The organism is Streptomyces sp. NPDC057438, from assembly GCF_042802995.1.
Lineage (GTDB): Bacteria > Actinomycetota > Actinomycetes > Streptomycetales > Streptomycetaceae > Streptomyces.
On the sequence record NZ_JBHVDD010000009.1, the window covers coordinates 55,057 to 110,550 of the forward strand.

53 protein-coding genes and 1 riboswitch (2 of these 54 cut by a window edge) are annotated in these 55,494 nt (G+C 71.7%); of the genes, 25 read left to right on the plus strand and 28 right to left on the minus strand.

Annotated elements, in window-relative coordinates; all coding sequences use genetic code 11:
- Together ACFU5F_RS08100 and ACFU5F_RS08105 are read right to left on the minus strand one after the other, a co-directional pair.
- On the minus strand, positions 1 to 200 hold the 5' portion of the coding sequence (locus ACFU5F_RS08100) for a DUF397 domain-containing protein (RefSeq protein WP_383883632.1). 25 nt of this gene lie to the left of the window's left edge; only the first 200 of its 225 coding nucleotides appear in the window; it begins with the start codon at positions 198 to 200; its stop codon lies off the left edge, out of view.
- A gap of 9 nt (positions 201 to 209) precedes the next feature.
- Positions 210 to 1,070, minus strand: a complete 861-nt coding sequence (locus ACFU5F_RS08105) for a helix-turn-helix domain-containing protein (RefSeq protein ID WP_383883635.1) — start codon at positions 1,068 to 1,070, stop codon at positions 210 to 212.
- 247 nt (positions 1,071 to 1,317) lie between these two features.
- On the opposite strand from ACFU5F_RS08105, the gene ACFU5F_RS08110 reads away from it, so the two are divergent.
- Positions 1,318 to 1,776 (plus strand): ATP-binding protein, encoded by a 459-nt coding sequence (locus tag ACFU5F_RS08110; RefSeq protein ID WP_383883637.1) that lies wholly within the window; start codon positions 1,318 to 1,320, stop codon positions 1,774 to 1,776.
- Here ACFU5F_RS08110 and ACFU5F_RS08115 read toward each other — a convergent pair.
- The 4 genes from ACFU5F_RS08115 to ACFU5F_RS08130 all read right to left on the minus strand — a co-directional run bounded on the left by ACFU5F_RS08115 (position 1,748) and on the right by ACFU5F_RS08130 (position 4,383).
- Positions 1,748 to 2,302: a DUF6328 family protein gene (locus tag ACFU5F_RS08115; RefSeq protein ID WP_383883640.1), complete on the minus strand. Its 555-nt coding sequence runs from the start codon at positions 2,300 to 2,302 to the stop codon at positions 1,748 to 1,750. The genes ACFU5F_RS08110 and ACFU5F_RS08115 overlap by 29 nt on opposite strands.
- Positions 2,303 to 2,381: 79 nt before the next feature.
- A complete protein-coding gene (locus ACFU5F_RS08120) occupies positions 2,382 to 2,855 on the minus strand; it encodes a C40 family peptidase (RefSeq protein WP_383883643.1) in 474 nt (157 codons plus the stop codon).
- A gap of 3 nt (positions 2,856 to 2,858) precedes the next feature.
- Positions 2,859 to 3,070, minus strand: a riboswitch (cyclic di-AMP (ydaO/yuaA leader).
- A gap of 331 nt (positions 3,071 to 3,401) precedes the next feature.
- Positions 3,402 to 3,719: a hypothetical protein gene (locus ACFU5F_RS08125; protein WP_383883645.1), complete on the minus strand. Its 318-nt coding sequence runs from the start codon at positions 3,717 to 3,719 to the stop codon at positions 3,402 to 3,404.
- A 7-nt stretch (positions 3,720 to 3,726) separates the two neighbouring features.
- Positions 3,727 to 4,383 carry an ATP-dependent Clp protease proteolytic subunit gene (locus ACFU5F_RS08130; protein WP_383883648.1) on the minus strand — a complete coding sequence of 219 codons (657 nt, stop codon included), beginning with the start codon at positions 4,381 to 4,383 and terminating at the stop codon, positions 3,727 to 3,729.
- A gap of 312 nt (positions 4,384 to 4,695) precedes the next feature.
- Here ACFU5F_RS08130 and ACFU5F_RS08135 point away from each other — a divergent pair, with 312 nt between their 5' ends.
- Complete coding sequence (locus ACFU5F_RS08135; protein ID WP_383883651.1) at positions 4,696 to 4,974, plus strand: type II toxin-antitoxin system Phd/YefM family antitoxin; 279 nt, start codon at positions 4,696 to 4,698, stop codon at positions 4,972 to 4,974.
- 229 nt (positions 4,975 to 5,203) lie between these two features.
- Here ACFU5F_RS08135 and ACFU5F_RS08140 read toward each other — a convergent pair whose 3' ends face one another.
- Positions 5,204 to 6,295 carry an ABC transporter permease gene (locus ACFU5F_RS08140; protein WP_383883654.1) on the minus strand — a complete coding sequence of 364 codons (1,092 nt, stop codon included), beginning with the start codon at positions 6,293 to 6,295 and terminating at the stop codon, positions 5,204 to 5,206.
- A gap of 186 nt (positions 6,296 to 6,481) precedes the next feature.
- Between ACFU5F_RS08140 and ACFU5F_RS08145 the strand changes: the two genes are divergently transcribed.
- The 8 genes from ACFU5F_RS08145 (at position 6,482) to ACFU5F_RS08180 (ending at position 14,094) form a co-directional block, all read left to right on the plus strand.
- The gene (locus tag ACFU5F_RS08145; RefSeq protein ID WP_383883657.1) at positions 6,482 to 7,120 is read left to right on the plus strand and encodes a TetR/AcrR family transcriptional regulator; all 639 of its coding nucleotides are present in this window, start codon (positions 6,482 to 6,484) and stop codon (positions 7,118 to 7,120) included.
- Between the two features lie 248 nt (positions 7,121 to 7,368).
- Positions 7,369 to 7,671 carry an urease subunit gamma gene (locus tag ACFU5F_RS08150; RefSeq protein WP_383883821.1) on the plus strand — a complete coding sequence of 101 codons (303 nt, stop codon included), beginning with the start codon at positions 7,369 to 7,371 and terminating at the stop codon, positions 7,669 to 7,671.
- A gap of 43 nt (positions 7,672 to 7,714) precedes the next feature.
- Positions 7,715 to 8,026 carry an urease subunit beta gene (locus ACFU5F_RS08155; RefSeq protein ID WP_383883824.1) on the plus strand — a complete coding sequence of 104 codons (312 nt, stop codon included), beginning with the start codon at positions 7,715 to 7,717 and terminating at the stop codon, positions 8,024 to 8,026.
- Positions 8,019 to 9,740 (plus strand): urease subunit alpha, encoded by a 1,722-nt coding sequence (locus ACFU5F_RS08160; RefSeq protein ID WP_383883659.1) that lies wholly within the window; start codon positions 8,019 to 8,021, stop codon positions 9,738 to 9,740. Before ACFU5F_RS08155 ends, ACFU5F_RS08160 begins: the two co-directional genes overlap by 8 nt.
- A 78-nt stretch (positions 9,741 to 9,818) precedes the next feature.
- On the plus strand, positions 9,819 to 10,493 hold the full coding sequence (locus tag ACFU5F_RS08165) for an urease accessory protein UreF (protein WP_383883662.1): 675 nt from the start codon (positions 9,819 to 9,821) through the stop codon (positions 10,491 to 10,493).
- 358 nt (positions 10,494 to 10,851) lie between these two features.
- Complete coding sequence (ureG, locus tag ACFU5F_RS08170; RefSeq protein WP_383883665.1) at positions 10,852 to 11,535, plus strand: urease accessory protein UreG; 684 nt, start codon at positions 10,852 to 10,854, stop codon at positions 11,533 to 11,535.
- On the plus strand, positions 11,532 to 12,332 hold the full coding sequence (locus ACFU5F_RS08175) for an urease accessory protein UreD (protein ID WP_383883827.1): 801 nt from the start codon (positions 11,532 to 11,534) through the stop codon (positions 12,330 to 12,332). The genes ureG and ACFU5F_RS08175 overlap by 4 nt, the downstream gene beginning before the upstream one ends.
- Positions 12,333 to 12,504: 172 nt before the next feature.
- Positions 12,505 to 14,094 (plus strand): alpha/beta hydrolase, encoded by a 1,590-nt coding sequence (locus tag ACFU5F_RS08180; protein ID WP_383883667.1) that lies wholly within the window; start codon positions 12,505 to 12,507, stop codon positions 14,092 to 14,094.
- 103 nt (positions 14,095 to 14,197) lie between these two features.
- Here the strand turns inward: ACFU5F_RS08180 and ACFU5F_RS08185 are convergent, their stop codons facing one another.
- Both ACFU5F_RS08185 and ACFU5F_RS08190 read right to left on the minus strand, forming a co-directional pair.
- Positions 14,198 to 15,223: an NAD-dependent epimerase/dehydratase family protein gene (locus ACFU5F_RS08185; RefSeq protein ID WP_383883830.1), complete on the minus strand. Its 1,026-nt coding sequence runs from the start codon at positions 15,221 to 15,223 to the stop codon at positions 14,198 to 14,200.
- A 101-nt stretch (positions 15,224 to 15,324) separates the two neighbouring features.
- A complete protein-coding gene (locus tag ACFU5F_RS08190; RefSeq protein WP_383883669.1) occupies positions 15,325 to 16,044 on the minus strand; it encodes a lysophospholipid acyltransferase family protein in 720 nt (239 codons plus the stop codon).
- 651 nt (positions 16,045 to 16,695) lie between these two features.
- Here ACFU5F_RS08190 and ACFU5F_RS08195 point away from each other — a divergent pair.
- Positions 16,696 to 18,846 (plus strand): SpoIIE family protein phosphatase, encoded by a 2,151-nt coding sequence (locus ACFU5F_RS08195; protein WP_383883672.1) that lies wholly within the window; start codon positions 16,696 to 16,698, stop codon positions 18,844 to 18,846.
- 469 nt (positions 18,847 to 19,315) lie between these two features.
- Here ACFU5F_RS08195 and rocD read toward each other — a convergent pair whose 3' ends face one another.
- From rocD to ACFU5F_RS08210, 3 genes are all read right to left on the minus strand, one after another.
- Positions 19,316 to 20,542, minus strand: coding sequence for an ornithine--oxo-acid transaminase (gene rocD / locus ACFU5F_RS08200; protein WP_383883675.1), 1,227 nt, complete (start codon positions 20,540 to 20,542; stop codon positions 19,316 to 19,318).
- Between the two features lie 59 nt (positions 20,543 to 20,601).
- Positions 20,602 to 21,432 carry a dimethylargininase gene (gene ddaH, locus ACFU5F_RS08205; protein WP_383883677.1) on the minus strand — a complete coding sequence of 277 codons (831 nt, stop codon included), beginning with the start codon at positions 21,430 to 21,432 and terminating at the stop codon, positions 20,602 to 20,604.
- Positions 21,433 to 21,555: 123 nt separating this feature from the next.
- On the minus strand, positions 21,556 to 22,047 hold the full coding sequence (locus ACFU5F_RS08210; protein WP_383883680.1) for an Lrp/AsnC family transcriptional regulator: 492 nt from the start codon (positions 22,045 to 22,047) through the stop codon (positions 21,556 to 21,558).
- A 100-nt stretch (positions 22,048 to 22,147) separates the two neighbouring features.
- Here ACFU5F_RS08210 and ACFU5F_RS08215 point away from each other — a divergent pair, with 100 nt between their 5' ends.
- From ACFU5F_RS08215 to ACFU5F_RS08230, 4 genes are all read left to right on the plus strand, one after another.
- Complete coding sequence (locus tag ACFU5F_RS08215) at positions 22,148 to 22,915, plus strand: LytR/AlgR family response regulator transcription factor (protein WP_383883683.1); 768 nt, start codon at positions 22,148 to 22,150, stop codon at positions 22,913 to 22,915.
- 9 nt (positions 22,916 to 22,924) lie between these two features.
- Positions 22,925 to 23,284 carry a hypothetical protein gene (locus tag ACFU5F_RS08220; protein WP_383883685.1) on the plus strand — a complete coding sequence of 120 codons (360 nt, stop codon included), beginning with the start codon at positions 22,925 to 22,927 and terminating at the stop codon, positions 23,282 to 23,284.
- A 175-nt stretch (positions 23,285 to 23,459) separates the two neighbouring features.
- Positions 23,460 to 25,205: a cation acetate symporter gene (locus ACFU5F_RS08225; RefSeq protein WP_383883688.1), complete on the plus strand. Its 1,746-nt coding sequence runs from the start codon at positions 23,460 to 23,462 to the stop codon at positions 25,203 to 25,205.
- Between the two features lie 109 nt (positions 25,206 to 25,314).
- Positions 25,315 to 26,535 carry a sensor histidine kinase gene (locus ACFU5F_RS08230; protein ID WP_383883833.1) on the plus strand — a complete coding sequence of 407 codons (1,221 nt, stop codon included), beginning with the start codon at positions 25,315 to 25,317 and terminating at the stop codon, positions 26,533 to 26,535.
- Between the two features lie 19 nt (positions 26,536 to 26,554).
- Here ACFU5F_RS08230 and ACFU5F_RS08235 read toward each other — a convergent pair whose 3' ends face one another.
- The 7 genes from ACFU5F_RS08235 to ACFU5F_RS08265 form a co-directional block, all read right to left on the minus strand.
- Positions 26,555 to 26,710, minus strand: coding sequence for a hypothetical protein (locus ACFU5F_RS08235; protein WP_013005270.1), 156 nt, complete (start codon positions 26,708 to 26,710; stop codon positions 26,555 to 26,557).
- 14 nt (positions 26,711 to 26,724) lie between these two features.
- Positions 26,725 to 28,686, minus strand: coding sequence for a protein kinase (locus tag ACFU5F_RS08240; protein WP_383883690.1), 1,962 nt, complete (start codon positions 28,684 to 28,686; stop codon positions 26,725 to 26,727).
- A 16-nt stretch (positions 28,687 to 28,702) separates the two neighbouring features.
- Positions 28,703 to 30,343, minus strand: coding sequence for a DUF6777 domain-containing protein (locus ACFU5F_RS08245; protein WP_383883693.1), 1,641 nt, complete (start codon positions 30,341 to 30,343; stop codon positions 28,703 to 28,705).
- Positions 30,344 to 30,562: 219 nt separating this feature from the next.
- Entirely contained in the window at positions 30,563 to 31,507 is a 945-nt protein-coding gene (locus ACFU5F_RS08250; RefSeq protein ID WP_383883696.1) for a cytochrome c oxidase assembly protein, read from the minus strand.
- Positions 31,508 to 31,623: 116 nt separating this feature from the next.
- Positions 31,624 to 32,649 carry a 6-phosphofructokinase gene (locus ACFU5F_RS08255; RefSeq protein ID WP_383883699.1) on the minus strand — a complete coding sequence of 342 codons (1,026 nt, stop codon included), beginning with the start codon at positions 32,647 to 32,649 and terminating at the stop codon, positions 31,624 to 31,626.
- Between the two features lie 247 nt (positions 32,650 to 32,896).
- Positions 32,897 to 33,628 carry a glutamine amidotransferase gene (locus ACFU5F_RS08260; protein WP_319364879.1) on the minus strand — a complete coding sequence of 244 codons (732 nt, stop codon included), beginning with the start codon at positions 33,626 to 33,628 and terminating at the stop codon, positions 32,897 to 32,899.
- A 48-nt stretch (positions 33,629 to 33,676) separates the two neighbouring features.
- Complete coding sequence (locus tag ACFU5F_RS08265; protein ID WP_005475362.1) at positions 33,677 to 34,915, minus strand: MurT ligase domain-containing protein; 1,239 nt, start codon at positions 34,913 to 34,915, stop codon at positions 33,677 to 33,679.
- Between the two features lie 152 nt (positions 34,916 to 35,067).
- On the opposite strand from ACFU5F_RS08265, the gene def reads away from it, so the two are divergent.
- Positions 35,068 to 35,607, plus strand: a complete 540-nt coding sequence (def, locus tag ACFU5F_RS08270; RefSeq protein ID WP_383883702.1) for a peptide deformylase — start codon at positions 35,068 to 35,070, stop codon at positions 35,605 to 35,607.
- Positions 35,608 to 35,726: 119 nt separating this feature from the next.
- Here def and ACFU5F_RS08275 read toward each other — a convergent pair whose 3' ends face one another.
- A complete protein-coding gene (locus tag ACFU5F_RS08275; RefSeq protein ID WP_383883705.1) occupies positions 35,727 to 36,383 on the minus strand; it encodes a TetR family transcriptional regulator in 657 nt (218 codons plus the stop codon).
- Positions 36,384 to 36,556: 173 nt separating this feature from the next.
- Between ACFU5F_RS08275 and ACFU5F_RS08280 the strand changes: the two genes are divergently transcribed.
- Positions 36,557 to 37,783 (plus strand): acyl-CoA dehydrogenase family protein, encoded by a 1,227-nt coding sequence (locus ACFU5F_RS08280; RefSeq protein WP_383883708.1) that lies wholly within the window; start codon positions 36,557 to 36,559, stop codon positions 37,781 to 37,783.
- 140 nt (positions 37,784 to 37,923) lie between these two features.
- On the plus strand, positions 37,924 to 38,586 hold the full coding sequence (locus ACFU5F_RS08285; RefSeq protein WP_383883711.1) for a transcriptional regulator: 663 nt from the start codon (positions 37,924 to 37,926) through the stop codon (positions 38,584 to 38,586).
- Positions 38,587 to 38,638: 52 nt separating this feature from the next.
- Here ACFU5F_RS08285 and ACFU5F_RS08290 read toward each other — a convergent pair whose 3' ends face one another.
- The 5 genes from ACFU5F_RS08290 to ACFU5F_RS08310 all read right to left on the minus strand — a co-directional run bounded on the left by ACFU5F_RS08290 (position 38,639) and on the right by ACFU5F_RS08310 (position 43,533).
- Complete coding sequence (locus ACFU5F_RS08290; RefSeq protein WP_013005280.1) at positions 38,639 to 38,875, minus strand: DUF6213 family protein; 237 nt, start codon at positions 38,873 to 38,875, stop codon at positions 38,639 to 38,641.
- A 25-nt stretch (positions 38,876 to 38,900) separates the two neighbouring features.
- A complete protein-coding gene (locus tag ACFU5F_RS08295) occupies positions 38,901 to 40,286 on the minus strand; it encodes an NADP-dependent succinic semialdehyde dehydrogenase (protein WP_383883714.1) in 1,386 nt (461 codons plus the stop codon).
- Positions 40,287 to 40,351: 65 nt separating this feature from the next.
- Positions 40,352 to 40,819: an NUDIX domain-containing protein gene (locus ACFU5F_RS08300; protein WP_383883717.1), complete on the minus strand. Its 468-nt coding sequence runs from the start codon at positions 40,817 to 40,819 to the stop codon at positions 40,352 to 40,354.
- On the minus strand, positions 40,816 to 42,354 hold the full coding sequence (locus tag ACFU5F_RS08305) for an ATP-dependent DNA ligase (protein WP_383883720.1): 1,539 nt from the start codon (positions 42,352 to 42,354) through the stop codon (positions 40,816 to 40,818). The genes ACFU5F_RS08300 and ACFU5F_RS08305 overlap by 4 nt, the downstream gene beginning before the upstream one ends.
- Positions 42,355 to 42,579: 225 nt before the next feature.
- Complete coding sequence (locus tag ACFU5F_RS08310) at positions 42,580 to 43,533, minus strand: NAD(P)/FAD-dependent oxidoreductase (RefSeq protein WP_383883836.1); 954 nt, start codon at positions 43,531 to 43,533, stop codon at positions 42,580 to 42,582.
- Between the two features lie 76 nt (positions 43,534 to 43,609).
- On the opposite strand from ACFU5F_RS08310, the gene ACFU5F_RS08315 reads away from it, so the two are divergent.
- From ACFU5F_RS08315 to ACFU5F_RS08335, 5 genes are all read left to right on the plus strand, one after another.
- Positions 43,610 to 44,206 carry a helix-turn-helix domain-containing protein gene (locus ACFU5F_RS08315; protein ID WP_383883723.1) on the plus strand — a complete coding sequence of 199 codons (597 nt, stop codon included), beginning with the start codon at positions 43,610 to 43,612 and terminating at the stop codon, positions 44,204 to 44,206.
- 113 nt (positions 44,207 to 44,319) lie between these two features.
- Positions 44,320 to 45,297, plus strand: a complete 978-nt coding sequence (locus ACFU5F_RS08320; protein ID WP_383883726.1) for an NADPH:quinone oxidoreductase family protein — start codon at positions 44,320 to 44,322, stop codon at positions 45,295 to 45,297.
- Positions 45,294 to 46,478, plus strand: a complete 1,185-nt coding sequence (locus tag ACFU5F_RS08325; RefSeq protein WP_383883728.1) for an acyl-CoA dehydrogenase family protein — start codon at positions 45,294 to 45,296, stop codon at positions 46,476 to 46,478. Before ACFU5F_RS08320 ends, ACFU5F_RS08325 begins: the two co-directional genes overlap by 4 nt.
- Entirely contained in the window at positions 46,475 to 47,569 is a 1,095-nt protein-coding gene (locus ACFU5F_RS08330; RefSeq protein WP_383883730.1) for an acyl-CoA dehydrogenase family protein, read from the plus strand. Before ACFU5F_RS08325 ends, ACFU5F_RS08330 begins: the two co-directional genes overlap by 4 nt.
- A 305-nt stretch (positions 47,570 to 47,874) precedes the next feature.
- Positions 47,875 to 48,069 carry a hypothetical protein gene (locus ACFU5F_RS08335; RefSeq protein ID WP_383883733.1) on the plus strand — a complete coding sequence of 65 codons (195 nt, stop codon included), beginning with the start codon at positions 47,875 to 47,877 and terminating at the stop codon, positions 48,067 to 48,069.
- 78 nt (positions 48,070 to 48,147) lie between these two features.
- Here the strand turns inward: ACFU5F_RS08335 and ACFU5F_RS08340 are convergent, their stop codons facing one another.
- From ACFU5F_RS08340 to ACFU5F_RS08350, 3 genes are all read right to left on the minus strand, one after another.
- Positions 48,148 to 49,353, minus strand: coding sequence for a phosphodiester glycosidase family protein (locus tag ACFU5F_RS08340; RefSeq protein WP_383883736.1), 1,206 nt, complete (start codon positions 49,351 to 49,353; stop codon positions 48,148 to 48,150).
- 78 nt (positions 49,354 to 49,431) lie between these two features.
- The gene (locus tag ACFU5F_RS08345; RefSeq protein WP_383883739.1) at positions 49,432 to 49,806 is read right to left on the minus strand and encodes a DUF779 domain-containing protein; all 375 of its coding nucleotides are present in this window, start codon (positions 49,804 to 49,806) and stop codon (positions 49,432 to 49,434) included.
- 62 nt (positions 49,807 to 49,868) lie between these two features.
- Entirely contained in the window at positions 49,869 to 51,923 is a 2,055-nt protein-coding gene (locus ACFU5F_RS08350) for a pectinesterase family protein (RefSeq protein WP_383883742.1), read from the minus strand.
- Between the two features lie 395 nt (positions 51,924 to 52,318).
- Here ACFU5F_RS08350 and ACFU5F_RS08355 point away from each other — a divergent pair, with 395 nt between their 5' ends.
- On the plus strand, positions 52,319 to 53,326 hold the full coding sequence (locus tag ACFU5F_RS08355; protein WP_383883744.1) for a substrate-binding domain-containing protein: 1,008 nt from the start codon (positions 52,319 to 52,321) through the stop codon (positions 53,324 to 53,326).
- A gap of 299 nt (positions 53,327 to 53,625) precedes the next feature.
- A protein-coding gene (locus ACFU5F_RS08360; protein ID WP_383883747.1) for a nitrate- and nitrite sensing domain-containing protein crosses the window boundary here: on the plus strand, positions 53,626 to 55,494 show its 5' portion. Its footprint extends 579 nt past the window's final position; the window shows 1,869 of its 2,448 coding nt (coding positions 1-1,869); its start codon is at positions 53,626 to 53,628; its stop codon lies beyond the right edge, outside the window.

Consider the following 55,494-nt stretch of genomic DNA (forward strand, 5'->3'; position numbering starts at 1 on the left):
TCCCAGGTGTCGGGTTCGAACAGCAGGGCGGGCCCCGCCGTGTTCTTCGAGTCGCGTACGGCCACCAGCCCGGCCCAGCGGCCGGATCGCGGACGGGCCGTCTCGACACAGTTGTTCATCCCGGTGCTGCGGCTGCTGCGCAGCCATCGCACATCACGCAGTTCGGTACTTGCGGGAACGTTCCGAGGCAGTGCGGACATGGTGCCTCCTTACGCGCCGGCGGCTAGCCCGGCGAGGTAATCCAACGAGTCCTCGGGCGAAAGGGCGTGGATCTGAAGGGCGTTGAAGGCCTCGACATACGCCTTGAGGTCTTCTTTCCGTTCGAGGTAGAGGCTACTCGTCAAGTGGTCGAGAACAACCACATCCAGATCAGACGTGCTCGGAAATGAGAAAATTACGAAAGGGCCCGTGACGCCGATGTGTGCCCCGGCAGTGAACGGGAGCACCTGCAGTCTCACCTGGGGCAGCCGCGCCGCCTCGACCAGACGGGCCAGCTGCCGGGCCATGACCTCGGGACCGCCCACCTCGCGCCGGAGAACGCCCTCGTCGAGCACGGCGCTCAGCCTCATCGGCGGATTTCCGCACAGCACCTTCTGCCGCGCGAGCCGCACCTCCACGAGCGCGTCGAGTTTGTCGTCTTCCAGCCCCTCCACCGCGGCCCGCGTCACCGCCCGCGCGTACTCCGGGATCTGCAGCAGACCCGGCACCACCGAGGTCTCCAGCGTCCGCATGCCCCCCGCCTGCGACTCCAGGCTGATGAAGTCGCGGTACGCCGGCGGCAGTACCCCCCGGTACGCGTGCCACCAGTTGTGCCGTCCGCCGCCGTCCTCGGAACCGGCGAGCGCCAGGAGCAGCTCGCGTAACTCGGTGTCGTCGATCCCGTACGCGTCCAGGAGCTTGCGGACGTCCGCGGGCTTCACCCCGCTGGCGCCCGTCTCGATCCGGCTCACCTTGGACTGGTGCCAGCCCACCCGATGGGCCGCCTCGATGCTCGTGAGCGCGGAACGGGTGCGCAGGACACGCAACTCGGCACCGAGCTTGCGGCGGCGCACCGCGGGACCGTACTGCATGGGATTCTCCTTCCGCCCGGCGCCCGACGGCGGGGTGACGACAGAGGATGGACCAGGACCCCACCCAAATACGTTCGGCCGTCGGATAGTTCACCGCTTCGAGCGACAGATATATGCACATCTTGGTGGATCGCCGCGCGTGACGGCCCAGGTAGTGGCAGTCTGGCGCGAAGCACCAGTCCGGGACCGCAGTCGAACCATCCGCTCCCTGTCGGACACCGGTCCCGTGGGAAAGGGACGCCTCGCCATGGCAGATCACCTGGAAGCATCCGTCACTCTGCCGAGCGATCCCGCCTCGGTGTCCGCAGCCCGGAACTACGTCGCCAGCGTGCTCGCCGAATGGGGCCTGCCGGGCGACACGGGCATCGCGGACACCGTGCGCCTGATCGTGTCCGAACTCGCCACCAACGCCGTCCAGCACACGTTGGGCCAGTCTCCCACCTTCACCGTGGACATCGCGCTCGACCGGGACGAACACCTGCGCATCGGTGTCACCGACAGTCATCCGCGCTTCCCCAGACGCCTGCCGGCCGCCGTCCAGCAGGACAACGGCCGGGGCATGGTCATCATCCGGTGGCTGACCGCCGAGTGCGGCGGCAGGCTGAGCGTCAGACCCACGCGGGAGGGCGGCAAGACGGTGGCGATCGAACTTCCGTGGACGGTCCCCGTCCAGCCGGTCACCGCGGGTGGCCCGCCGGAGACCTGACAGAGCGGCTCTCCGGCCCGGCCGGTGACGGCAGCGGCGGTGTGGCGCCACGGTCGGCGGCGCGTCCCACCACGCGCGGGAGCAGGCCCCACAGCAGGAGGCACACCAGAAAGGTGCCGGCTCCGGCGACGATCCCAGCCCTCCGGCCGAGCGTCACGTCCACGACGAGCAGGACGGAACCGGTGAAGGCCGGCATCAGGACGATCATGCCCGCGCTGGCCAGCCGGGACGAGACCCGGACGATGGCGGGCTTGGCGTTCTGCTGGAAGAGCGAGCGGTGCAGGGCGGCCGGCGCGGTGAAGAGGGCCGCCGCGAGAACGGCCAGCAACAGCGTGGTGACGTAGGTGACACGTTGGAACGTGTCCAGATCCGGAAAGCGCGGGGTGAAGGCCAGCGTCAGCAGGAACGCGAAGAGGATCTGTACCCCGGTCTGGGTGACCCGCAACTCCTGGAGCAACTCGGAGAAATTGCGGTCGGCGCGTTCGAGGGGGGTCTCATTACGCCCGGTGGTGGGTACGTCGGCCATGACCGGACGGGTAACCACATGGGCGGGACATACTCCGGGCGAGGGGCGGCGGACAGCGCCACCGCCCCCCGGCGGTGGGTCAGCGGACCCGGCCGTACCAGACGTTCTTCGTCCAGATCTTCTGCAGCCGGACGACGTCACCCGTCTTCGGCGAGTGCCAGAGCTTCCCCTTCCCCGCATAGATGCCGACGTGGTACACGTTCGAGCCCGAGTGGAAGAAGACCAGATCTCCGAGCTTGCGGCTGCCCGCGGAGATGTGCTTCGTCTTGTTGTACTGCTGCTGGGCAGTACGAGGCAGCTTCTTGCCCGCCTTCTTGAACGAGTAGAGCGTCAGCCCCGAGCAGTCGAACCGGCCCGGACCCACGGCGCCGTACTTGTAAGGGGAGCCCTTCTTCGAAGCAGCGACCTTGAGTGCCTTCGACGCCACCGTGGCGGCCTCGGCGCCGGATGCGGCGCCCGGGACCACGATGCTGCCGCCGACGGCGGCGATGGTCAGAGCCGAGGCCGTACCGGCCCGGGTCAACAGCGACGGGACACGATTCAGCGCAGACATGCGCAACCCTTCGTCAGCCGCCTGTGAAGGATGACCTGTCGGATTCGGGCTGGCGAAGTTGCCCGGCCGCTGACGCGGCTTCACCCCAAGGGCTGCTCGGCGCGGTCATGGCGTGACCGTTCCGGCGACCCGTCGTGCTTGGGTCCTCCACTCCTGCCGATGCAATCCTGTCGACCGGTCATCCGGGCGGCGGCAGGACTCGGCGTCCACCCGGATCGCCCCGCCGCTGCGGCGGGGGCTTGTCGTCAGGAAGGGATCTTGGCGTACTCAAGTGCGAAAATCCCAACGGAACCGCGGATTTGTGGTCTTACTCACCACTCACCCGTTCGGGTGGACAGGGTGATTTCCATGGTTGTGTCCCACTGGTCGAGGAGGTCCGCACCAGCACCGGAATGCCGTACTCCGGCCATGTACCAGGCATCTTGCGCAACTTTACAGGTCCTCACGACGTATGGGCCGATGGGTCGATCGCGGTAGGCCGACCGGAGGGCGACGAGCCGGGACCGGACGCCCCGTCAGTAGTACGCGGCGCGATGCGCGATCGGTTCAGGCCGGCGAGTCCTCCGCCTCCGGCGGCAGCGCCACCCGCCCGGCGCGGCGCTCCCCGTCCAGGACGCGCAGGGCCCGCGCGAGCGTCGGGGCGTGTACCTCGTTCTCCCCGCGCCTGTGCATCAGTTCGAGCGCGTCACGCAGCGCGGCCGCCTTCGAGACGAGCGCCTGCGCCGCGCGCAACCCGCGGTACGTGTCGCCCGGACGAGCCGGATTGATCCGGCCGATCAGATCCAGCACGTCCAGGTAACGGTCGATCAGCTCCGCCTCGGCGCGGGTGAGCGCGGGCAGCGGTGGCAGTTCGGGGGGCAGCATCCGCGCCTCACCTCACGCCGGGGGTCGGGGGCGAGGGGGGTGCGGGACGGGTCTTGCGGCTTCCGACCACCCGGTCGGCCAGGCCGTACGCCACCGCCGCCTCGGCGTCGAGGAACGTGTCACGCTCGAGGTCGGCGCTGATCCGCTCCGGGCTCTGCCCCGTGTGCCGGACCAGCATCTCCTCCATGTTCCGGCGGTTGCGTGTCAACTCCTCGGCCTGGATCGCCAGATCACTGGCCTGCCCCTCGATCGGCTCGGCCAGGGCCGGCTGGTGGATCAGTACGCGGGACCCCGGCAGCATCGACCGCTTGCCCCGGGTGCCCGCCGCCAGCAGGACCGCGGCGGCCGAACCCGCCTGCCCCAGACAGACCGTCTCCACGTCACAGGTGACGAACCGGATGGTGTCGTAGAGCGCCGTCATCGCACTGAAGGAGCCTCCGGGCGAGTTGATGTACAGCGCGATGTCCCGGTCCGGCGCCTGGTGCTCCAGGTGCATGAACTGCACCATCACGTCGTTCGCCGACGTGTCGTCGATCCGCGTCCCGAGGAACACGATCCGTTCCTCCAGAAGCTTCGAGTACGGATCCATCGTCCGGTACCCCGCACTGGTGCGCTCCGTGAACTCGGGCAGCACATGACGGGCCGACGGTCGGCGCTCGGGCATGGGTGTGCCTCCTCTGATCGACTTCCGTAAAAAATGTACAGGACGTACGTACCGGGGAGGAGGGGATCGGCTGAGAGCGAAAAGATCCTGCCGACAGACCGTTCGAGGCGAGGACCACCCCTGCCGCCGCCGAACCCGAGTACCCGAGCGGCGACCGCCTGGAGAAGCCGGACATCGTTCCCCCGTGTCTGGTGGTCAAGAACGCCTCCCGCGGGAGACCGGGCCCGATCGTGCGACCGGGGCGACCGCCCTGGGCCAGAACGGGATCTTCCACGCCGGGCTGTGCAGGGGGCCCGGTCTAAGCTGGACTCCATGGCCTACGAGATTCCGGTGACGCAAGCCAGGGCTGAGCTCGCCGAACTGATCAACCGCGTGGTCTACGGCGGCGAGCGCGTCGTCGTGACGCGCCACGGCAAGCCCCTCGTCGCCCTGGTCTCCGCCGCCGACCTGGAGCAGCTCGAAGCCCTCCAGGAACCCACGGACGAGCCGGTGATCAGATCCGTCTCCCGAGTCCGCGAGGTCGCGCCGGCGACCAGGGAACAGCAGCGGTTCGGCATCGCGGCGGAGCACCGGGGGACGGGAGCCTCCTAGCGGCGGTGCGGGGCTGGGCCGCCCCTGGGTCGGCGGCCGACTGGTCAGCCTCGCGGGGTGAGGGTGCGAGCCGGATGGGGATACGGCCGCCCGTGCTGCTCGCGGCTGCGCGGCGCTGCGGAGTTCGCGGCTGAGGGTGCCCCCGCAGCGCGGAGGCCGTGCGCCCCCGTCCGCTACGTCGGGGGCGCACGGCCGGTCCTGGTGGAGGCCGGGGTCGGCCTCGGGCGGGTCAGCCGACCGGGACCGGGCCCTGCCCGGTGGTGGTCGGCCCGGTGGGCTTCGGGTGGCGCTTGAGCAGGTGGCCCAGCAGGACCGCCGCCAGGCCGAAGGTCGCCCAGGCGGTCAGGACGAGGGTGGGGGCGAGGGCGGCCGCGCCGTCGAAGAAGGACACCGAGCGCAGCAGTGACGCACCCGCACCCGGCGGGAGGAGCCGGCCGAGGTCGCCCGCCGGCTCGGGCAGCAGCTGGGGGGCGGTGGCGGCGCCCGCGAAGGGGTTGCCGACGAACACGATCAGCAGGGCGCCCAGTCCCAGACCCGGCTTGCCGAGCAGGGAGGCGAACCCGGCCACGGTGCCGCCGACGGCCAGGGTCGTCAGGCTCAGCACGCCGGCCTCGGCCCACCAGTGGCCGCCGAGCACGCCCAGCCAGCTCTCCGTGATCGCGGTGGCGGCGAGCCCGACCGGCACGGCGGCCCCGACCAGTGCACCGGCCGCACGCCACCGGCGCAGACCGAGCAGGGTGACCATGACGCCGGACGCGGTGCCGGCCAGGGTCAGCGGCAGCACGCTCGCGCCGAAGGCCGAGCCCCGCGGGTCGTTCGGCGAGGTGGCCACCACATCGGTGGTCGCGACCCGGACCCCCTCCTCGGCGGCCTGCTGGGTCACGGCCTGCTGCAGCAACTGCGCCACCATCGGGCTCGCGGCCGAGGCGGTGAGCAGCTTCGGCCCGGCCGGGGTGACGACCACCGCGCCGTATACGGTCCGGTCCTCGATCGCGTCCCGCGCGGCCGCCTCGTCGCCGTAGCGGTGGATCTCGAAGGCGCCCTCCCGGTGCGCCAGTCGCTGCTCGACCTGGGTGACGGCGGTGGCCGGTCCGGCGACACCGAGCGGCAGGTCGCGGGGTGCGGTCCGGGCGTTGGGCCAGGCGAAGGCCCAGAGCGCGAGGGCCGCGATGATCGGGATCAGGACGATGACGGCGACCGCGCGGCGGTTCGGCGGTACCGAATGGGCCGGGGCCGATGTGCCGACGGCGATGGCAGGAGTGGTGCCTGCGCCTGTGTCGGTGGCCTTGGCCGCGGTGGGTGCTGCGGACGGGGCGGACATGGTTCTCCTTGGCGGGGAGCAGGGGTGGTGGGCGGGGTGTCGCCGGGGCGGTTGCTGGGCGGCGGTGCGGCGGTGTGGCGGTGCGAGGTCCACGCTAAAAAGAAGGAGCGTTCGTTTTTCTTGACTTCACCATGCTCCCGGCGTCGCGCCTTGTCAAGAAGGAACGTTCGTTTTACGTTTGGCGACATGCCCCGCGTATCCCAGGAGCGTCTCGACGCCCGCCGCCGCCAGATCCTCGACGCCGCCGCCCGCTGCTTCGCCCGCAACGGCTTCCACGCCACGTCCATGCAGGACGTGCTGAAGGAGGCCGACCTCTCGGCCGGGGCCGTCTACCGGTACTTCAGCGGCAAGGAGGAACTGATCGCGGCGATCGTCGGAGAGGTCCTCGACGACGTCCGCAGCGCATTCGAGGAGGCGGCGCGGCAGGGCCCACCTCCGTCGCCGGACGTCCTGCTCGGCACCGTGCTGCGCCGCATCCTGCACCGACAGCCGTCGCTGGGGGAGGAAGGGGAGTCCCTCTACCCGAAGCTGATGGTGCAGGTGTGGGCCGAGACGCTGCGCAATCCCGAACTGCACGCGATCCTCGCCCAAGGGTTCGCCCAGGTCCGTAGCCCGTGGATCAAGATCGTCGAGGCGTACCAGGACGCCGGGATGATGCGCGCGGACATTCCCGCCGTCAGCGTGGCACGCACGATGGTCGCGCTGGCCCAGGGCTTCGCGGCCCAGAACGCGCTGTTCGGTGACGTACCGGTCCAGGTACTGGAACTGGGCGTGAAGGCCTTGATGAGCATGGAGGGCAGGGACGACCCCAGCCGAGCGGTGTAGAGGCAGGAGCGGGGGCGCGGCGATTCGGGGGCGCGACCCGAGCGGGGCCTGGTCAGGGGGAGCGCAATCCGTGCGGGGGTGGTGGGACGGCCCGGCGTACGGCGGGCCGGCGCGCACGGTGATCACGGTCCGGTTAACGTCGCCGAAACGCCGCCCGATTAGCCTGCGGCCACGCCACCAGCGAATGTGCCCGGTGGCGAGGCACCCGGACCCCGCACGGTCCGGAGCGAGGATGTGAGGTGGACGCCGTGCAACTGACCCCGCACGAGCAGGAGAGGCTGCTGATCCATGTGGCGGCCGACGTGGCGGAGAAGCGCCGGGCCCGCGGGCTGAAGCTGAACCACCCCGAGGCCGTGGCGCTCATCACCGCTCACCTCCTCGAAGGCGCGCGGGACGGCCGTACCGTGGCCGAACTCATGGCGTCCGGGCGGAAGTTGCTCACCCGTGAGGACGTCATGGAGGGCATCCCGGAGATGATCCACGACGTCCAGGTCGAGGCCACCTTCCCGGACGGCACCAAGCTCGTCACCGTCCACGACCCGATCGTCTGAGAGGGCCGCGATGTCCACGATCCGATCCTCCGAGGGGACCGCGATGGTTCCCGGCGAGACCCTCTTCGCTTCCGGCCCGATCGTCTACAACGAGGGCCGCGAGGTCACCCGGCTCACCGTCCTCAACGCCGCCGACCGGCCCGTGCAGGTCGGCTCCCACTACCACTTCGCCGAGGCCAACCCGGGCCTGGAGTTCGACCGCGCGGCCGCGCGCGGGAAGCGGCTGAACGTCGCCGCCGGCACCGCCGTGCGCTTCGAGCCCGGGATCCCCGCCGAGGTGGAACTCGTACCCCTCGCCGGCGCCCGTGTCGTGCCCGGCCTGCGCGGGGAGACCGGAGGTGCCCTCGATGCCTGAGATCTCGCGTGCCGCGTACGCCGACCTGTTCGGCCCCACCACCGGTGACCGCATCCGGCTCGCCGACACCGATCTGCTCGTCGAGATCGAGGAGGACCGCTGCGGCGGACCCGGACTCGCCGGTGACGAGGCGGTGTTCGGCGGAGGCAAGGTCATCCGCGAATCCATGGGCCAGGCCCGCGCCACGCGCGCGGAGGGCACTCCGGACACGGTCGTCACGGGCGCGGTGATCATCGACCACTGGGGCGTCGTCAAGGCCGACATCGGCATCCGCGACGGCCGGATCACCGGCATCGGCAAGGCCGGCAACCCCGACACCATGGACGGCGTCCACCCCGACCTGGTCATCGGCCCTGAGACGGAGATCATCGCGGGCAACGGGCGGATCGTCACCGCCGGCGCCATCGACGCACACGTCCACTTCATCTGTCCGCAGATCGCCGACGAAGCGCTGTCGTCCGGTGTGACCACACTGGTCGGCGGCGGCACGGGACCGGCAGAGGGCTCCAAGGCCACGACCGTCACCCCCGGCCCCTGGCACCTGGCCCGGATGATGGAGGCGATGGAGGCGTACCCGCTCAACATCGGCTTCCTCGGAAAGGGCAACACGGTCTCCCAGGAGGCGATGCTGTCCCAGATCCGCGGCGGCGCCCTCGGCCTCAAGCTGCACGAGGACTGGGGCTCGACCCCGGCCGTCATCGACGCTTCGCTGACCGTCGCCGAACGGACGGGCATCCAGGTCGCCATCCACACGGACACGCTCAACGAGGCCGGGTTCGTCGGTGACACGCTCGCCGCGATCGCCGGACGCGGCATCCACGCGTACCACACCGAGGGTGCGGGCGGCGGGCACGCGCCCGACATCATGACCGTGGTGTCCGAGCCGCACGTGCTGCCCAGTTCCACCAACCCGACCCGGCCCTACACCGTCAACACCGCCGAGGAACACCTCGACATGCTGATGGTCTGCCACCACCTGAACGCGGCCGTGCCGGAGGACCTGGCGTTCGCCGAGTCCCGCATCCGGCCGTCCACCATCGGCGCCGAGGACATCCTGCACGACCTGGGCGCGATCTCGATCATCTCCTCGGACTCGCAGGCCATGGGACGGGTGGGCGAGGTCATCCTGCGCACCTGGCAGACCGCGCACGTGATGAAGCGGCGGCGGGGCGCGCTGCCCGGTGACGGCCGCGCGGACAACCACCGCGTACGTCGCTATGTCGCCAAGTACACGATCAACCCCGCTCTCGCGCAGGGGCTGGCCCGTGAGATCGGCTCCGTGGAGACGGGCAAGCTCGCCGACCTCGTCGTCTGGGAGCCCGCGTTCTTCGGCGTCAAGCCCCAGCTCGTGATCAAGGGCGGACAGATCGCCTACGCGCAGATGGGCGATGCCAACGCCTCCATCCCGACGCCGCAGCCCATCCTTCCGCGCCCGATGTTCGGGGCCATCGGACGGGCGCCCGCCTCGAACTCGTTCAACTTCGTGGCGCCGCTCGCCGTCGAGGACGGGTTGCCGGAGCGGCTGTCGCTGGGGAAGCGGTTCGTCGCGATCGAGTCGACCCGTGGGGTCACCAAGGCCGACATGCGCGAGAACGACGCGCGGCCGGCGGTGCGCATCGACCCGGACAGCTTCGCCGTGCACATCGACGGGGAGCTGGTGGAGGCGACACCGGCCGCCGAACTGCCCATGGCACAGCGGTACTTCCTCTTCTGATGGCCGACGTGGTGTACGGGATGCGCGGGGTGCGTCGCCGGACGTTCGGGGTGCGACGTCCGAGGAGCGGGGGCCGCGATGTCTAGGGCCGCGCTTCTCGTGCTGGCCGACGGCCGGTTCCCCGCCGGAGGGCACGCGCACTCCGGCGGGGCCGAGGCGGCCGTCAAGGCCGGGCTGATCACCGGGCCGGAGGAGTTGGAGGCGTTCTGCCGGGGGCGGTTGCACACGGCCGGACTGGTGGCGGCGGCACTGGCCGCCGCCGCCGCGCTCGGGGTGGATCCGGCGACCCTGGACGCCGCCGCCGATGCCCGGACGCCGTCCGCCGCCCTGCGGGGCGTTTCGCGGAAGCTGGGGCGGCAGTTGATGCGGGCGGCGCGGGCGACCTGGCCTTCGGCGGAACTGGACGCGCTGGCACGGGAGTTCCCCAAGGGGGCGCATCAGCCGGTGGTGTTGGGGGTGGTGGCGCGGGCGGCCGGGCTGGGGGCGGACGACGCGGCGTACTGCTCGGCGTACGAGAGTGTGAGCGGGGCGGCGAGTGCGACGGTGCGGTTGCTGAGTCTTGATCCGTTCGACGCGACCGGGGTGCTGGCGCGGTTGGCTCCCGAGCTGGATGTGGTGGTGGGGGAGGCGGTCGACGCGGCTCGGGGGGTGGGGCGTGCGGGGGTGGGGTGTCTGCCTGCGGCGTCCGGGCCGCTGTTGGAGATCGGTGCGGAGGTGCATGCGGGGTGGTCCGTGCGGCTGTTCGCATCCTGAGTTTCCTCGCCCCCGCCGCCCCTACCCGTCCCATCGTGAGGGGGCTGCCCCTCTTCAACCCCCATCCGCCGGCTCGGTGGGGCTTCTCGCGCAGTTCCCCGCGCCCCTGAAAGCCAGGGGCTGCGGCCGTGCTTTTCCGGCCCGCCGCAGGTTGCCTTTCAGGGCCACCGGGGGCCTGTGTCCTTAGGGGCGCGAGGATGTGCGCGATCAGCCCCCACGTATCCGCACCCGCCCTTCGACCGCCCCACCCACCCCCTTCCGCGAACCCACCCCCTTCCGCGAGCCCACCCCCTTCCGGGATCCCGTCCCACCACCCCTCTCCCGCGAACCGCACCCACCAGTGCAAAAGGAGTCACTCATGCATCTCGATCACACTCATACCCAGGACGGCCCCGCGGCCGTCGGCGCGGACGCGCGGCGGCCCGACGGTACCCGGCGGGCCCTGCGGATCGGGCTCGGCGGGCCCGTCGGGTCCGGGAAGACCGCCACGGTGGCGGCGCTGTGCCGGGCGCTGCGGGACGAGCTGTCGCTCGCGGTCGTGACGAACGACATCTACACGCGCGAGGACGCCGAGTTCCTGCTGCGCGAGGCCGTGCTGCCGCCCGAACGGATCACCGCCGTGGAGACGGGGGCGTGCCCGCACACGGCGATCAGGGACGACATCTCCGCGAACCTGGAGGCCGTGGAGGACCTGGAGGACGAGGTCGGGCCGCTCGACCTCATCCTCGTCGAGTCCGGCGGTGACAACCTCACCGCCACCTTCTCCAGGGGCTTGGTCGACGCGCAGGTCTTCGTCATCGACGTGGCCGGCGGGGACGACATTCCGCGCAAGGGCGGCCCCGGCGTCACCACCGCCGACCTGCTCGTCGTCAACAAGACGGACCTCGCGCCGTACGTCGGTTCCGACCTCGCCCGGATGGCCGCGGACGCGAAGGCGCAGCGGGCGGAACTGCCGGTGGTGTTCCAGTCGCTGCGCACCGAGACGGGCGTCACGGACGTCGCCGCCTGGGTGCGCGAGAAGCTCGCGGCGTGGACGGCATGACGACGGCACCGGACGCCGCCGTGGAGAAGGCCCACGGGACGGCCGGTGTCGGGGCCACCGCTCGGATCGTGGCCCGCGCCGACGGGCGGGGCGGCACGGCCGCCCTGCCCGTGCTGGAGAGCGACGGGCCCCTGGCCCTGCGCCGCACGCGGGGGAGCGGCGACGAGGCGCGGGTCATGCTCGTCGGAGCGATGAGCGGCCCGCTCGGCGGGGACCGGTTCGCCGTCGAGGCGGAGGTCGGTGCAGGTGCCCGGCTGCGCGTCGGGTCGGCCGCAGCGACGATCGCGCTGCCGGGCCAGGCCAAGGGCGAGGCTCACTACGGCGTACGGATCGAGGTCGCCGCCGGAGGCGAACTGCATTGGCTGCCCGAGCAGTTGATCTCGGCGAAGGGCAGTGATCTGTACGTCTCGACGCGGGTGGACCTCGCCGAGGGCGCGCGTCTGGTGTTCCGGGAGGAGCAGGTGCTCGGCCGGTCCGGGGAGGAGTCCGGGCGGCTCACCAGCCGGCTCGGCGTGTGGTCGGGCGGACGGCCGCTGCTCGACCAGCAGGTGAGCTGCGGACCGGGGGCGCCGGGTGGCTGGGACGGGCCCGCCGTGCTGGGCGGGTACCGGGCTTTGGGGCAACTGGTCGTCGTACGGCCGGAGTTCGCCGAGCGGGTGCCCGGGCCGAAGGTGCTGGGGGAGACCGCCGTGCGCACCCCGCTCGCCGGGCCCGCCGTGCTCGTCAGCGCCCTCGCGCCCGACGCGCTGGGGCTGCGGCGCCTGCTCGACGACGCCCTTGCCGAACTGGATGACTGAGGAGCCGCGGACCGGTCGTCCGCCCATCCGCTGAACGGGACTTTCCGCACCGGTTATCGGATTAGTAAAGAACTGTTCTCTCCTCTGTTCTCAGGTACCTGACAGGTACGAGGATCCCCGTGACCATGTCGCATCTTCGCAACGATGTACGGGGAGTTCCCTCTTGAGAGGTATGAGGCCGACCAGAAGGGCGGCAGCGTTCGGCTCCGCCGGACTGCTCGTCACGGCGACGCTGATAGCGGGCGCCGTCGCCGCCCCCGTGGCCAGTGCCGCGGACAGCGCGCGCGTGCAGAACCGCGAGGCCAAGGGCGTTGCCCTCGCCGCCGCCAAGGCGGCGAAGAAGGGCATCGACTGGCAGGACTGTCCCGAGGGTTGGGGCCTGGAGAAGCCGATCAAGTGCGGCTGGGTCTCCGTGCCCCTGGACTACGCCGACCCCAACGGCAAGCAGATCGAGCTGGCCGTGGACCGTATCGGCAGCACCGGTACGAAGGAGGAGCGCCAAGGCGCGCTCGTCTACAACCCGGGTGGTCCGGGCGGCTCCGGCCTGCGCTTCCCGCGCCGGGTCACCACCAAGGCCCCGCTGTGGGCCAAGACGTCCAAGGCGTACGACTTCGTGGGCTTCGACCCGCGCGGAGTCGGCAAGTCGGCGCCCATCTCCTGCGTCGATCCGCAGGAGTTCGTGAAGGCGCCCAAGATGGACCCGGTCCCGGACTCCGAGGCCGACAAGGTGAAGCAGCGCAAGCTCGCGGCCGACTACGCGGCGGGCTGCCAGAAGCGCAGCGGCGAGATGCTGCCCCACATGACGACGCCGAATACCGCGCGCGACCTGGACGTCATCCGGGCCGCCCTGGGGGAGAAGAAGCTCAACTTCCTCGGCGTCTCCTACGGCACGTACATCGGCGCCGTCTACGGCACCCTCTTCCCGGACCACGTGCGCCGCATGGTCGTCGACAGCGTGGTGAACCCCTCGCGCGAGAAGATCTGGTACCAGGCCAACCTGGACCAGGACGTCGCCTTCGAGGGCCGCTGGAAGGACTGGACGAAGTGGGTCGCGCAGAACGACGCGACGTACCACCTCGGGAACACCCAGGCCAAGGTCCAGGCGAAGTGGCTGGAGCTGCGCGCCACCGCGAAGAAGAAGCCCCTCGGCGGGCTCGTCGGCCCGGCCGAGCTGATCTCCTTCTTCCAGAGCGCCCCGTACTACGACTCCGCGTGGGCGCCCACCGCCCAGGTGTGGAGCAAGTACGCCGCCGGTGACACCCAGGCGCTGGTCGACGCCGCCGCCCCGGACCTCACCGACACCGCGGGCAACGCGGCTTCGGAGAACGGCAACGCCGTCTACACCGCGGTCGAGTGCACCGACGCCAAGTGGCCCACCAGCTGGCGGAAGTGGGACCGCGACAACACCAGGCTGCACCAGGACCACCCGTTCATGACCTGGGCCAACGCCTGGATGAACCTGCCGTGTGCCACCTGGGGGTCCAAGCAGTACACCCCGCTGAACGTGAAGACCAAGGTGGGCCTGCCGCCCGTCCTGATCGTCCAGTCCGAGCGGGACGCGGCCACGCCGTACGAGGGTGCCGTCGAACTGCACAAGCGGTTCAAGGGCTCCCGTCTGATCACGGAGCAGAACGCCGGCTCCCACGGCGTCACCGGTCTGGTGAACCCGTGCGTCAACGAGCGCGTGGACACCTACCTGCTCACCGGTGAGGTGGGCGGAGCCGACGTGAAGTGCGCGCCGCACGCCACGCCCGCTCCGTAGGACCTGCCGTGGTTCCGTGACGTGACCGAGGTGACGTGACGGAAGGGGGGCGACCGGAACACGCCGGTCGCCCCCTTTTCCATACGCTCACACCGTCACACCGTCACACCGGGCGCCCCGCCAGCCACGCGTCCTCCGCCGCGTAGTCGAAGAGGTTCCCGTACACCTCGGCCATCCTCGGGTACGCCTCCCGCCAGTCCCCTCCGCCCGCCAGCCGGCCCTCGATCCAGGCGACCGTCTCCGGCAGCGACTGCGCGTACCGGACCACCGGACGGTAGCCCAGCTCCCGCTCCGCCGCCGACATGTCGCACACCACGGGCGTCGGCACGGACCAGGGCGTGTCACCCACGGCGGGAGCCGGCGCGGGGCCGTCCACCAGGACGTTCTCCGTGTCGACGCCCATCACCGCGTCGATCGCGGCGGCGATCTCCACGACGGTCGGCGCCTCGGGGTCGACCGCGTTGAGCACCCGGGTGCCCGGCCGGGCGGCGGCGAGCCGGACCAGCTCGGCGATGTTGTGGACACTCGCCGGGTGGAAACGGCTCGCGCCGCCGTACGCGAGGACCCGGCGGGGCCTGCCGTCCAGGTTGCGCTTCACGAAGTACAGCTCGCGCGGTGTGCGGCAGTGCGGCCCGTGGACGGCGCCCGCGCGCAGCAGGGTCGTGGGCAACCGGTCGCCCCCGGCGAGGAGTTCACGCTCCAGGCCCGCCTTGCGGGTGCTGTACGAGGTGTCGCCCGGTCGGATCGTGCGCTGACTCTCGGGGAGGGGCACGGGGTACTCGGGGAAGCCGTCCGGCTCCGCCTGGGTGTCGAAGGTGCGGCCCTTGTCGTCCTCGTACACCGACACACTGGAGACGACGACCGCCGACCCGACCCGGTCGGCCCGCGCGAGCAACTGCCGGGCGTGTGCGGGGCCGTAGGCGACCACGTCCACAAGGACGTCACAGTCGTCGCCGATCGCGGTCGTCAGCGCCGCGTCGTCCTCGCGGTCGGCCGGTACCGCCCGCACCTCCTCGGGCCATCCCGCGTCCCGGCCGCCGCCCCGCGAGACGGCCGTCACCGCCCAGCCGTCCCGCGCCAGCGCGCCCACGGCCACACGCCCGATCTGTCCCGTCGCCCCGATCACCACAGCACGTCGTGTCATGCGCCGACCGTACGACGCCCGCGCCCGGTGCGCCGGGGTGCTCTGCCACCGGCAGAACGACTCGGCCACCGGCGGCGGCGTGCCGGTCAGCTCAGCGGCATGCGCGGGAACCTGCGCTCCCTGGCCGCCGCGGCCTCCTCCGCCTTCACCACGGCCGCGTACTGGTCGACGTACTCCTGGTCGGAGAGCGACAGGATCGCGTACATGATCTCGTCGGTGATCGCGCGCAGCACGGCCTTCTCGCTCTCCATGCCCTCGTAGCGCGAGAAGTCGAGCGGCTTGCCGAAGCGGATGACGACGGGGTGGATGTTGGGGATGACCTTGCCCGGGGGCTGTGCCTCGAAGGTGCCGATCATGGCGCAGGGGATGACGGGCACCTTGGCCCTGAGCGCCATGACCGCCACGCCGACCTTGCCCTTGTAGAGACGGCCGTCGTGGGAGCGGGTGCCCTCCGGGTAGATGCCGAGGAGTTCGTCCTTGCTGAGCACACCGAGCCCCTCGCGGATGGCGGCCTGACCGGCCTCCTTGCCGGAGCGGTCGACCGGGATCTGTCCGGCGCTGCGGAAGAAGAACGCGGTCAGCCGGCCCTTGAGACCCGGGCCGGTGAAGTACTCGGCCTTCGCCAGGAACGTGATCCTGCGCTTGAGGATCGCGGGCATCAGGAAGTGGTCCGAGAAGGACAGGTGGTTGCCCGCGACGATGGCCGCGCCCGACGACGGGACGTGTTCGAGGCCCTCGATGCGAGGCCGGAAGACCAGTCGCAGCAGCGGACCCAGAAGCACGTATTTGAGCAGGTAATAGAACACGGCGTCTCCCTCGCGCTACCCGATCGACTCTGTGGACGTGTTCCGCCAGGTCACGGAAGCCATGCGCGCTCGCGATCCCCTTGTGGGCAGGGCCCGTCCGCGGCCGGGTCCGATCGTGCTCACGCTGACTCCTCGCTGACGTCGCTGACGGTGCGTCAGGCGCATGTGCGCTGGTGGGCCTCGTCCCGCGTGTCGACAGTTGATCGTAGCCCGCCGTGCCGTGTCACCGGGAGCACCCGGAGGCGCCTACGTCACCTCGCGCGGACTTCTGGCCGAACCGTGTGGGCGGCGGAGGGGGCTGTGCGGTGCGCCGGCCGGTGTCGAACAGCGGAGCGACACCGGCGGGCCATGGGTTCCGGCAGCGGTGCCGGGGCGGGGGCGGGGGCGGCCGGCCCGGAGCCGAGGCGCGGTGAGGCGCTGGAGGGGAGACCGAGGGCCGTTGCGGCGGTGGCCGCGGCCGGGCGGAGGCACGGCGGATTCGGCGTGATCCAGTGTGCTCCGCCGGCCACCGCCTCACCGGAGCCGTGCGCGGCACCCCCGGCCGTCCGCCGGCGGGGGAGTGTCGCGCCGGACGAACCGTGCTCCTGATCCACATGCCGTCACCCGCGTGCTGGCTTAGCGTCTGGATATGGGCGTCAGGTGCTGCGCCGTATGACCGGGTCCGGTGGGAGTCCGGGTGCGGCCGATCCGTTGGGTGAGAGCCTGGCGGCGGCGGTGCGCCGTACCGGTGCCCGCTCCGGCGGCGTGTACCTGCTGGATCCGGCGGAAACCACGCTGGGGCTGATCGCGCTGTGCGGCGTACCGGTCGACGCCTTCGCGCCGTGGTGGCGGGCCCCCTTCTCCGTGCACGGACCGAGCCAGGACGCGATCCGCAACGAACGGCTCGTCTGGGTCAGTTCCCTGGAGGAACTGGCCCGCTGCTATCCGCGCGTCGCGGCGGGCATCCCCTACCAGCTCGCGTTCGCGGTCCACCCCCTCGGCGAGATCCGGCACGGCCGGGGCGCGCTGCTGCTGATGTGGGCACCCGGACGTTCCCCCCGGCTCAGCCGCCGTGAGCGCGGGAACATCGCCTTCAGCGCCCGCCGTATCGCCCGTGTGCTGGACGCGGAGGCCCGTCCGCCGGCCATCCCCGACCGGCCCCGCTTCGTCCGTCCGTCCCGGCACGCTCCCGTCCCGCAGTCCGGTCGCGCCGCGGCCGAGATGGTGGAACGTCTCCCGATCGGCACCCTCGCCCTCGACCTGGGAGGATGCGTCGCCTACGTCAACGCCGCAGCCGCCGACCTGCTGGGCAGACCGGCGGAACACCTGCTGGGAACCCAGCCGTGGCAGTCACTGACCTGGCTCGACGACATCGCGTACATGGACGCGTACCGCACCGCCATGAGCAGCCGCGAGCCGGTCGCCCTGACCGTGGTGCGCCCTCCCGACCAGCGGCTCGACCTCCGCCTGCACACGGACGACAGCGGCACCAGCGTTCTCATCTCCCCCGACCCCGCGTCCAGGCCCCTCGGCGCGCGGCCCACGCCCGCCCCCGAGCCCGTCCCCGGGCCGGCCGACGCACAGCCCGCGCTCACCGGGGCCCCGTCGCACAGCCGCATCCACCTGCTGATGGCCCTGGCCGCCGCGCTGACCGACACCCTCGGTGTGCAGGACGTCGTCGACCTGGTCGCCGAGCGGATCCTGCCTGCCTTCGGCGCCCACGGCATGATCATGTCCACCGCCGACGCAGGCCGTATCCAGATCATCGGACACCGCGGCTACGACCCCGCCGTCATCGAGCAGTTCGACGGCATGCCCACGGACGCCGATCTGACCCCCGCCGGCCGCGCCCTGACCTTCGGCGCCTCCTCGTTCTTCGCCGACCGCGGCGAACTGTCCCGCTTCTATCCCCGAGCCCCGCAGATCACCGACAAGCACGCGTGGGCCTTCCTGCCGCTGCTCAGCTCCGGGCGCCCCATCGGCTGTCTCCTCCTCGCCTACAACGAGCCGCACGCCTTCACCGCCGGCGAGCGCTCGATCCTCACGCCCCTCGCCGGGCTCATCGCCCAGGCCCTGGACCGCGCACGCCTCTACGACGCCAAGCACAACCTCGCGCACGCCCTCCAGCAGACCCTGCTGCCCCACGCCCTGCCCACCGTGACCGGGCTCGACGTGGCGGCGCGGTATCTGCCCGCCAGCCACGGCATGGACATCGGCGGCGACTTCTACGACCTCATCCGCCTCACCGACACCACGGCCGCGGCGGTCATCGGAGACGTGCAGGGCCACGACATCACGGCGGCCGCCCTCATGGGCCAGGTACGGATGGCCGTGCACTCCCACGCCACGGCCGGAGCCGCTCCCGACCAGGTCCTCGCCCGCACCGACCGGGATCTGGCCGACCTCAACGCCAGCCGTTTCGTCTCCTGCCTCTACGCCCACCTCGACCTCGGCCGCCGCCAGGTCACCCTCGCCAGTGCCGGACACCCGCCCCCGCTGGTGCGGCACCCCGACAAGCGGAGCCATCCGGTGGACATCCGCCCCGGCCCCCCGCTCGGCATCGGGGTCGGCACCCCCGTCTATCCGCTCACCACGCTGTCCCTGGCCCCGGAGACCCTGCTCGCCCTCTACACGGACGGCCTCGTGGAGGACCCCGGCACCGACATGAGCCGGACCATCGCGAGCCTCGCCCACCACCTCGGCCGGGCCGGCGACCTCCCGCTCCACCAGCTCGTGGACAGCCTGGTACGCCACATTCGCCCCACCGGCCGGCACACCGACGACATCGCCCTGTTCCTGCTGCGGCCCCACCGCGCCGCCTGACCCCGGCCGGGACCCGGTGTCCCGGCACGCCACATCTGGTGCTCGGGCCAGACGTAGCACGAGTCGAACGGGCCACCGCTGATGCGCACGAGCCGGACGGAACTCGCCGCCGCCGGGCTCGCCCCGCGCCGGACGGCCGAAGTTCCGGGTGTCGACGAAGATGCCGTTGACCTTGTACTCGGGCTCCAGCAGCTCCCGGAAGTACCGCTCCGGGTCGGGCCGCAACGCCTGCCAGTCTCCTTCGTCGAGGTCGATCTCGAAGACTTCGAGCGTCTGCGGCTCACCGTCGTTCTTGCGGACCGTCGCCATGGCGTGTGTCCTCCAGGGAGGCGACGGGGCTCTCCTCAGCCTGTACGCCCGGCCCTCGACGGCAAGTCGACGGCGGCCTCCCTGCCCCGTGCGGGTGCCCCGGCCCCGGCCCGGTCCCGCCAGCGGGTCCGGGCTCGGGGGTCCCCCGGGGTGGCCCTCGTCAGGAGCCCTCCTCCAGGACCTCCCCCAACGTCCCCAGCGCGGACCGCAGTTCCGCGGCCGTGATGGTCAGGGGCGGGGCCAGACGGATGGTCGAGCCGTGGGTGTCCTTGACGAGGATGCCCGCCGTCATGAGGCGCCGGCTGATCTCGCGGCCCGTGCCGATCGCGGGGTCGACGTCGACACCCGCCCACAGTCCGCGCGCCTGGAAGCCGACCACGCCCCGGCCGACCAGCTCCGTGAGCCCCTCCCGCAGGACCCCGCCCAGTTCGGCGGCCCGGTGCTGGAACTCCCCGGTGCGCAGCAGGTCGACCACGGCCGAACCTACCGCCGCCGCGAGGGGGTTGCCGCCGAACGTCGAGCCGTGCTCGCCCGGACGCAGCACCGACAGCACCTCCCGGCGGGCCACCACCGCCGACACGGGCACGATGCCGCCGCCGAGCGCCTTGCCGAGCAGTACGGCGTCGGGCAGGACGTCCTCGTGCTCGACGGCGAGCGTACGGCCGGTGCGGCCGAGGCCCGACTGGATCTCGTCCGCGACGAAGAGGCAGCCGGTGCGGCGGGTCAGCTCGCGGACCCCGCGCAGATAACCGTCGTCGGGGATGAGTACGCCCGCCTCGCCCTGGATGGGCTCGATCAGCACCGCGGCCGTCGTCTCGTCGATCGCCGCCTCCAGCGCGGCGAGGTCGTTGTACGGGACCACACGGAAGCCGGGTGTGAAGGGACCGAAGCCGTCACGGGCCACCGGGTCTGTCGAGAAGCTGACGATGGTCGTCGTACGGCCGTGGAAGTTGTCGGCGGCGACGACGATCGTGGCCCGGTCGGCGGGGACGCCCTTCACCTCGTACGCCCACTTGCGGGCCACCTTGATCGCGCTCTCCACGGCCTCGGCGCCCGTGTTCATCGGCAGCACCATGTCCAGGCCGGTCAGCTCGGCCAGGGACGTGGCGAACTCGGCCAGCCGGTCGTGGTGGAAGGCCCGCGAGGTGAGGGTGAGCGTGTCGAGCTGGCGGTGCGCGGCCTCGATCAGTGCCGGGTGGCGGTGGCCGAAGTTGAGGGCGGAATAGCCGGCCAGCATGTCCAGATAGCGGCGGCCCTCGACGTCCTCCACCCAGGTGCCCTCGGCACGGGCCACGACCACGGGCAGCGGGTGGTAGTTGTGCGCGAGGACGGGCTCCTCGGCGCGGATGAGGTCGGCCGACGAGCGCGTGCGGGCGGGAGCGGTCATGAGCGGACCTCCATCGGTCAGGGGGCGGATCGCACGAACCGGGCGGCGGGTCTCCCGGGTCATGGGCGAATCTCCTGCGTGACGCACTTGATGCCGCCGCCGGCCTTCTGGAACTCCGACAGGTCGACGGGGACGGGAACATAGCCCAGCCGGGTGAGCCGGTCGGCCAGGTCCTTGGCGCGGGGCGAGATGAAGACGTGGCGGCCGTCGGAGACCGAGTTCAGGCCGAACGCCATGGCGTCCTCACGGGTCGCGATCACCGCGTCCGGGTAGAGCCGGGCGAGGACGGCACGGCTGCCGGGGGAGAACGCCTCCGGGTAGTACGCGATGTTCCCTCCCGAGCCGTCGCTCCCGTCGTCGAGGACGAACAGCGCGGTGTCCAGATGGTAGAAGCGCGGGTCCACGAGCTGCAGACTGATCACCGGGACGCCGAAGAACTCCTGCGCCTGGCGATGGGCCTCGCGGGTGGTGCGGAAGCCGGTCCCGGCGAGCAGATAGCGGCCGGTCGGCACCAGATCGCCCTCTCCTTCGCACACCGACTCGGAGCGCAGCACGTCGTACCCGGCACTCTCGAACCAGGCGTCGTACGCGGTGGACTCGGGGCGCCGCTCGGGCGCGTGGAACAGCGAGCCGAGGACCCGGCCGCCGAGGACGAGCGCACAGTTGGCCGCGAACACCATGTCGGGCAGCGCCGCCACCGGCTCCACGGTCTCCACGGTGTGGCCGAGGGTGCGGTAGGCGTGGATCAGCTCCCGCCACTGGTCCTGGGCCAGATCGACGTCCACGGGGGTGTCCGGATGCATCCAGGGGTTGATCGAGTACTGCACGGCGAAGTGTCTGGGTTCGCAGACGAGAAAGCGCCGAGGGCGCGGCACACGGCTGTCGGGCACAGAGGGTTTCTCCGCTTCCTGACGGGTGTCGACGGGGATGACACCACGGTAAGAATCAGGCCAGGCGCACGACAAGAAACGAACGTTGCGTGTTCGCGCAGTAATGCTGCGTGTCGATCCGGCTCAGCGCACGTTCGCTGCGTCCTGGGTGGCCCCGGCCTCCGGAGCCTCCGGCAGCAGGTGCGACAGCACCATGTAGCTGATCGTCTTCCGGATGAACGGCTCGGTGCGGATCCGCTCCAGCACCTCCTCGAAGTGCTCCACGTCTATCGCCCGGACGTGCAGCAGCGCGTCCGCGCCACCGGTCACCGTCATCGCCGCCGTGATCTCCGGATGGTTGCGCACGACCTCCGCGAGCCGCCGGGGCGGCGCCGCGCCCTCGCAGTACACCTCCACGTACGCCTCCGTGCGCCAGCCGAGCGCCGCCGGCTGCACGGTCGCCGTGAACCCGGTGATCACTCCGGTCTCGCGCAGCCGGTCCACCCGCCGCTTCACCGCGGTGGCCGAAAGACCGATGGCCGAGCCGATCTCGGCGAAGCTGGTCCTCGCGTTCGCCATCAACGCCGTGATGATCTTGCGGTCGAGTTCGTCGAACGCCGCGGACTTGCTGCTCATGCGGGCACTGTATCCAGGGAGGGGCCCCGCGGCCCCCGGGGTGAAGGGCTCGGCGCGCGCCCGTGTGCAGGCGTACGAAATACTCCTACACTCCACGTTCATGCTGCGCGCGCTCGCCGTCGATGACGAGAAACCCTCCCTGGAGGAGCTGCTGTACCTGCTGAACGCGGATCCACGGGTCGGCAGCGCCGAGGGCGCGAGCGACGCCACCGAGGCGCTGCGGCGCATCAACCGCGCCCTGGAGTCCGGGCCCCACGGGCCGGAGGCGATCGACGTCGTCTTCCTCGACATCCACATGGCCGGGCTCGACGGCCTCGACCTCGCCCGCCTCCTCACCGGCTTCGCCCGGCCCCCGCTCGTCGTCTTCGTCACCGCGCACGAGGGCTTCGCCGTGCAGGCCTTCGACCTCAAGGCCGTCGACTACGTCCTCAAGCCCGTCCGCCGGGAGCGTCTCGCCGAGGCGATACGCCGGGCCGCCCAGCTCCGCGACACGGCGACCGCCACGGCCCCGCCGATCCCCGTCCACGAACCCGATCCCGACGAGATACCCGTCGAACTCGGCGGTGTCACCCGCTTCGTCGCGGTCGCCGACATCACGCACGTCGAGGCCCAGGGCGACTACGCCCGGCTCCACACCCCCCAGGGCAGCCACCTCGTCCGCATCCCCCTGTCCACCCTCGAGGAGCGCTGGCGCGCCCGCGGGTTCGTCCGCATCCACCGCCGCCATCTCGTCGCCCTGCGGCACGTCGGCGAACTCCGCCTGGACGCGGGCACGGTGAGCGTCCTCGTCGGCCCCGTGGAACTCCAGGTCAGCCGCCGCCACGCACGCGAGCTGCGCGATCTGCTGATGCGCCGGACCACGGGCTGAGGAGCCGCCATGCCCCACGACCCCGCCGAACGCCGTGTCGTCGTCACCGGCGTGCCCCGCCGCACCCGCCGCGGCTCGGGCCACCACCGCCCCCGCACCGAGATCGACGAACAGACCACCCTCGGCCACACCTACGTCCGCTCCCTCATGCGCAGCCAGCTCCGCGCCGCGCTGGCCGTCTTCGCGGTCCTCGTCCTGCTGGTCGCCCCGCTGCCCCTGGTCTTCGCCGCGATGCCGGACGGTGCGGGACTGGAGTGGGCACTCCTCGGCTTCGGTGTCTACCCGCCGCTGGTCCTCCTCGCGCTCTGGCACGTACGCCGCGCCGAACGCAACGAACAGGACCTCGTCCGGCTCGTCGAGGACCGCTGAGGACGGCCGACGGACACACCGAAACCGCCGAGGAGCGCGGTGGAAGCCGTGGCGACGCAGGCAGTGAACCCGTGAACGCGGAGACCGGAAGCAAGGCATGAACGAGGAGACCGGAAGCAAGGCATGAACGAGGAGACCGGAAGCAAGGCATGAACGAGGAGACCGGAAGCAAGGCATGAACGAGAACTACGCCGTCCCCGCGGTCGCCCTCGTCGTCGTGGCGACCGTCTTCGTCGGCGCCTTCGGCCTGCGGATCTCCCGTACCACCTCCGACTTCTACGTCGCCTCCCGCACCGTCGGCCCGCGTCTCAACGCGGCCGCGATCAGCGGCGAGTACCTCTCCGCCGCCTCCTTCCTCGGTATCGCCGGCCTCGTCCTCGTCCAGGGCCCCGACATGCTCTGGTACCCGGTCGGCTACACCGCCGGCTACCTCGTCCTGCTGCTGTTCGTCGCCGCCCCGCTGCGCCGCTCCGGCGCCTACACGCTGCCGGACTTCGCCGAGGCCCGGCTCGCCTCCAAGACGGTGCGACGGCTCGCGGGGGCCTTCGTCGTCGGCGTGGGCTGGCTCTATCTGCTGCCCCAACTGCAGGGCGCAGGACTGACGCTGAGCGTGCTCACCGACGCGCCCGCGTGGCTCGGCGGCGTCATCGTCGCCGTCGTGGTCTCCGCCACCGTCGCCGCGGGCGGCATGCGCAGCATCACCTTCGTCCAGGCCTTCCAGTACTGGCTCAAACTCACCGCCCTGCTCGTCCCCGCGATCTTCCTCGTCCTCGCCTGGCAGGCCGACGGCGCCCCACGGCACGCCTTCGACGAACCGGCCGAGTTCCGCGAACAGCGCGTCGTCCGCGTCGACGAGACCCTCGACCTGAAGCTCGCCGGCCCGCTCACCGTCACCGCCTCCGGCACGATCGACGGCCGCCGCCACGACGACCGGCGCGTGGACCTGCCCGCCGGCACCCACCGCATCGACCGGGGCACCCGGCTGACCTTCAGCGAGGGCGACACCGTCCCCGTCGCCGACCGCGGCACCAACGGCGGCATGTCCACCTCCCTCGCCGCCGGCCGCGAGGAGCGCCCCCTGTACGCCACCTACGGACTGATCCTCGCCACCTTCCTCGGCACCATGGGACTGCCGCACGTCGTCGTCCGCTTCTACACCAGCCCGCACGGCGTCGCCGCCCGCCGCACCACGGTCGTCGTCCTCGCCATGATCGGCGTCTTCTACCTGCTCCCCCCGATCTACGGGGCCCTCGGCCGGCTCTACGCCCCCGACCTCACCCTGACCGGCGACGCCGACGCGGCCGTCCTCCTGCTCCCGGACCGCATGATCGGCGGCCTCGGCGGCGACCTCCTCGGCGCACTGGTCGCGGGCGGCGCCTTCGCCGCGTTCCTGTCCACCGCCTCGGGCCTGACCATGGCGGTCGCCGGAGTGCTCACCCAGGACGTCCTGCCGGCACGCGGCGTCCGGCACTTCCGGCTCGGCACGGTCCTCGCCATGGCCGTGCCGCTCGCGGCGAGCGGCCTGGTCGGCGGACTGCCCGTCGCCGACGCGGTCGGCCTCGCCTTCGCGGTGTCCGCCTCCTCCTTCTGCCCGCTGCTCGTCCTCGGCATCTGGTGGCGGCGCCTGACTCCGCCGGGGGCCGCCGCGGGCATGCTCGTCGGCGGCGGCGCGGCGCTCCTCGCGGTCGCCGCGACCATGGCCGGATATCCGGGCACCGGCACCCTCCACGCCCTGCTGGCCTGGCCCGCCCTCTGGTCCGTCCCGCTCGGCTTCCTCACGATGGTCCTGGTGTCCCTGGCCACCCCCGGCAGGATCCCGGCGGAGACACCGGCGATCCTGGCGCGCTTCCACCTCCCGGAGGAACTCGTCGGCGGGCGGACCCGGGCGGCGACCAAGGAGATCGAACTGTGGCGCCGCTGAGGGCCCGGAGGGCTGGGGCGCGCCTTGTCCGGGGCAAGGGAGCGGTGGAGGGGAACCCACGGGCGGTGAGCGGTCTACCACATGCAGGAGGTGAGCGATGAGCGCTGAAGTGACCGGATTCCTCGCGGGGTTCTGCGTGGCCCTGCTTCCCCTGCTCGCCGCCGGGTTCTGGCTCGGCCGCCGTACGGCCCGCCCGCGCAACAGCCTCGGCGGACTCGGCACACCCGTCGAACACGCCACCTTCCAGACCCTGCACACCGCCACCCTCGCCGCGCCCCCGCTGCGGGCCGGCCTCACCGAGGAGACCGCCCGAAGATCCGCCAAGCGGCTGCGCACCCTGCTCGGCACGGACGCGCTCTGCCTCACCGATCACGAGTCGGTCCTCGCCTGGGAGGGCGTGGCCGAACATCACCGTGCCGAGATCATGGGCAGGCTGGCGGGCCCCCTGGAGACCGGCCGGGGCGAGGCGTTCCCGCTGACCTGCGACATCCTCGACTGCCCGGTGCGCTGGGCGGTCGTCGCCCCCCTCACGGTCGACGACCGTGTCCACGGGGCACTCGTCGCCTGCGCGCCGCGCGAGTCCGCCGTGCTCGTCCGGGCGGCGGGCGAGGTGGCCCGCTGGGTCTCCGTCCAGCTCGAACTGGCCGACCTCGACCAGTCCCGCACCCGCCTGATAGAGGCCGAGATCAAGGCCCTGCGCGCCCAGATCTCCCCGCACTTCATCTTCAACTCACTCGCCGTGATCGCCTCGTTCGTCCGCACCGACCCCGAGCGTGCCCGTGAACTCCTGCTGGAGTTCGCCGACTTCACCCGCTACTCGTTCCGCAGACACGGCGACTTCACCACCCTCGCCGAGGAGCTCCACGCCATCGACCACTACTTGGCACTGGTGCGGGCCCGCTTCGGCGACCGGCTCTCGGTCACGCTCCAGATAGCCCCCGAGGTCCTGCCGGTCACCCTGCCCTTCCTCTGCCTCCAGCCGCTCGTGGAGAACGCGGTGAAGCACGGTCTGGAGGGCAGGACCGTGGCTGCCGCGGGCAAGAGTCACATCAGCATCACCGCCCAGGACGCGGGAGCCGAGGCACTCGTCGTCATCGAGGACGACGGCGTCGGCATGGACCCCGAGGTACTCCGTCGCATCCTCGCGGGCGACGCCAGCCCCTCGGGCGGCATCGGCCTCAGCAACGTCGACGAGCGGCTGCGCCAGGTCTACGGCGACGACCACGGCCTCGTCATAGAGACCGCGGTCGGCGCGGGCATGAAGATCACCGCCCGGCTGCCCAAATTCCAGCCGGGCGTACACCCGGACGGGGGAATCCCCCGGCCCTGAGGATCACGGCGCGTGAGCCTCAGGTGCGTGACGCCACCATCCCCAGCGTCAGCAGGCCCAGGAAGACCCACCCGAACCACAGCCAGCCATTGCTGCCGAGCGCCACCGAGTAGGCCGTCACCGCGACCAGCCCACCGACGGTGAGCACCCCCATGGTCTTCGTCGAACCGGGCATCGCAACACCCTTCGTCAGGCTTCTTCTCCCTCCATGGTGCCCCCACTACCGGAAATGACAGTGCAGACGACAAAATGTGCGCCTTTTTTCCAGCCGTCCTCGCTGATCCAGAAGCCGGACGCGGTGACGCCGGGCTCATGGCCGTACTGCCGCGGCGGCAGATGCCGCACACAGGCGGCGAGAGCCTGGTCCTGCGCCATGTCATAGGTGGTCCCGGGGCTCATCTCGTAGAAGCCGAGGACCTTCTGGCGGTGGCGGTCGTGGCAGGAGACCAGCCGGATCCGGTTGCTGGAGATCGGGTCGAGACAGTCCTGCTTCTGCAGGGTGGCCACGTCGACCAGCACCGTGTCACCCACCGTCCGGTACGCGCCGATCGGCCCGTAGACCGGCCTGCGCTCGCCGAGCAGCAGACAGGCGACCCGGTGCCCGGCGGCGTCGAAGCCGTCGGTGGTGGGCAGGACGGCGAAGGCACGGACGTCCACGAGTTTCTCGCGGGCCTCCACCGTGAGCTGCTCGCACCGGGCGGCGCCGCCCGCCCGGGCGTCCTCGGCGGACGACGCCTCGTAGGAGGCCATCACCTGGCCGTCCATCGCGCGCCCCGCGCACGCGGGCACCAGCCGCAGCCGGGCGGCGTCCTCGAAGGGCGTGCCGGCCCAGGTGACGTCCACGCAGTCGCCGTCCCTCAGCGGTTCGACGAGCCCCACGGCCCGCCCGTACGGCAGCACGGTGCTCAGGGTGTCGCCGCTGCCGCCCGGCGCACCGGGGAGTTCCCTCAGGTTCTTCGCGGCCTGCCACGCCCCGGCGACCACCAGGGCCAGCCCGAGCGCGGTGGCCAGGCCCGCGAGAAGGGCCCGGCCCTGGTGCCGGCGCGACCGCTCGCCGGCACCGCGGCCCGCACCCGTGGCCCGTGGGGGACGGACGGGACCCGGGCTCCCGGACGACCGGTGCTCCGCCGGGGACCAGACGTCCTGCCCGCCGGATCCGTCCGACGCCGCGTGCCACGGCGTCTCCGGCGCGGCCGGGGGGACGGCGGGGGCCCCCGGTTCGGCCGGTGGGCGTGTGTCCGCCCACCGTGGTTGCCGGCCGGTGCCGGTGCGGGGACGGGCCCGGGGTGAGGCGATCGCGGTGAGCGCGGCCTCGGCCCCGGCTGCGGTGATCCGGTGCGCGGGATCCTTGGTGAGCATGGCGGTCAGCACCGCCTCCAGCGCACCGGCCCGCTCCATGGGACGCGGCTCGTCCAGCACGATGGCGGTCAGCGCCGCGATGTCGGAGGCGCGGTCGAAGGGCCCGTGCCCCTCGACGGCTCGGTAGAGCGTGCAGCCCAGCGAGAACAGGTCGGACGCGGCGGTCGGCGGCCCGCCCTGCGCCCGCTCGGGCGCGAGGTACCCGGCGGTGCCGACCAGGACGTGCGACCGCGTGTGCCGTGTCTCCTGGGCGTCGGGCTGGACGGAGATGCCGTAGTCCGTGAGGAGGACGCGCCCGTACGGCGTTCCGGCGCGGTCCGGGGCGAGCAGGATGTTGGCCGGCTTGACGTCCCGGTGCATGATGCCGCGCTGGTGGCCGGCGGTCAGCGCGTCCAGCACGGCCAGTCCGATCCGGGCGCACTCGGCGGGCGCGAGGGCGCCGTGCCGGTCGACGAGCGCCCTGAGGTCGAGGGCGTCCGGCAGGTACTCCATGACGATCCACGGCAGCGCGTCGTGTTCCAGGACGTCGTGCACGGTGACCACGTTCGGGTGGGCGCGCAGCCCGGCGGCGTGCCGGGCCTCCGCGCGGGCGCGGGCCACCCGGACCGTCCGCTCCCGCTCGGCCTCGTCCGCACTGCCGAACACGACCTCCTTGAGCGCCACCTCGCAGTCCAGCCGACGGTCGTATGCCAGCCAGACGTGGCCCATGCCGCCGCTGCCCAGCCGGCGCAGCAGGTCGTACCGGTCGGCGATGACCCGGCCGACCCCCGACTGCGGTGCTTCTGACTGCATCGGTCACTCCCGGGGTTCAGATCCGTACGGGCAACTGAGCCGGGTCCTCGACGGGGAGGCCCGGGTAGCTCGTAACGCCTGGCGGGTCGGTCGGGGAGCCGTCGGCCGGTTCCGGATCGCCCGTCGCCGCCGGCTTGTCGGCGGGCAGGGCCGTCTCCTCCGGCGGCGCGGGATCAGGGGAGGTCTCGGATGCGGGAGGGGGCGGCGTTCTGCCCGACGCGGACAGGCCGGACGCCGAGGCGGGTACGGACGGGCTCGGTGGGGGATCGGGCTGCGAAGCAGGCTCCTCGGAGGATTCGGCAGGCGACGGCACCAGCGATGTGCCGCCCGTCGACGGGGGAGCGACCGACACGGTGGGCGCCGCTCCGCCACCTGCCGCCCCGCCACTCGTGGTCCCGCCGCCCGACGCGCTGCCGCTGGGCGCTCCACCGTCCGAGGGTCCGGTGTTCGACGGTCCGGTGCCTGACGGGCCGGTTCCCGACGTCCCACCGCCCGACGTCCCACCCCCCGACGGTCCGGTGTCCGAGGATCCGGTGTCCTGAGGGACGGAGCCCCCGCCCGCCGGTGTCGTGTTCCCGTCCGTCGGCGTCGAGCCGCTCTCCGACGGAGCCCCGTCGGTCGGGGAGCCGCCCCCCTCCGACGGCTCGGTGGGCCCGAGCCTCGTGGAACCCGAACCCGAACCCGACGAGCCCGGCCCGGACCCCGGTTCCTCCCCGGTGCTCTCCTCCGGCGTTCCGCCCGGCCGCTCCACCCGCAGTGCCACCGCGGCGCCGAACTCCAGCTCGGTGCCCGGTCCGGGACTGGACCCCGTCACCGGCGCGTCGTCCACCGGCAGCTCGTCCCCGGCGACCGTCACCGCCAGGCCCCTGTCAGCCATGGCCGCGCTCGCCTCACCGAAGGTCATTCCCCGTACGACCGGTACGGCCTGCCGTGCCCGCGCGTCGAACGTCCTGTCGGACTCACCCGTGGTGCCGACCGCCCGGCCGATGCCCCGGCCCGGGTCCTGGACGTCGACGAGCTTGATCTCCTTCAGTTGCTCGGGCGCGGGTTCGACGACGACCACGGCTGACTCGTCGTAGCCCTTCCACTCCTTGTCGTCCGGGAACTCCACGTCGATGCGTCCGGGGTCCGCGTCGAAAGCACGCAGCGGATTTCCGCAGCTGCACTTCACCGCGGGCAGACCCTGGTCGTCGACCAGAACCGCGATACCGGCCTCCAGCAACGCGTCGAAGGGAACAGCCTTTCCCTTCTTGTAGTCGTGGTTCTTCACGAGGGTGTCGTGGCGCAGGAGAACGGGAGTGAGTACGTCGAGATAACGTCCGATGCCGTCGGCGTCGGCCTTCACCCCGGTCACGCGGGCCCATTCCTGAGCCTTTTTCTTGTTCCCGGGGGCGGTGAGGAAATCCTCCAGCTTGCGCACATCGCAGACCTTGGGCTCCTGTGTGCCCCCGTAGAGACCGGGCGCGTTGCCCTGCTGCAGACCGCTGTGCGGCTTCAGGGGCGTCAGCCGGGGCTCGTCCCGGCCGAGCCGTTCGCCCTCGTCGAAGAAGGGGGCGAGGGAAGCGACGCCCGCGGCCACCGCCTTGACCGCGAGCAGCGAGGAGGCCGGGTCACCGCACCCGCTGAGGAGTATCGCGCCGCACAGCAGGGCGGCCAACCTCCGGGCGGTCGATTTCCCGGCCTTTCGTAAATACGTTCGTGGGCACACGTGAATTGTCATGACCGCTCCCCCGGCGGTTTCCCTGTCGCCCCGCAGGGTGGAAGCGGGGCGCACGCATCATGCTACTGAAGGCAAAAGCCTTTTGGTCAAGGGGAATTGAGGAGAAGCGCGTCCCGGGATCGAACAGAGGAATGAGACCCCGAAGGGGATTAGGGCTCAGCGACCGCGTGCGTCGAGTGAGGCGAGATAGGCGTTGTACGCCTCGAGTTCCTTGTCGCCGTCACGGTCTGCCGCCCGGTCCGCGCGCCGGGCCTGGCGCTGCTCGGAGCCGTACCACTGGAACAGCAGCGCGAGCAGCACGAGCACCGAGGGGATCTCGCTGAACGCCCAGGCGATGCCGCCGGCCGCGTTCTGGTCGGCGAGCGCGTCGATGCCGAGGGAGGCGGGCGGGTTCTCGTACGTCCTCACCATCGGGGCGGACGCCATCATCAGCGCGATGCCGAAGAACGCGTGGAACGGCATGCCGGCGAACAGTTCCAGCATCCGCATCAGATAGCCCGGCCGGTGCGGGCCCGGGTCCACGCCCATGATCGGCCAGAAGAAGAACAGGCCCACCAGCAGGAAGTGGGTCATCATCACGATGTGCCCGGGCGTCGACCCCATCAGGAAGTCGAAGACCGGGGTGAAGTACAGCCCGTAGAGGCTCGCGATGAACATCGGGATCGTGAACGCCGGGTGCGTGACGATCTTCATGTACCAGCTGTGCAGGAACATCAGCAGCAGCTCACGCGGCCCCTTGCGGCCCCTGCCCGCCACCGGCAGCGCCCGCAGCGCCAGCGTGACCGGTGCCCCGAGCAGCAGCATGATCGGCGCCACCATGCTGACGACCATGTGCTGGACCATGTGCACGCTGAACATGACCATGCCATAGTCGTTGAGCCCGGTGCACGTCACCAGGAGCACCAGCAGCACGCCCGCGGTGAACGCGACGGTCCGCCCCACCGGCCACTTGTCCCCGCGGCGCATGAGCCGCACGACGCCCCAGCCGTAGAGGGCCAGCCCCGCCAGGCAGGCGACGAGGAAGAACGGGTCGGCCGACCACGCGAGTCCCCGCCCCAGGGTGAAGGGCAAGAGCCCCGTACCGTGCCCGCTGTGGTCCATCCGCCGGCTCCTGCTTCGTGGGGGGTTGTGCTGTCCTGTCCGCCCCCAGACTAGAACCGCCCCCGGTCGCGATCACGACCGGGGGCGGACCTCACTCCTGAGCCCTCATCGGCCCCCTAGAGCACGCACTCCGCCTCGGCGTACCGCTCGTCCGGCACCGTCTTCAGCGTCTCCACGGCCTTGGCGAGCGGCACCATCACGATGTCGGTGCCCCGCAGCGCGGTCATGTTCCCGAACTCGCCCCGGTGCACGGCCTCCACCGCGTGCCAGCCGAACCGCGTCGCCAGCACCCGGTCGTACGCCGTCGGGGTGCCGCCCCGCTGCACATGGCCGAGGATCACCGGCCGCGCCTCCTTGCCGAGGCGCTGCTCCAGCTCGACCGAGAGCTGCCGCGCGATCCCGGCGAAGCGCTCGTGCCCGTAGATGTCCTTGCCGCCCTCGTCGAAGTCCATGGACCCGGCCTTCGGCTTCGCGCCCTCCGCCGCGACGACGATCGCGAACCGCTTGCCCGCCGAGAACCGCTCGGCGACCTTCGCGGTCAGCTCGTCGATGTCGAAGGGCCGTTCCGGTACGACGATGGCGTGTGCGCCGGCCGCCATGCCGGAGTGGAGGGCGATCCAGCCGGTGTGGCGGCCCATGACCTCCACGACGAGGACCCGCTGGTGGGACTCGGCGGTGGTCTTCAGCCGGTCCAGGGCCTCCGTGGCGACACCGACGGCCGTGTCGAAGCCGAAGGTGACGTCCGTGACCGCGATGTCGTTGTCGATGGTCTTCGGCACCCCCACGACGGGCAGGCCGCTGTCCGACATCAGCCGGGCCGCCTTGAGCGTGCCCTCACCGCCGATGGGGATGATCGCGTCGAGACCGAGTTCCTCGACATGACTCTTCGCCCGCGCCACACCGTCCCGCAGGTGCGAGGGCTGGACCCGGGAGGAGCCGAGGATCGTGCCGCCGCGGGCCAGGATGCCGGCCACCGCGTCCAGGTCGAGCTTGAGGTAGTCGCACTCCAGCAGACCTTTCCAGCCGTCCCGGAAGCCGATGACCTCGTCGCCGTGGTCGACGACGGCGCGGTGCACGACGGACCTGATGACGGCGTTCAGTCCGGGACAGTCGCCGCCGGACGTGAGGACACCAATGCGCATAGCCCGAATACCTTCTCGACGTGGGCCGGGAACCGGACCACGCTGTCCGGCCGGAATCCCCGCCACCCTACCGGCGGCGGGGGCCCCGGCCGTAGCGGGCGTCCGCCTGCTGGACGCCCCCGCACAGGTGAGCGGAGCCCTGGTCAGACGGGCTTTCACACATGAGCGGGGGCACTGTCGGACGGGCTTTCGTCCGGGCACTGAGGAACCGTTTCTCAGGCGCCCCGGCACCCTGCCGAACCGTGCGTCAGGCGGGCTGCTGCTGGGCCGAGGAGATGCGTTCGTCGCGCAGCGCCTCGAACCAGCGGTCGTCGGTCGGCGGCAGCGCGTTCACGTCCAGCGCCAGCTTCAGCAGCAGATCCGCGATCTGCGGGTTCCGGGCCAGCACCGGCCCGTGCATGTACGTGCCGAACACGGTGTCGTTGTACGCGCCCTCCGTACCGTCGCCCGTGCCGTTGCCCCTGCCGAGCCGCACGTTCGCGAACGGGCGGGCGGTGGGGCCGAGGTGGGTGACGCCCTGGTGGTTCTCGAACCCGGTCAGCTGGGGCAGACCGAGGCGCGGGTCGATGTCCGCGAGGACGTCGCCGACACACCGCTCGCCCTCGCCGCGGGTCGTGGTCACGTCGAGCAGACCGAGGCCCGGCTCGCGCTGACCGAGATCGTTGACGAACTCGTGACCGAGGATCTGGTAGCCGGCGCAGACCGCGAAGACGATCGCACCGTTGTCGATCGCCTGGTACAGGTGCCGGTCCCGGCGCAGCCGCTCGGCGGCGAGCCGCTGCGGACGGTCCTCGCCGCCGCCGATCAGGTAGATGTCGCCGGAGGTCGGGATCGGCTGGTCGCTGCGCACGTCCAGCCGGGCCACGTCCAGGCCGCGCTGCCGCGCCCGGCGCTCGACGACGAGGACGTTGCCCTGGTCGCCGTAGGTACTGAGCAGGTCCGGGTAGACCCAGACGACCCGCAGACTGTTGTCGCTCATGAAAGTCGGTGCCCCTCGGAGTCGTTGGCGTCGTTCGTCGTTGCGTGCTCAGTTGCCCACGCGGCGGCGCAGGTCCTGGAACGCGGTGTAGTTCGCGATGACCTCGATCCGGCCGGGCGGGCACATCTGCACCGCCTGGTCGAGGGTGTCGCAGACCTGGAAGTGCTGGTTGGCGACCTCCAGCCGCACCGCCAGGTCCAGCTTGCGGTCACCGAGCACGAAGATCGGATGGCCGGTCAGCCGGGTGTAGTCGACGTCCCACAGCCAGGAGGTGTCGGTGCCGTCGGCGCCGCGCGCGTTCACCGACAGGATCACCGGCGACGGCGGCGGGTCGATCAGCGAGAACGTCTCCAGCCAGCCCGCCGGGTTCTTGGCGAGCAGCAGCCGCAGATCACGCTGCATGAACTGCACCACGTCGTACCGTCCGGCGACCGCCTGGACCTGGTACATGCGTTCCAGGGCAACCTGCGGGGGCACACCGAAGACGGCGGCCGTGGCGGCCGAGGAGGCGGCGTTGGCCTTGTTGGCGCGGCCCGGGAGCTGCAGGTGGATCGGCCAGGCCGAGCCGTGCGGGTCCAGGACGTGGTCGCCGGAGAGCGCCCAGCTCGGCGTCGGGCGGCGGAAACCGCACTCGCCGCAGAACCAGTCGTCGCCGGGCCGCTGCATCACACCGCCGCAGGACGGGCAGGACCATGCGTCGTCCTTCCACATCTGGCCGACCGCGACCCAGATCACGTTCGGGGACGACGAGGCCGCCCACACGATCAGCGGGTCGTCGCAGTTGGCCACGACCACGGCCTTCGTGCCGGCCAGGCCCTCCCGCCACGCCTCCGCCATCATGCGGGTCTCGGCGGCGCGGTCGAGCTGGTCGCGGGAGAGGTTGAGCAGCGCGATGCACTTGGGGTCGGTGTCCCGCGCCACACCGGCCAGGTACTTCTCGTCGACCTCGATGACCGCGAACTTCGCGTCCGAGTTCCCGGCGAGGGCCGAGGTGATGCCCGCGGGCATGTTGGCGCCGAGCGCGTTCGAGACGACCGGGCCCGCGGCCCGCAGTGCCTCGGCGATCAGCCGGGTCGTGGTGGTCTTGCCGTTCGTGGCCGAGACCAGGACGACGTCCAGGCTCTGCGCGAGCCGCGCGAGGAGGTCGGGGTCGAGTTTCAGTGCCACCCGGCCGCCGATCACAGATCCGCTACCGCGTCCCGCGGCACGAGATGCCGCCGCGACCGCCTTGCCCGCCGTCACGGCCAGCTTGGCCCGCGGCGTGAGCGGGTCCGAGTTGCCTGCCATCAGTTCTCGATCCTCCTTGCGTACAGCGCCGCGCCCTGTCCCGGCAACGTGTGGACCGAAGCCTATCGAGATCCACTCACGCGCCCGAATCTCGACCGGACCGTGAGCACCGCCCGGACCGGCGATATCGGTCCGAACGTACCCTTGCGACCATGCGAAGCGGCTCGATTCCCGGCGCCCGAGGGCGCGTTCTCCCCATGACACTGCTCGGGGACCCCGTACTGCAGGCGCCCTGTGAAGAGGTGACGGAGTTCGGGCCCGAACTGGCGCGCCTTGTGGAGGATATGTTCGCGACGATGTACGACGCGCGGGGTGTGGGTCTCGCCGCGAACCAGGTGGGCCGGGCGCTTCGGGTGTTCGTATACGACTGTCCGGACGACGAGGACGTACGGCATCTGGGTCATGTCGTGAATCCCCGGCTCGTCTCGACCGAGGGGATCGTACTGCGGGGGCCCGAGGGCTGTCTGTCCCTGCCCGGCCTGGAGGCGGGCGTGGAGCGGTACGACGAGGCCGTCGTGGAGGGGTTCACGGTGGACGGGGACCGGGTGCGGGTGTGGGGGAGCGGGTTCTTCGCACGGTGCCTGCAGCACGAGTGCGATCACCTGGAGGGCCGGGTGTACGTGGACCGGCTGTCGGGATGGCGGCGTTCCCGGGTGATGCGGAAGGCCGCCCGAGCGCCGTGGGGGCCGTGAGTCCTCGGCGGGTGCCGGTTCGTCGTGGCCGGTCGCGCCCACGCGGCGGAGCCGCATTGCGATACAGCCCCGCGCCCCCGACGGGGCGCGTCCACCAGCCGGGCCGAGAAGTGGGGCCTCTAGAAACCCGGGCCGCCGACCTTGTCGCCCGCGGCCGCCAGACGGCCCCACAGCAGGTCGGCGAGGCTGCGGACCAACTCCGCCCGGGTGCAGGGGCGTTCCCCGAGCCACCAGTCGCCCGCCGCGTGCATCATGCCGACGATGCCGTGGCCCCAGACGCGGGCGAGCCGGTGGCTGTCCGGCCCGAGGTCGAGGCGGTCCTCTATCACCTTGCCGAGTTCCTCGCCCATGCGGCGCAGGAGCGGGGCGGAGTGCTTGCCGACGTCGAAGCCCTGGTCACCGGGCTGGTCGCCCGGCTGCCCGGCCTCGGCGGGGTGCATGAGGAAGCGGTACACCTGGGGACGGGCCTCGATGGCCGTCAGATAGGTGTCGAGGGTCGCCTCGACCCGCTCCCGCCGCTCGGCCGGGGCGTCGAGCGCGGCCCGCAGGGAGTCGAGGAGGGCGTCGGTGTGGCGCTGGGCGAGAGCGGCGTAGAGTCCGCCCTTGTCGCCGAAGTGGCGGTAGAGGATCGGCTTCGTGATCCCGGCCTCGGCGGCGATGGCGTTCATCGACGCTCCCGGGCCGTCGCGGAGCACCACCCTGTCCGCGGCCTCCAGCAGCTCGCGCCGACGCCGGTCGGCGGACCGCTCCTGGTCGGTCCGCTGCGTGGTGTCCATGAGTCTCTCCCCCACATGCTGATGACGGTGACGTCCTGCGCAAACTAACACTGATTGGCACGACCCGATCGAACGGGCTACCGACCCCGACGCGGGAGTTGACTTTTCCTACCGACCGGTAACAGACTCCAGTTACCGCAGGTAACATCTTAGTGCAGTGCTGGAGGCGCGTCATGGCCGAGTTCACCATGGAACTCAACGAGGAACAGCGAGAGGTCCGCGACTGGCTCCACGGGTTCGCCGCCGATGTGATCCGCCCCGCGGCCGCCGAGTGGGACGAGCGCGAGGAGACCCCCTGGCCGGTGATCCAGGAGGCCGCCAAGGTCGGTATCTACTCCCTCGACTTCTACGCCCAGCAGTACTTCGACCCCACCGGCCTCGGCATCCCGATGGCCATGGAGGAACTGTTCTGGGGAGACGCGGGCATCGCCCTGTCCATCGTCGGCACCGGCCTCGCCGCCGTGGGCGTCCTCGCCAACGGCACCGAGGAGCAGATCGGCACCTGGATCCCCCAGATGTACGGTGACGCCAACGATGTCAAGGTCGCCGCGTTCTGCTCCTCCGAGCCCGACGCCGGTTCCGACGTGGCGTCCATGCGCACCCGTGCCGTGTACGACGAGGCCAAGGACGAGTGGGTCCTCAACGGCACCAAGACCTGGGCGACCAACGGCGGCATCGCCAACGTCCACGTCGTCGTCGCCGTGGTCGACGCGGATCTCGGCTCCAAGGGCCACGCGTCCTTCATCGTCCCGCCGAACACGCCCGGTCTCTCGCAGGGCCAGAAGTTCAAGAAGCACGGCATCCGTGCCTCCCACACCGCCGAGGTCGTCCTGGAGAACGTGCGCGTCCCCGGGTCCTGCCTCCTCGGCGGCAAGGAGAAGCTCGACGAGCGACTGGCGCGGGCCCGCGAGCGGGCGAAGGCCGGCGGGGAGCGCGTGAAGAACGCGGCGATGGCCACGTTCGAGGCGTCGCGTCCGGCCGTGGGCGCCATGGCGGTGGGCACCGCCCGTGCCGCGTACGAGGTCGCCCTCGACTACGCCAAGACCCGTGAGCAGTTCGGTCGGCCCATCATCGACAACCAGGGCGTCGCCTTCCAGCTCGCGGACATGCGCACGTCCGTGGACGCGGCGCGGCTGCTGGTGTGGCGGGCGTCCTGGATGGCGATCAACGGCAGGCCGTTCACGGCGGCCGAGGGGTCGCAGTCGAAGCTGTTCGCGAGCGAGACGGCGAAGAAGGTGACGGCGCAGGCGCTGCAGATCCTCGGCGGCAACGGTTACACCCGTGAGTACCCCGTCGAGCGGATGCACAGGGACAGCGCCATCTACACGATCTTCGAGGGCACGAGTGAGATCCAGCGCCTGGTGATCGCCCGGACGCTGTCGGGGATGCCGATCCGGTAGCGCCGAGGGCGTGCCGTGCGATCCGGGGTGCGGGAGCGTCGTGGTTGCGCGCGCGGTTCCCCGCGCCCCTGACGGGGCGCTGCCGTCGTGGGAGAGTCGAGAAGAAGACGGCGACACCGACAGGGCGACGGGAGCATGTGATGACGGGGACGGCCGTACAACTGCTGAGGCTCACCGCCGCGGAGCTCACCCCCGACCCGGATGCCAACCCCCTGCTGCCCGTGATCGCCTCCGGTACGGCCGGCCTCGGCACCCTCGCCGTGCTCGCGCTGGAACAGCGGCTCGTCATCGCCGCCGACCTGCGCTCCTTCCGTCATCTGGCCGAGCGGTCGGCGGCCGAGGAGCCCGGGAGCGCCCCCTTCTTCGAGATGCTCGCAGAAGGGGAGGCGGTGGCGGCGGAGCGGCTGGAGGTGTACGCCGAGGCGTGCGGCGTGGATGCGGAACGAACCCGGACGTACGAGCCCCTGCCCGGTTGCCAGGCCTACCCGTCGTACGTCGCCCGGCTCGCCCTGACCGCGTCCCCGGCCGATGCGGTGCTCGCCCTGAGCTCCAACTTCGCTTCCTGGGGCGGCTATTGCGGGACGATCGCGCGGGCACTCCGCGACCGGTACGGCTTCACCGACGCGGCCTGCGGCTTCTTCGACCTCTTCGCCGAGCCGGCGCCGGAACTGGAGGAGAGGGCGCGGGCGGCGGTACAGGCGGGGCTGGACGCCGGACGGATCGACGAGAACCGGGCAGTCGGCCATGGCCGACTGCTGCAGAGCTACGAGGCGATGTTCTGGGCCACGCTGGCGCACCCCTGAGAGGGGCGCGGGGGAACTGGGCGAGCAACGACGACGCTTCCGCGGCCGACGATCAACCCGACGCGGCCCCGCTGCTGTGTGCGATGCACGCCACGTCGATGCGGTCCGCCAGCTTCGCCAGCTCGATCGTCAGCGCCGCGACCGTGTCCTCGTCGAGTTCCTCACCCGCCTCGACCAGGTGCAGCCACCGGCCGCCCACCGTCCGCAGCAGCTTGCTCACTTCGGCCGCGGACACCTGCAGGGTCCCGCGGTCGTCGACGATCAGAGGCAGAGTCACTTCGCGGTTCACAACGGGGATGGTAGCCGCGTGACCCTCACGCCCCGTGCCACACGGTGGTGATGTTGCAGAACTCCTGAATTCCGTGTCCGGACAGCTCACGCCCGTAACCGGAGCGCTTCACACCGCCGAACGGGAACGCCGGGTGGGAGGCGGTCATCCCGTTGACGTAGACCGCGCCCGCGTCGAGGTCCCGGACGAACCGCTCCACCTCGGCGGTGTCCCGCGTCCACACGTTGGAGCTGAGCCCGAAGGGCGTGTCGTTGGCGATCGCGACGGCTTCGTCGAGATCGGCGACCCGGTACAGCGTGGCGACCGGGCCGAACGTCTCCTCCTGGTGGACACGCATCTCGGCAGTGATGTCGGCAAGGACGGTCGGCGGGTAGAACCAGCCGGGTCCGTCGGGGCGTTCGGCGCCGCACAGGACGGTGGCGCCGCTCTCCACGGCCTCGTCCACCAGGTCCTGAAGATCTTCGAGGCCCCGCTCGCTGGAGAGCGGCCCGACGTCGGTGTCCTCGTCCAGCGGGTCGCCGACCTTCAGCGCCCGCATGGCCTCGACGAACCGCTCGGCGAAGGCGTCGTACACGTCGGCGTGCACGATGAACCGCTTGGCGGCGATGCACGACTGACCCGTGTTCTGCACCCGGGCCGTCACCGCGGTCGCCGCCGCCTTGTCGATGTCGGCGGACGGCATCACCACGTACGGGTCGCTGCCGCCCAGTTCCAGGACCGTCTTCTTGACCTCGTCCCCGGCGACCGAGGCGACGGCCCGGCCGGCGGGCTCGCTGCCGGTGAGGGTGGCGGCCTTCACCCGCGGGTCGCGCAGGATCTCCTCGACGGCGCCCGAGCCGACGAGCAGCGTCTGGAAGCAGCCCTCGGGGAAACCCGCCCGGCGGAACAGATCCTCCAGGTAGAGGGCGGTCTGGGGAACGTTCGAGGCGTGCTTCAGCAGGCCCACGTTGCCGGCCATCAGAGCGGGCGCGGCGAAGCGGATCACCTGCCAGAGCGGGAAGTTCCACGGCATCACGGCGAGCACCGGGCCGAGCGGCCGGCAGCGGACCAGGACCCGAGACGCTCCCGAGTCCTTCACGTCCGCCTCGGCCGGTTCCACGTCACCGAGCAGGTCCTCGGCGTGGTCGGCGTACCAGCGCATCGCCTTCGCGCACTTGGCAACCTCGGCGCGGGACTGCTTGACGGGCTTGCCCATCTCGGTGGTCATCACCCGCGCGACGTCCTCGGCGTCCGCGTCCAGCAGTTCGGCGGCCCGGCGCATCAGCCGGGCCCGCTGCGCGAAGGACGTCGTCCGGTACGTACGGAACGTGGTGTCGGCGGTGGCGAGACGGTGTTCGATCTCCTCCTCGCCCAGGGCGTCGTAGGTCCGAAGCGTCTCGCCGTTCGCCGGGTTGACCGTGGCGATGGGCATGGGTGACCTCCTGCGTGGGCTGTCCTTCGACCTTCCCGCGCGACGGCGCACGCCGCAACGCGGACTCAGTCCGAGTGCTCCAGGAGACGGTCGAGAAACTTCGCCTGCGCCGGGACCAGCACGGCCCGGGCCCGTTCGACGGTGAGCCACTCCACGCGGTCCAGCTCCGGGAACTCCTGGACATGGCCCGATCTCGGGGGCCACTCCATGCGGAAGGTGCCCGGCACGACGGTCGCGGGGTCGAGGTCCGCCTCGATCGCCCAGACCGTGACGATCTTGCCGTTCTTCTGCTGGACCTCGCCCAGCGGTACGGCCTCCCCGTCGGGCGGGGCCAGCCCCAGCTCCTCCTGGAACTCCCGGCGGGCGGCGTCCCAGGCGGGCTCGTCCGGTTCGTGCTCGCCCTTGGGCACGCTCCACGCGCCCGCGTCCTTGTGCGCGAAGTACGGGCCGCCCATGTGGCCGAGCAGGACCTCTACGCCGTGCTCGGTGCGGCGGTGCAGCAGCAGTCCGGCGCTGCGCTTGGGTGTGGTCAACGCGTCACCTCGGGGTGTGCGGCGAGCAGGGTCTCGACCGTATCGGCTTCCTCCGGGGTCTTGTCCTCGCGGTAGCGGATCACGCGGGCGAAACGGAGGGTGACGCCGGCCGGGTAGCGGGTGGAGCGCTGCAGTCCGTCGTAGGCGATCTCGACGACGAGTTCGGGGCGTACGGTCACGCCCCAGCGGTGCTCCTCCACGGCCAGCTCCGTCAGCCGTTCGGTCTGCCAGGCCAGCAGCACGTCGGTCATGCCCTTGAAGGTCTTGCCGAGCATGGCGAAGGAGCCGTCGGCGGTGCGGGCGCCGAGGTGGAGGTTGGAGAGCCTGCCCGTGCGGCGGCCGTGGCCCCACTCGGCGGCGAGAACCACCAGATCCAGGGTGTGCACCGGCTTGACCTTCAGCCAGGACGCCCCGCGCCGGCCCGCGCTGTAGGGGGCGTCCAGGGCCTTCAGTACGACACCCTCGTGGCCGCGTTCCAGGGTGTCGGTGAGGAAGCGTTCCGCCTCGGCCAGGTCGTCGGGGCCGGTGACGAGGGTGCGGCGGACCCGCATGGGCTCCGGGACGAGCCGGGCGAGTACGGCGTGACGGTCGGTGAAGGGGAGGTCCAGGAGATCCTGGCCGTCCACGGAGAGCGCGTCGAAGAAGACCGGGGAGACGGGCACCTGGCGGGCGGCTGTCGCCACGTCCAGGCGTGAACCGACCCGGCCCGCCGTCTCCTGGAAGGAGCGGGGCCGCGCGTTCCCGTCGAACGCGATCACCTCTCCGTCCAGGATGAACCGTTCGCCCCGCAACTCCAGCGCCGCGGAGGTGAGTTCGGGGAGTCGGTCGGTGATGTCGTCCAGGGTGCGGGTGTACAGGCGTACGTCATCGCCGTCACGGTGGACCTGGACGCGGATGCCGTCCAGTTTCTCCTCGACCGCGCACCCGCCCAGCTTCGCGACGGCCTCCGCGACGGAGGCGGCGCTGTGCGCGAGCATCGGCAGGACGGGCCGTCCGACGGTGAGCCGGAACCCTTCGAGGGCGGGCGGGCCCTCGGCGAGCAGTGCCTGAGCCACGGTCTGCAGCGAGCCGGCGAGCATCACCGCCCGGCGTACGTCGGCGGCGGGTGCCCCGGTGGCCCCGGCCAGGCCCTCCACCGCCAGCGCGTCCAGGGCGCCCTGGCGGACCTCGCCGGTGAGCAGGCCGATCAGGTAGCGCTGTTCGTCCTCGGTGGCTGCCGCGAGCAACGCGCCCACCAGGCGTCTGCGTTCGGTCTGCGATCCCGTACCGGTGACGGCGCCGATCGCCGTCAGACGGGCGTCGACCTCCCGGACGGTGAGGGTCGGGGTGCCGGCCGGCGGGATCCGCTGGTCGAGGACCTTCCAGCCGATGCCCAGGCGGCCCTGGGGCAGCCGGCCCGCGAGGTACGGGATGACGATCGGTACGTCCTCCTCCTCGGCGTCCTTGAACAGTTCGGCGAGCAGGGTGGTCTTGCGGGACCGGGCCGAGGTGGCGGCGATCTCTTGCGACACGCGGGCGAGCCGGGCGAAGAGCATGCGGCCATGGTCCTACGGAGTCCCGCCGGGCGCCTATGGGGGTGGGGTGGGTGCTTCGGCGGGTGTGGGTGCGGCTGCTTCGGGCGGTGTGGGCGCGGGTGCGACGTGGCTCGTCACGCGGTTCCCCGCGCCGCTGGACGGCCCCGCGCTCCTGGGGCTACCTCGCGCCCCTGGACCGCCCCGCGGGCCGATCCCCGCGCCCGTCTGGGCAGGCTTCGGCCGGTCCTACCGGGCGCAACGTGCCTGCGTCGCCGCGTCCAGGTCCGCCATCAGGAGGTCTCCGTTGATCGTGGCGCCGGCTCGGTAGCCCGAGGAGGCCGCGTTGACGACCTGTTCGGAGAAGCCCATCGCGTTGCCGACGGCCCAGACGCCGGGGACCGTGGTCAGGCCGGTCGGGTCGATCACCGGGTAGGCGCCGAAGGGGGTCTCGTTCAGGTCGGCGCCCAGCTTCTCCAGCAGGCCGGTGCGCGGGACCGGCCGGGGCGCCGTGAAGAGGACCGAGCGGGCGTGGGTCGTGCCGTCGGCGAGCCTGACGCCGGTGAGCCGGTCGTCCTCCACGACCAGGCCCGCCACCGCTCCCGGGACCATCCCCACGCCGGCTGCCGCGAGGCGGCGCAGGTCGTCGTCGGCGAGGTCGCTCTCGGGGGTCTCGTGCAGGAAGAGAGTCACGTCCTTGGACCACTGGGAGACCATCAGGGCCTGGTGCACGCTCAGCGGGCTCGTGGCGAGGACGCCGAAGGGCCGGTCGCGGACCTCCCAGCCGTGGCAGTAGGGGCAGTGCAGGACGTCCCGGCCGAAGCGTTCGGCGACGCCGGGGACGGCCGGAAGCCCGTCCTTCAGGCCGGTGGCGACGACCAGGCGGCGGGCGCGCGCGGACCGGCCGTCCGCGAGGGAGACGGTGAAGGCCCCGCCGTCGTCGTCGCGGGTGACGTCCACCGCCCGGCCCCGGACCAGTTCGACGCCGTAGCGGGCGATCTCCTCGCGGCCCACGGCCAGGAACTCCGCGGGCGGCATCCCGTCCCGCGACAGAAAGCCCTGCATGTGCGCGGCGGGCGCGTTGCGGGGCTCGCCCGCGTCGACGACCAGGGTGCGCCGCCGGGCCCGGCCGAGGACCAGCGCGGCGGAGAGTCCCGCCGCGCCGCCGCCGATGACGATCACTTCGTACTGCTGTTCGGTCATGGTGACCACCTCCACGACGACGGTCGCCCCGAATCGCCGCATTGACAAATGCCTTTGCCGAAACTGCAATAGCGGTATGAGCGACACGAGCGTGGATGCGGGTGGGACGGACGAGGTTCTCGCCGGGGTCGGGCCCCGGCTGCGGCGGATCCGCAAGGAGCGGGAGGCCACCCTCGCCGGGCTGTCGGAGGCGACCGGCATCTCGGTGAGCACGCTGTCGCGTCTGGAGTCGGGGCTGCGCAAGCCCAGCCTGGAGTTGCTGCTGCCGATCGCCCGGGCCCACCAGGTGCCGTTGGACGAGCTGATCGGGGAGCCGCCGGTCGGTGACCCCCGGGTGCGCTCGAAGCCGATCCAGCGGCACGGGCGGACGTACTGGCCGCTGACCCGGCAGCCGGGCGGCCTCCAGGCATTCAAGGTGCTGGTGCCCCAGGGACGGCAGGAGCCGGAGCCGCGCACGCACGAGGGGTACGAGTGGCTGTATGTGATGTCCGGGAAACTGCGGGTCGTGCTCGGCGACCATGATGTGGTGATGGTCGCGGGGGAGGCCGCCGAGTTCGACACCCGCGTACCGCACTGGTTCGGCTCGACGGGGGAGGGGCCGGTGGAGTTCCTCAGCCTGTTCGGGCCGCAGGGCGAGCGGATGCACGTACGGGCCAGGCCCTCGCGTTCGTGACGTACGCGACTGCTCCGAGGCTGTTCCCCGGAGGGCAAGCGACCGCTTAGTATGCATGCGGCAGTCGACCCCGGTCCGACGAGGACGTCCGAGGCAGTCCGTGGAGGCATCGCATGCAGGCATGGCAAGTGCACGAGAACGGCGAGCCGGGCGAGGTGATGCGGCTCCAGGACGTGGAGCGGCCCACGCCCGGTGACGGCCAGGTCCTGCTGAAGGTGCGCGCCGCGAACATCAACTTCCCCGACGCCCTGATGTGCCGCGGGCACTACCAGGTCAGGCCGCCGCTGCCGTTCACACCCGGCGTGGAGATCTGCGGGGAGACCGAGGACGGCCGCCGGGTCATCGCCAATCCGGCGCTGCCGTACGGCGGTTTCGCCGAGTACGCGGTCGCCGACGCCGCCGCCCTGCTCCCCGCGCCCGAGGCGCTGGACGACGCCGAGGCCGCGGCCCTGCACATCGGCTACCAGACGGGCTGGTTCGGCCTCCACCGCCGGGCCCGCCTCGAAGCGGGGGAGACCCTGCTCGTCCACGCTGCCGCGGGAGGGGTCGGCAGCGCGGCCGTGCAGCTCGGCAAGGCGGCCGGGGCGACGGTCATCGGCGTCGTGGGCGGCGCCGACAAGGCCGCCGTCGCCCGGGAGCTGGGCTGTGACGTGGTGGTCGACCGGCGGAGCGAGGACGTCGTCTCCGCCGTGAAGGAGGCCACCGGAGGCCGGGGCGCGGACGTGATCTACGACCCCGTGGGCGGCGAGGCCTACACGCAGTCGACCAAGGTCGTCGCCTTCGAGGGGCGCATCGTGGTCGTCGGCTTCGCGAGCGGGACGATCCCCAGCCCCGGCCTCAACCACGCCCTCGTCAAGAACTACGCGATCCTCGGCCTGCACTGGGGCCTGTACAACACAAAGAACCCGAAGCTGGTCCAGCACTGCCACGAGCAGCTCACCGAGCTGGCGGCCCGGGGCGTCGTCCGGCCGCTGGTGAGCGAGCGCGCGCCGCTGCACGGCGCCGCGGCCGCCGTGCAGCGCGTCGCGGACGGTGTCACCACGGGCCGGGTCGTCGTGGTGCCCACCCCGGAGAACGGAGCCGCCGCATGACCGACGCAGCCGACCTCAGGCGCCGTACGGCCGAGTTGCTCGCCGCGTACCCGCCCGCCACCACCGACCGCCTGGAGTTCCTGCGCGCCCGCTTCGACGCCGGGCTCGCCTGGGTGCACTACCCCGAGGGCCTCGGCGGCCTCGGTGCGCCGCGTTCCCTCCAGACCGTGGTCGACGCCGACCTCGAGGCGGAGGGCGCCCCCGACAACGACCCGCGCCGCATCGGCATCGGCCTCGGCATGGCGGCGCCGACGATCCTCGCCTACGGCACCGAGGAGCAGAAGCGGCGGTTCCTGCGGCCGCTGTGGACGGGCGAGGAGGTCTGGTGCCAGCTGTTCAGCGAGCCCGGTGCCGGCTCCGACCTCGCCGCGCTCGGCACCCGGGCCGTCCGGGAGGGCGACGGCGACTGGGTCGTCGACGGACAGAAGGTGTGGACGTCCAGCGCGCACGTCGCCCGCTGGGCCATCCTCATCGCCCGCACCGACCCGGACGTGCCCAAGCACCGGGGCATCACCTACTTCCTCTGCGACATGACCGACCCGGGCATCGAGGTCCGGCCGCTGCGGCAGGTCACCGGCGAGGCCGAGTTCAACGAGGTGTTCATCACCGGCGTCCGCATCCCCGACTCCCGTCGCCTCGGCGCGATCGGCGAGGGCTGGAAGGTCGCCCAGACCACGCTCAACAACGAGCGCGTCGCCATCGGCGGCATGCGGCTGCCCCGAGAGGGCGGCATGATCGGCCCGGTCGCGAAGACCTGGCGCGAACGTCCCGGACTGCGCACCCACGACCTCCACCAGCGGCTGCTGAGGCTCTGGGTCGAGGCCGAGGCCGCGCGGCTCACCGCCGAGCGGCTGCGTCAGCAGCTCGTCGCCGGACAGCCCGGCCCCGAGGGCGCCGGTATGAAACTCGCCTTCGCCCGCCTCAACCAGGAGATCAGCGGCCTGGAGGTCGAACTCCGGGGCGAGGAAGGGCTGTTGTACGACGACTGGACGATGCGGCGCCCCGAACTGGTCGACTTCGTCGGCCGCGACGCCGGGTACCGCTACCTGCGCTCCAAGGGCAACAGCATCGAGGGCGGGACCACCGAGGTCCTGTTGAACATCGTCGCCGAGCGCGTCCTGGGCCTGCCCGGCGAGCCGCGCACCGACAAGGACGTCGCGTGGAAGGACCTGGCCCGATGACGACACAGAGCGCACAGCCCGACCTCCTGTACTCGGAGGAGGAGGAAGCCCTCCGCGCGGCCGTCCGTGACCTGCTGACCGACCACTGCGACCCGGCGGGCGTGATCGCGCGCGCCGAGTCCGACGCCCCGCACGACATCGCCGCCTGGAAGGCCCTCGCCGGGGGAATGGGCCTCGCGGGCCTGCTCGTGCCGGAGGAACTGGACGGGCAGGGTGCCACGCACCGCGAAGCGGCGGTCGTCCTGGAGGAGTTGGGCCGCGCGGTCGCGCCGGTCCCGTACCTGACCAGCGCGGTCGTCGCCACCGAGGCCCTGCTGGAGTGCGGGGACGACGACCTGCTCTCCAAGCTGGCGTCCGCGACCGCGATCGGCGCCCTGGCGGTCTCGCTGAGCGTCCCCGCGGGCAGCGCCTACAAGGTCGTACGGTACGAGGACGGGGCCCTGCACGGGGAGCTGACCGGTATCGCCGACGCGGCCGTGGCCGATGTGCTGCTGGTGCCCGCGGACGACGGCGGCCTGTACGCGGTGGACGCCGCCGCCGTGACCGTCACCCCACAGGTGTCGCTGGACCTGACCCGCCCGCTGGCGAAGGTCACGCTCGACGGGGCGCCGGGCAGGCTCCTCGGCGACGCCGAGCCCGCCGTCCGCCGGGCCCTGCGCGCCGGAGCCGGGCTGTTGGCCTCCGAGCAACTCGGCCTCGCGGAGTGGACGTTGACCGAGACGGTCCGCTACCTCAAGGAGCGCACGCAGTTCAACCGGCCCGTCGGCGGCTTCCAGGCACTCAAGCACCGCCTCGCGCAGCTCTGGCTGGAGGTCGTCAACCTGCGGGCGGCCGCTCGCAACGCGGCCGACCGGCTCGCCACCGGCAGCGACGACGCCGACCTCGCGGTGGCTGTCGCCCAGGCCTTCGCCGCGCCCGTGGCCGTCCACGCGGCCGAGGAGGCGCTGCAGTTGCACGGCGGGATCGGCATGACCTGGGAGCACCCGGTCCATCTGTACCTGAAGCGGGCCAAGGCCGACTCGATCGCCTACGGCACGGCGGGCGCCCACCGGGCCGCGCTGGCCGAACTGGTCGACCTCCAGGCTCCCTGACGCACCGTCCGAGAGCGCCGGGGAAAGCCCGTCCCCTCGAGGGCGGGTTTTCCCCGTGCATCACCCTGCTCGTACGCCCCTTCCGGCCCGCAGACCCGCACGGCCCGCAAACCGGCCACCCGGGAGGCAGCGCACTGCCCTCACCGCCCTCGGCGCCGCCCTCGCGGGCGCGAGGCGTTCCTGGACGGCCGGAGAGCGGTGGAGACCACTCGTTCGGCGGACACGTCAGCCGCACGGACGAAAGCTCCACTGCGCCACACTTGCGGCCGAATGCCGCGAAGTGGGCGTGGCGGAGGAGGTCGACGATGGTTGTTTCCATCTCTGTGGTGGTGCTGCTCGTGATCCTGGCGGTGGTCTTCCTGCGCAACGGAGCGCTGAAGGTGTCGCACGCGCTGGTGTGCGTGCTCCTGGGGTTCTCGATGGCCGGCACGAGTGTGGCGCCGACGATCCACAACGGGCTGACGGCCACGGCGGAGATCGTGAGCGGCCTGGACCCGTGAGCGGGGTGCGCCTGACAGCTCGGGGGTGCGTGGTCGGGTGCCGGCCGGTGGGGCCTCTCGCGCAGCCGGGGCGCCGCGTCAGGGTTTCGTGAAGATGCCGATGCCGTTCGGGACGGCCCGTTCCGTGCCGTCCGTCGGGTGGTTGCGCACCGTGACGGCGGTCGCGCCGGGCGCGCGGGCCACCAGCGTGGAGGAGCCGCCGCCGTCCAGGCTGAACGCGTCGGTGGAGCCCAGGCCGCGCAGGGTGGAGGCGACCTCGGCGATGGTCAGCCCCGTGCGGTAGGCGGCGGCGCCGTCCAGGGCGAGGAGCAGCAGACGGTGGCCGCCGTCGGCGAGACCGGCGGCGGTGCGTACCGCCGAGGTGGTGTCGTCGAGGCCGGGCAGCGGCCCGCCGCCCCGCAGGACCGGGTAGCCGCCCAGCGCGAAGGCGTACGGGGTTCCGGTCGAGGAGACCAGGACGTGCTGGACGTCCACCGTGTCGCCGGGGGAGAGCTTGCGCAGCCGCTGGGCGCCCGTCTCGCGCCCGACGAGGACCGTGGCGCCCTCCGCGATGGCGCCGCTGCCGGGGGTGCCGGCCGAGCCGACCACACGCCCGTCCTCCACCAGCACCTCGTGGGTGTCGGTGCTGCACGGCGCCGCCCGGTCGGTGTCCGTGCCGCAGACGGCCCGCATCCGGGAGACACTGCCCCAGTCCGAGGTGAACGCCCCGACGGAACCCACCGGCAGGGCGTACTGGTTGAGGCCCTGCAGCGGGAGGTCGCCGTCGGCGGTGGTGACGGAACCGTCGAGGGCGATGCTGTCGAGGCGGGCCGTGCCGTCGGTCGTGACGCCGAGCACGTCCCTGGTGCTCGTCCCGGGCGGCAGGGCCGGACCGAAGCGCTGGCCCGTCGGTACGGCGGCCTTGAGCGCCTGTCCGGCGGCGATCGCCGGGCCGACCGGCGCCCCGGTGGCCGCGATGCCCGGGTGCTGGGTCTCGGTGATGTTGAAGAAGTCGCCGTTGACCCCGGCCACGGCACCCGCCGAGGCGGCCAGCCGGGACACGGTCGCCCGCGCGGCCACCTTCCCCGGGTACAGCAGCCCGACGCCCACCTGCCGGTTGCGCAGGTCGACGCTCAGCAGATGGGCGTGGGTGACGCCGTGGGCGCCCCTGACGTCGAAGTGGCTGTACTCGACACCCGGCGCGACGGCGACGGCCCGGGGCGCGCCGGTGGCCGGTGCCGCGCCCGCCAGGGCCGCGCCGGCCAGTACGCTCCACGCCGAGAGAACCGTCAGTACCGTTCGCAACCGTCCAGCACGATGCGTCACGGCGCCCCCTGATGTCTCGTCAACCGTCCCAGCACTCAGGGGAAGTGCACCAGACGACTACCGGCCGGGCGGTGCCTCGGCCGCGACGACGCGCGAACGGATGAGAAAACGCACCCCTTCGGGTGCCTCCAGGGAGAAGCCGCCGCCCCGGCCCGGAACGACGTCGACGATCAGCCGGGTGTGGCTCCACGCCTCGTACTGGCTGCGGGACATCCAGAACCCGACCGCCTCGTCGACCCCGGCCACGGTCAGCTCCGCGAGGAGGACGTCCGAGTCCCCCGTCCGGAACTCGCCGTCCGGGTAGCACATGGGGGAGCTGCCGTCGCAGCAGCCGCCCGACTGGTGGAACATCAACGGGCCGTGGGCCGCCCGCAGCCGCCGTACGAGATCGGCGGCCGCGGGGGTCAGCTCTACGCGCGGGACGACATCCATGGCCGCAGTGAACGCCTCGACAGGTTGCGAGGACGTTGCGTGCGCCGGCCCGGTCCCGGTGTTCAGGCGCCCGGCGTCCATCCGGCCAGCCAGTCCGCGACCTCCTGGTCAGCGGCCTGCGCGTCGCTCAGGTGCGGCCGGTCGGTGCTCGCGCTGCCCGCGCCCGGGCCCTTGTTCATGTATTCGGCGAAGCGGTCGTCCTTCCAGGAGAAGCCGCTCATGTCGGTCCACGGCGCGGTCCTGATGGCGGCGCTGAGCGTGGTGTTGCGGACCGTCGTCTGGGGGTCGAGGGACGCGTCACCGCCCGCGTGCCAGGGGCGGCCGAGGTAGAAGCTCCGGTCGGACACGTCGCCGTTGACGGTGGAGTTGGTGATCAGGAAGCCCTTGCGGTTCGCGGCCGTGCTCGGGGCGGTGACATAGCCGGCGGAGGTGCCGTTCCAGCGCTTCTTCAGGGTGATGACCGACCTGTCGACGACGGCCGTGGCCCTGCCGAAGATGAAGTCGACGTTGCCGATGACGTAGGAGTTCACGACGTAGACGCGGCCCAGCCTGTCCTTCGACGCGGTGTCGAGCAGCAGGGTGTCCTGGTCGCCGGTCACGATGACGCCGTCGAGGAGCACCTTGTCCGCCGCGGTGCGCAGGGCGACCGCCTGGTGGTCCTTGAGGGACTGGTTGGCGGCCTCGTCGAAGTCGTTGGAGATGGTCAGGTTGCGGGCCTGGAAGTCGTCCGCCTCCACGGCGACGGTGGCGCTGCCGCCGGTGCCGTAGGTGCCGCCGCCCGGTTTGGGTGTGCCCGCCGCGTTGTTGTAGACGATGGTGGTGTCCTTGCGGCTGCCGCCCGTGCCCTGGATGGTGACGTGCGGCTTGTTGGACGGGACCTTGACGAGTTCCCGGTAGGTGCCCGGCTTGACCGAGATCACCACCCGCGAGGGGTTGTTCGCGGGCACCGCGTCGACGGCCTTCTGCACGCTGGTGAACTGGCCGCTGCCGTCCTTGGCGACGGTGAGGGTGGTGGCTGCGGCGGCCTTGGCGGCCACCGTCGTGCCGATCGAACTCCGGGGTCCCGCCCCGGACTTCAGCAGGGCGGGCACGTCGGCGGCCCTGTCGAGGGTGTAGGCGTAGTACGTCCTCGGGTCGAAGGCGGTGCCGCCGCTCTCGTTGCGGCCCGAGGTGCCGGAGAAGACGTTGCCGCGCTGGACCAGGGCGGCCGTCGCGTCCTTGGTGACGGGGTTCTTCACACCCTGGAAGTAGCTGTTCTCCAGCACCATCTTGGTGTTGCCGCGCGCGTAGTTGCCGTAGGAGGAGGAGATGTCCGTACCGGAGACGTCCTCCAGGAAGTTGTTGTACAGGTGCGCGTGGGCCACGTTGTCGGTGGACGGGTTGCGCTGCTCGGTCTCGCGGATCCAGTTGTGGTGGATCGTCAGGTCGGCGGTGGTGTTCGTGGTCCAGCCGATGCCGAACGTCTTGTTGTTCCGGCTCAGCCTGTTCCAGGAGACCGTGACGTAGGTGGTGTCCTTGCGGCTGTCGATCAGGCCGTCCGCCATGTGCCGCAGATCGTTGTGGTCGATCCAGACGTGGTGGGCGCCGTCCATCTGGATCGCGTCGAAGTCGTGGTCCTTGTCGTTCCAGGTGCCCTGGTAGGAGTCCCGGATCGTCAGGTTGCGGATGATGACGTTGTGGACGCCGGAGCCGAGGAAGAAGCCGCCGCCCACGAGGTGGCCCGAGGTGCCGGAGCCGACGATCGTCTTGTCGGAGGCGACCTTGATCTCCCTGCCCACCGGGTTCATGTCGATCGTCGCCGCCACGACGATGACGTACGGCTCGGCGGCGGTCGCGTACTTCTCCAGGTCAGCCAGGGTCTTCACGGTGACCGTCCGACCGTCCCGGCCGCCGTAGGTGCCGTTCTGGCCCAGCGCGTTCACCGAGGCGAAGCCGTCGGCGGTCGCGGTGGCCCAGGTGGGTGCCGCCGCGGCGGCCCGGGGCTGCGCGTCCGCGCCGAACACCCCGAAGACCGTGCCGTAGGCCATGGTTCCGGCGGCGGCCAGGGCCAGGGGGACACCGGCCACGAGGGCGGTGCCCCTTCTGCGGTGGCGGGCCTTGCCGCGGTTCTCGCTCATGCGTCGCTTCCATTCGTGTGGGGGAGGGGCCGTCAGCCGAGCAGTCGCCGCCGGACGCACGGAGGTTGCCGCCCTTCGCGACGGGATCCGGCCGAAGAACGGGAGCGCCGGACCGGATCGGGCGACGGCCGGAAGCGACCCCGGCGCGCGGAGTGGAACGGTGCGGGCCCGGCGGACCGGTCGGCCCGCCACGGCCGTTGACACGTGTGCGCAGGTCACGATCGCGCCGTCACAGCAACACATCGATTACGTTGTTCACTTGACTACCGGGCGTCACACGCGATTGGCTCCGCCCAGCGAAAGTCAGCCAGTCGCCGCACGTCATCGCGGTGATGACGGTGGCCTCGCTCTCCCCGACCTCCCACCCCGGTCGCACAGCGAGGTGCCGCGCCCCCATGAACCCGTCTCCCGCGCCCCACAGGTTCCTCTCGGCCTTCCGTGCCACCGCCCTCGCCGCCGCCGTCTGCCTGACCGTCGCCGGCTGCTCCGTCTTCGGAGGTTCGGACGGCGGTGCGGACAGGGAGGCGTCGGGTGGCTCGGGCGGGATGAAGGTCGCGCTGGTCACGCACAGCGCCGAGGGGGACGCCTTCTGGGACCTGGTCCGCAGGGGCGCGGAGGTCGCGGCCGCGAAGGACGGCATCGACCTGACCTTCGTCAGCGACCCCGACCCCGCGGGACAGGCGAAACTGGTGCGGGACGCGATCGCCGACAAGGTCGACGGCATCGCGGTGACCCTCGCCAAGCCGCAGGCGGTGCGCGGCGCGGTCGCCGAGGCCCGCGCCGCGGGCATACCCGTGGTGGGCCTCAACTCCGGTATCGGCGCCTGGCAGGCACAGGGCCTGCTGGGTTTCTACGGCCAGGACGAGAGCGTCGCCGGCCGGGCGCTCGGCAACGAACTCGACGCCCGCGCCGCCAAGCGAGCCCTGTGCGTCATCCACGAGCGCGGCAACGTCGCCCTGGAGGCCCGCTGCGCCGGCGTACGGAAGACCTTCGGCGGGCAGACCGAGAACCTGTACGTCGACGGCACCGACATGGACGCGGTGACCGATTCGATCGCCGGCAAGCTCCGTCAGGACCCGTCCATCGACGAGGTCGTCACGCTCGGGGCGCAGTTCGCGCTCGCCGCGGTGGACTCCGTGGACGAGGCCGGCAGCAGGGCCAAGGTCGCCATGTTCGACCTCAACAAGGATCTGGTCAAGGCCGTACGGGACGGGGACGTCCAGTTCGCGGTCGACCAACAGCCCTACCTGCAGGGCTATCTGGCCGTCGACGGGCTGTGGCTGTACCGGACCAACGGCAATGTCAGCGGGGGTGGTGTCGCCCCCGTACTCACCGGCCCCGCGTTCGTGACCAGGAAGAACATCGCCGGCATCGCCGAATTCGCGGCGAACGGGACCCGGTGACGTGACGGGCCCGGGTGACCGTGCACCCCGGGTGCGGCCGGGGTCCGCCGACCGCCGCCCACGGACAAACGGAACCTTCCGTTCGGGCACGGCCGAGCCACGCGCCCCAAGTATCCGGAACGGTCGTGTAACGGCGACGCCAAACTTCCTGCCACCCCTGCGACGTGCACTCACTTGTACGGATAACATCCTCCGCATCCCCTGTGCGCCCCACTGACAGGTGTCCACCCATCGATACCGGACCCCCTGTCGCCCCGCCCCCGCTCCTTCCGCTCCCCGCCAACCGCCCAAGGACGACGATGCCCCCACGGACCGGCGCCCGGCGCCGTCTCGGCTCCATACGTCTCTCGCTGATCCTCCTGGCTCTGATCCCCAGCGTCACGCTGGCCGTGAGTTGGGGTGTGACGACGACCCAGATGTTCTCGGAGGGACTGCGGCTGCGGACGCAGACCGGTCTGAGCAAGTCCACCGGCGCGATGGGAACCGAGGCGACGCTCGCCCTGCAGCGCGAGCGGGCCCTGTCCGCCGCCTACATGGCGACCCCCGGCAGCTCCATGGACGCGCTGGAGCAGCAGCGCCGGGAGACCGACCGGGCGGTCGCCAAGCTGGACCGCCGTGCGAGCGAGATCGAGCGCGCCCCCGACCGCATCGGCGACCAGCTGTACTCGGTGATGGGCGCCTCCAACAGCCTGGAGTACTACCGGGACCAGGTGGACAACCCCACCGACATCACGCCCGAGCAGGTCCTGGAGCACTACGGCTCGATCATCGACGGCCAGATCCACGCCTTCCAGCAGCTGACCCAGGTCGACGACGGTGACCTCACCTCGCAGGCCGGCCCTCTCGTCACCATCGCGCAGGCCGCGGAGCTGGTCTCCCAGGAGGACGCGATCCTCACCCTCAACTGGCCCTCGGGCCGCCTCGACGAGCCGACCCGGAACGGTTTCGCCCAAGTGGTCAACGCCCGCCGCTGGCTCGTCGACAACCAGCTCGTCCCCTCGCTGGAGGGCGAGGTGAAGACCGAGGTCGAGCGGATCGTCCAGGGCGGGGACTGGCGGACGCTGCAGTCCGTGGAGGACGAGGTCCTGTCGGCCCGCACCACCGGCGACGGCGAGTCCCGCCGCACCCAGCTGCCGCAGGCACAGGCGCGCTGGGACGCAGCGATGACGAAGCTCTCCACCCAGTACGAGCAGCTGATCCGCGAGCAGACCCAGGGCCTGCTGGACCGCAGCGGCGAGGAGGCGCGTGGTCTGCTGCTCACCGCCGGCTCGCTGAGCGCCGGCGGTCTCGCCGCGCTGCTGCTGTGCATCGTGATGTCCTGGCGCATCACCCGCTCGCTGTCCCGCCGGCTCACCGGTCTGCGCACGGCCACCCTCAGCCTCGCCGAGGAGCGGCTGCCCGACATCGTCGCCCGCCTCGACCGGGGCGAGAAGGTCGACGCGGACGCCGCCTCGGCCCCGCTGGACTACGGCACCGACGAACTCGGCCAGGTCGCGAAGGCGTTCAACGCCGCCCAGCGCACGGCCGTCCACACGGCCGTGGAACTCGCCGACACCCGGCGCGGTTTCCAGCGTGTGATCCTCGGCATCGCCCGGCAGAGCCAGAACCTGGTCAACCTCCAGCTCACCAAGCTCGACCAGCTGGAACGCCGGCACCAGGACCCCGAGATCCTCAAGGGCCTCTACGAACTGGACTCCACCGCCAGCCAGTTGCGCCGCTACGAGGAGAACCTGGTCATCATCAGCGGCGAGCGCCCCGGCCGGAGCTGGACCGAACCGGTCGCGCTGATCGACATCCTGCGCAGCGCCGTCGGCGAGGTCGCCCAGTACCAGCGGGTGGAGGTGCACGCCGACGACGACGTGTGGATCGCCCCGCCCGCCGTGGCCGACGTCATCCACCTCCTCGCCGAGCTCATCGACAACGCGACCTCGTACTCGCCCGCCCCGAGCCCGGTCAGCGTCCGCGCCGCGACCGTCGCCAAGGGGCTCGCCCTGGAGGTCGAGGACCGGGGACTCGGCATGTCCGAGGAGGACTACGCCGCGTTCAACGCGCAACTGGCGGTGCCCCCGCAGTTCGACGTGGTCGCGCTCGCCGACGACCTCCGGCTCGGTATGTTCGTCATCGCCCGGCTCGCCACCCGGCACGGCATCACCGTCACCCTGCGCGCC

Coding starts and splice junctions, on each gene's coding strand:
- ACFU5F_RS08105 (WP_383883635.1), bottom strand. CDS start 1,070: ATGCAGTACGGTCCCGCGGTGCGCCGCCGCAAGCTCGGTGCCGAGTTG.
- ACFU5F_RS08110 (WP_383883637.1), top strand. CDS start 1,318: ATGGCAGATCACCTGGAAGCATCCGTCACTCTGCCGAGCGATCCCGCC.
- ACFU5F_RS08115 (WP_383883640.1), bottom strand. CDS start 2,302: ATGGCCGACGTACCCACCACCGGGCGTAATGAGACCCCCCTCGAACGC.
- ACFU5F_RS08120 (WP_383883643.1), bottom strand. CDS start 2,855: ATGTCTGCGCTGAATCGTGTCCCGTCGCTGTTGACCCGGGCCGGTACG.
- ACFU5F_RS08125 (WP_383883645.1), bottom strand. CDS start 3,719: ATGCTGCCCCCCGAACTGCCACCGCTGCCCGCGCTCACCCGCGCCGAG.
- ACFU5F_RS08130 (WP_383883648.1), bottom strand. CDS start 4,383: ATGCCCGAGCGCCGACCGTCGGCCCGTCATGTGCTGCCCGAGTTCACG.
- ACFU5F_RS08135 (WP_383883651.1), top strand. CDS start 4,696: ATGGCCTACGAGATTCCGGTGACGCAAGCCAGGGCTGAGCTCGCCGAA.
- ACFU5F_RS08140 (WP_383883654.1), bottom strand. CDS start 6,295: ATGTCCGCCCCGTCCGCAGCACCCACCGCGGCCAAGGCCACCGACACA.
- ACFU5F_RS08145 (WP_383883657.1), top strand. CDS start 6,482: ATGCCCCGCGTATCCCAGGAGCGTCTCGACGCCCGCCGCCGCCAGATC.
- ACFU5F_RS08155 (WP_383883824.1), top strand. CDS start 7,715: ATGGTTCCCGGCGAGACCCTCTTCGCTTCCGGCCCGATCGTCTACAAC.
- ACFU5F_RS08160 (WP_383883659.1), top strand. CDS start 8,019: ATGCCTGAGATCTCGCGTGCCGCGTACGCCGACCTGTTCGGCCCCACC.
- ACFU5F_RS08165 (WP_383883662.1), top strand. CDS start 9,819: ATGTCTAGGGCCGCGCTTCTCGTGCTGGCCGACGGCCGGTTCCCCGCC.
- ureG (WP_383883665.1), top strand. CDS start 10,852: ATGCATCTCGATCACACTCATACCCAGGACGGCCCCGCGGCCGTCGGC.
- ACFU5F_RS08175 (WP_383883827.1), top strand. CDS start 11,532: ATGACGACGGCACCGGACGCCGCCGTGGAGAAGGCCCACGGGACGGCC.
- ACFU5F_RS08180 (WP_383883667.1), top strand. CDS start 12,505: ATGAGGCCGACCAGAAGGGCGGCAGCGTTCGGCTCCGCCGGACTGCTC.
- ACFU5F_RS08195 (WP_383883672.1), top strand. CDS start 16,696: ATGACCGGGTCCGGTGGGAGTCCGGGTGCGGCCGATCCGTTGGGTGAG.
- rocD (WP_383883675.1), bottom strand. CDS start 20,542: ATGACCGCTCCCGCCCGCACGCGCTCGTCGGCCGACCTCATCCGCGCC.
- ACFU5F_RS08210 (WP_383883680.1), bottom strand. CDS start 22,047: ATGAGCAGCAAGTCCGCGGCGTTCGACGAACTCGACCGCAAGATCATC.
- ACFU5F_RS08215 (WP_383883683.1), top strand. CDS start 22,148: ATGCTGCGCGCGCTCGCCGTCGATGACGAGAAACCCTCCCTGGAGGAG.
- ACFU5F_RS08220 (WP_383883685.1), top strand. CDS start 22,925: ATGCCCCACGACCCCGCCGAACGCCGTGTCGTCGTCACCGGCGTGCCC.
- ACFU5F_RS08225 (WP_383883688.1), top strand. CDS start 23,460: ATGAACGAGAACTACGCCGTCCCCGCGGTCGCCCTCGTCGTCGTGGCG.
- ACFU5F_RS08235 (WP_013005270.1), bottom strand. CDS start 26,710: ATGCCCGGTTCGACGAAGACCATGGGGGTGCTCACCGTCGGTGGGCTG.
- ACFU5F_RS08240 (WP_383883690.1), bottom strand. CDS start 28,686: ATGCAGTCAGAAGCACCGCAGTCGGGGGTCGGCCGGGTCATCGCCGAC.
- ACFU5F_RS08250 (WP_383883696.1), bottom strand. CDS start 31,507: ATGGACCACAGCGGGCACGGTACGGGGCTCTTGCCCTTCACCCTGGGG.
- ACFU5F_RS08255 (WP_383883699.1), bottom strand. CDS start 32,649: ATGCGCATTGGTGTCCTCACGTCCGGCGGCGACTGTCCCGGACTGAAC.
- ACFU5F_RS08260 (WP_319364879.1), bottom strand. CDS start 33,628: ATGAGCGACAACAGTCTGCGGGTCGTCTGGGTCTACCCGGACCTGCTC.
- ACFU5F_RS08265 (WP_005475362.1), bottom strand. CDS start 34,915: ATGGCAGGCAACTCGGACCCGCTCACGCCGCGGGCCAAGCTGGCCGTG.
- def (WP_383883702.1), top strand. CDS start 35,068: ATGCGAAGCGGCTCGATTCCCGGCGCCCGAGGGCGCGTTCTCCCCATG.
- ACFU5F_RS08275 (WP_383883705.1), bottom strand. CDS start 36,383: ATGGACACCACGCAGCGGACCGACCAGGAGCGGTCCGCCGACCGGCGT.
- ACFU5F_RS08280 (WP_383883708.1), top strand. CDS start 36,557: ATGGCCGAGTTCACCATGGAACTCAACGAGGAACAGCGAGAGGTCCGC.
- ACFU5F_RS08285 (WP_383883711.1), top strand. CDS start 37,924: ATGACGGGGACGGCCGTACAACTGCTGAGGCTCACCGCCGCGGAGCTC.
- ACFU5F_RS08295 (WP_383883714.1), bottom strand. CDS start 40,286: ATGCCCATCGCCACGGTCAACCCGGCGAACGGCGAGACGCTTCGGACC.
- ACFU5F_RS08305 (WP_383883720.1), bottom strand. CDS start 42,354: ATGCTCTTCGCCCGGCTCGCCCGCGTGTCGCAAGAGATCGCCGCCACC.
- ACFU5F_RS08310 (WP_383883836.1), bottom strand. CDS start 43,533: ATGACCGAACAGCAGTACGAAGTGATCGTCATCGGCGGCGGCGCGGCG.
- ACFU5F_RS08315 (WP_383883723.1), top strand. CDS start 43,610: ATGAGCGACACGAGCGTGGATGCGGGTGGGACGGACGAGGTTCTCGCC.
- ACFU5F_RS08320 (WP_383883726.1), top strand. CDS start 44,320: ATGCAGGCATGGCAAGTGCACGAGAACGGCGAGCCGGGCGAGGTGATG.
- ACFU5F_RS08325 (WP_383883728.1), top strand. CDS start 45,294: ATGACCGACGCAGCCGACCTCAGGCGCCGTACGGCCGAGTTGCTCGCC.
- ACFU5F_RS08330 (WP_383883730.1), top strand. CDS start 46,475: ATGACGACACAGAGCGCACAGCCCGACCTCCTGTACTCGGAGGAGGAG.
- ACFU5F_RS08335 (WP_383883733.1), top strand. CDS start 47,875: ATGGTTGTTTCCATCTCTGTGGTGGTGCTGCTCGTGATCCTGGCGGTG.
- ACFU5F_RS08345 (WP_383883739.1), bottom strand. CDS start 49,806: ATGGATGTCGTCCCGCGCGTAGAGCTGACCCCCGCGGCCGCCGATCTC.
- ACFU5F_RS08350 (WP_383883742.1), bottom strand. CDS start 51,923: ATGAGCGAGAACCGCGGCAAGGCCCGCCACCGCAGAAGGGGCACCGCC.
- ACFU5F_RS08355 (WP_383883744.1), top strand. CDS start 52,319: ATGAACCCGTCTCCCGCGCCCCACAGGTTCCTCTCGGCCTTCCGTGCC.